This is a genomic window from Nonomuraea sp. NPDC004186 (assembly GCF_053603495.1).
Map to the genome: position 1 here is coordinate 1 of NZ_JBSGFQ010000011.1, position 57,671 is coordinate 57,671.

Below are 57,671 nucleotides of genomic sequence, written 5' to 3' on the forward strand. Positions count from 1 at the left end.
GCATCGGTCTTGGGACCGATGCGCGCGGCCGGATCTCGCGGTTAGGTTCGTGGCGTGCGCGAACAGATCCGTCTCCCGCTGCTGAGCCGGGTGCCGGCCTGGATCTGGGTGACGATCGACGCCGGGGTCGCCCTCTTCTTCGCCGCCGCCTTCGTCGGCCTGGCCGCGTCGAGGAACCCGTCGGCGCCCGACGCGCTCGACTACGCGGCCGCCCTGGCCACCGGCCTGCCCGTCGCGGTCAGGCGGTTGTGGCCGCGGGCGGTGTTCGTGATCGTCCTGGTGGGCGGGCTCGGCATGCGCGAGTTCTTCATGCCGCACGCCGACCTGCTCTGCCTACCTCTCGTGCTGTACACGCTGGCGACGCGGGGCAGGGCCGTCGTCGCGCTGCTCGTGGCGGCCGCGGTCGCGGCGCAGGGCGTGCTGGCTCCGCCGCTGACGGCCGTCGTACGCGACCGGCTCGGGCTGGTGCTGGCGATCATGGTCGCCGCCTGGGCCGCCGGCACCGCCGTACGCCAGCGCAGGCGCTACACCGAGCAGCTCGCCGCACAGGCGGAGGAGTGGGCACGGGCGGAGGCCATGGCGGAGCGGCTGCGGATCGCCAGGGAGCTGCACGACGTCATCGGCCACGGGCTCGGCACGATCGCCGTGCAGGCGGGCGTGGCGGGTCTCCTGGGCGGAACGGAGGAGATGCGCGGCGCGCTGACCTCCATCGAGGAGACCAGCCGGTCGGCGCTGCGCGAGACCAGGCGGCTGCTCGGCGTGCTGCGCGAGGACGGCGAGGCCGAGCTCGCCCCCGCTCCCGGCCTGGCCGACCTCGGCGCGCTCGCCGAACGGACCAGGGCGGCGGGCCTGGAGGTGGAGCTGACGATCGACGGCGAGGTGGATGGAGAGATGGAGCTGACGGTCTACCGGATCGTCCAGGAGGCGCTGACCAACGTGCTCAAGCACGCCGGGGCCCGCCACGTCCGGGTCCGGGTCGAACGGCAGGGAGACGGGCTGGTCGTCGAGGTCGTCGACGACGGCCCGCGCGGCCAGGCACGGCCGTACGGGCACGGCCTGACGGGGCTGCGCGAGCGCGTGCGCGTCTTCGGCGGCGAGTTCGAGGCGGGCGCGCGTCCCCTGCGCGGCTTCCGCGTCATGGCGAGGCTGCCGCTGTGATCAGAGTGATGGTGGCCGACGACCAGCCGCTCATCAGGGCCGGCTTCCGCCGGTTGATCGACAGCGCGCCGGGGTTCCACACGGTCGGCGAGGCCGCCACGGGCGCGCAGGCCGTGGCGGCGGCCGCCCGGGACCGTCCCGACCTCGTGCTCATGGACGTGCGCATGCCCGAGATGGACGGCATCGAGGCCACGCGCCGCATCTGCGCCGACCGCCCGCGCACGCGCGTGCTCATCGTGACCACCTTCGACCTGGACGAGTACGTCTACGGAGCCCTCCAGGCGGGCGCCGCGGGATTCCTGCTCAAGGACACCCCGCCCGCCGACCTGCTCAGGAGCGTCGAGGTCATCGCGTCGGGCGAGTCCCTGCTGGCCCCGACCGCCACCCGGCGGTTGATCCAGCGGTACGTGAGCCCGGCGCCACCGATCCGCGGCCTGGACGTCACCGAACGCGAGCGCGAGGTCCTCGTCCTGGTGGCCCGGGGCCTGTCCAACGCGGAGATCGCGCAGAGCCTGTACGTCAGCCTCAGCACGGTCAAGACGCACGTCAGCAGCCTGCTGACCAAGCTCGGTGCGCGCAGCCGCGTCCACCTGGTCATCGCCGCCTACGAGGCCCGGCTGGTCTGAGACGTGGACTCCCTGCGGTCTCGTATGGCCTAGAATCCGGCAGATGTTCAGGGCCCCCGCCCGGCTGGCCTGGCTGGACGCCCTGCGGGGGCCGGCCGCGCTGGCCGTCACCATGCACCACGCCGGCTGGACCTTCGTCCCGGACCTCTGGGTGGAGGTGGACCGGCGGATCGACCTCGGCAGCTGGGGCGTGTTCGTGTTCTTCCTGGTCAGCGGGTACATCATCCCCGCCTCCCTGGAACGGCGCGGCGACGTGCGCGCCTTCTGGACCGGGCGGGCCTTCCGCCTCCTCCCCCTGCTGATCAGCGCCTGCGGCCTGGTGCTGCTCCTGGCCCTGGCAGGCGTGCTCCCCCTCGACCCTCAGCTCGCCGAGCGCCCTCTCCCCGTGGTCGCGCTCGGCAATCTGACCATGTTGCAGGAGCTGCTCAACCTGCCGGCCGTCATCACCGTGACGTGGACGCTCTCGTACGAGATGGCGTTCTACCTGATCAGCGTCGCGCTGTTCCAGGTGCGGCAGGCCGGCAGGTCGGCGGAGATCGCCGTCGTCCTGGCGCCGGTGGCCGTGGGCCTGGGCCTGCTGGTGCCGCAGACGATGATCGGCGGCCGGGACGACGTGGCCGCCGTGCTGCTCCCCGTCGCGGTCGTGGCGGCCATCGCGGTGACCGCCCTCGGGCACGGCAGGGTACGTACGGCCGCCGCGGTCGCGGGCGGTCTCCTCGGGCTCGGGCTGGTGATCCTGGGCAGCCGGGCCGGCACCTGGCAGGGCGTGATCATTTTGGCGACGATGTTCGCGGGGACGGCGGTGTACCGGGCCGAGCAGGGAGCCGTCCGCTGGCGTACGGCGGCCGTCGCGGTGGCGGTGGTGCTGGGCTGCGGGCTCTTCGCCAAGGACGAGCCCAGCTGGGCGCCCGCGATCGCGCTCGCGTACGGCGCCTTCGGGCTGGCGTTCGCGCTGCGCCGGCGGGCGTTCCCGCGCTGGCTGGCGCGGCTCGGCGTGATCAGCTTCTCCCTCTACCTGCTGCACCCGATCCTGCTGCACGTGATCCCGAACCCGGTGCTCTACTTCCTGGCCCTGATCCCGCTCAGCGCCATGACCTACCGGCTGATCGAGGCCCCGGCACAGCGCCTCGGCAAACGCCTGATCGCCGGCGGCGCGGAGCCTCGATGAGGCGGCTCACGGCTTGCGGCCGACTCCTCCGTACAGCCATCGCGTGGCGGCGGGAGCCGGGTCGGCCGGGTCGGGGTGCCAGGCGTCGATGGTGACCACACCGGGATCCACCAGGTCGAACCCATCGAAGAAGCTCGCCACGTCGGCGTGCTCGCGGAAGTAGATCGGCGTCGGCGTGGCCGCGTACACCGTCTCGATCTGGGCGACCGCGTCCGCCGGGTGGCCGTCGACGGTGACGTGGGTGGCCGTCAGGTGACTGCCGGACACCAGGGCGTGGCGGAGCTGGCCCATGACCGAGGCGCGCTCCTCCAGGGTGAGGAAGTGCACCATGGCGATCATCAGGACGCCGACCGGCTCGTTGAAGTCGATGAGCTTGACGGTCTCCGGGTGCCCGAGCACGTCGGCCGGGCGGCGCATGTCGGCGGCGGCCACGGTGGTGTTGTGGTCGGTCGCCAGGAGCGCGCGGCCGTGTTGCAGCACGACGGGGTCGTTGTCGACGTACACCACCCGGGCGTCCGGGATGATCTGCTGGGCGATCTCGTGCGTGTTGCCCACGGTGGGCAGGCCGGAGCCGATGTCGATGAACTGCCGGATCCCCTGCCGGGCCATGTGCCGCACCGCGCGGCGCAGGAACGCCCGGTTTTCCTGGGCCAGCTGGCGGATCTCGGGCATCGCCTTCTCGACCCGCCGTACGGCGTCGCGGTCGACCTCGAAGTTGTCCTTGCCTCCGAGGTAGTAGTCGTACATACGGGCGACGCTTGGCCTGGTGACGTCGATCCCCATAGCTCCGCCACCGCCTTGCTCCGGCATGTCACGGCCTCCATTCGTGATCATTCCGTACACAAGCTATCGCAATCCGCGAAGGAGACTGTCAGGTTTTGGTGTCAAACGTGGCGTTCTGCTCCCGTCGTCGAGCCGGCCGGGGCCGCCTACAGGAGGTCGTTGATCAGGTCCCGGAAGTCCTTGCGGTAGTCGAAGTTCTGCATGTCCTGCAGCCACACCGTGCGGATGAAGGGGATCTTGAGGTCCTTCCTGATCCTGCGCAGCCAGATCTCCCAGTCGTCGTCCTTGATGACGCCCAGCCGGTAGCCGGTGTGGGCGGCCTCGTAGCGATTGAATATGGACCAGGCGAGGGCGATGTTCTGCACGGAAATTTCCGGATTTCGTCGGACGCTGTCCCCGATGAAATCGATGTCCGCGAATATCTCGCGAACGCGGTCATTATCGATGATCATGGTGTTGATCTCGTTGAGATAATCGATGAGCCGCTGGTGGGTGCCGTACTCGAGATTGGCGGCCACCAGCCTGGTCTGCCTCGTCAGCGCCCTCGTCTGGAGCCCGACGAAGAGCAGCGTGACGAGGTTCATCGCCGCGGTCAGCAAGGCCACGCCCTGCGCATTCATGAGACGAGTATCCGGAAGACCACCATTCCATAATACGCGGACCCGATATTCATCGCGTCGCGCAAAGTTATTCAGCCGGAATTGCTCCTATTACGACCGAATGGCGTGATGGTGGATATCCGCGTGGCGAGTTCGGTCAAGTGGGTCAGCCACGAATCGGCGGCGGGGTCGGGCACGGCGACGATGACGTGGTCGATACCCAGGGCGGCGAGTTCGGCGCAGCGCCGGACGCTCTGCTCGACGCTCTCGCCCTCGGGGATGCGCATGTGGAGGGTCTTCTCGATGTCCTCGTAGGGCCGGCCCAGGCGTTCGCAGTGGGCGCGCAGGACGCCGAGCTTGTGCCGGACGTCGGCGCCGTACAGGAAGTTGCAGGCGTCGGCGTACTGGGCGACGAGGCGGAGGGTCTTCTTCTCCCCGCTGCCGCCGATGAGGATGGGCGGGTCGGCCTGCGGCGCGTTGAGCGTACGTTCCAGGCTGTAGTGCCGGCCCCGGTACGGCCCGTCCTGGTCGCTCCACATCTGCCTGGCGATCTGGAGGGTCTCCTCGAGCCGCTCGAACCGTTCGGCCAGCGGCGGGAAGGGCAGCCCGAGACCGCGGGCCTCGGGCTCGTACCAGCCGGCGCCGATGCCGAGGACGGCACGACCGCCGGAGAGCGCGTCCAGGGTGCTGACCTGCTTGATCAGCAGGCCGGGCGCGCGGTAGACGGCGCCGGTCACGAGCGCGCCCAGGCTCACCCGGCTGGTGAGGGCGGCGGCGTACGACAGCGCGCCGTACGCCTCCAGCATCGGATCCTCCGCGGAGCCGAAGTTGGGGATCTGGAAGAAGTGGTCCATCACCCAGAGGCTGCGCAGCCCCGCCTGGTCGGCGCCGCGGGCGACGGCGGCGAACTTGTCGGCGATCGCGGCGTCGCCACCGGACCAGAGGAAACGCGGGCAGGTCAGACCGAGGTCCATAGGGGCACTCCTTGATGGGGTGAAGGGGAGACGCCCGCCGCGGGTCACGTGGTGAAGGCGGGCATGAAAAAACCCTCCCGCCCGGGCTGCGCCCGGGGCCGAGAGGGCTCCGATAAGAGCATTATCTCACGGATGCGGCACACGTCCGGCTTCCGACCCATGCGACCTGCGGAGATTTCCAGATAACGGAATCACCTCATTCCTGCTTATCCTCCGCATAACCTCCTAGCCTGTTCCTCGCACTCAAAGGGGATCTTGTTCGACACCGGCAGCCGGCTGAGCACTCGATGCTGTCCCGCTCCCCTTACGCAGCCCCGTCCGGACGAGACGGGCCCGTTCCCCCGGAGGATCAGTGAGACTACGGTCTCTGCTGGCGAGCGTTTCCCTGCTCGCCACCACGATGACGGGCGCCCTGGCCGCCGCGTCGCCCGCGCAGGCGGCGGCGGACGATCCCGCCGTCGCGAAGAGCCTCGCCGCCGAGGTGAAGAGCGGCCACAAGGTCCGCGCGATCATCGAGATCAAGGGCGGCGAGAGCCTGGCGGCCGTGGCCGACACCACCGAGAAGGCCTCGAAAGAGACCAAGGTCATCGACCGGACGAGCTCCAAGGAGTTCCTGGTCGCCTCCCTGGACCAGGCCACGCTCAACGAACTCAAGACCGACGACCGGATCAAGTCCATCTACGAGGACGAGCTGAGCGCGCCCTCGCTCGACGTCAGCACCAAGCTGATCGGCTCCGACTGGGCCAACAAGACGGGCTGGACCGGCAAGGGCTCCACCGTCGCCATCGTCGACACCGGCATCGACCGCGACCACCCGTTCTTCGCCGGGCGGATCGTGAACGAGGCCTGCTTCTCCACCGTCGACAACGACCCCGCCATCCAGGCCGAGTCGCTGTGCCCGAACGGCCTGCCGGTCCAGACCGGCCCCGGCTCCGCCGACGCCAAGACCCCCAAGTGCCTGGTCCAGGGGGCGAACAAGTGCGCCCACGGCACCCACGTCGCCGGCATCGCGGCGGGCAAGAAGTCCGGGAACGCTCCATCCGACGGCGTCGCCCCCGAAGCGGGCATCCTGCCCGTGCAGGTCTTCACCCGCTTCAACGGCCCCATCTGCGGTGAGCTGGGCACCAGCGCCCCGTGCTTCCTCAGCTACACCTCCGACCAGAAGCTGGCCCTGCAGTACGTGGACAGCGTCCACGCCGCCTACAAGGTCGTGGCGGCCAACCTGAGCCTGGGCGGCGGCCCGAAGCAGACCAAGCCCTGCGACGACGACCCCGACTACGGCAGCCTGCGGGACGAGATCGTCTGGCTGCAGCAGTTCGGCGTGGCCACGGTCGTCGCCTCCGGCAACAACGGCTTCACCGACGGCGTCTCCAGCCCGGCCTGCATCTCCCGGGCGGTCGCGGTCGGCGCCACCGACGACAACGACGCGGTGGCCTCGTTCGGCAACCGCGGCCCGCTGCTGGACTTCTTCGCGCCCGGCATGGGCATCAACTCCTCGGTGCCGGGCAACGGCTACGGCTCCATGAACGGCACCTCGATGGCGGCCCCGCACGTCGCCGGGGCGCTGGCCGTGATGCGCCAGGCGTACCCGAACCTGTCCATGGACCAGCTCCTCGACAAGCTGAAGGCCACCGGCAAGAACATCACCTACACCAGCGGCGGCACCTCGGTCACCACCAAGCGGATCGACGTCGCCAGGGCGATGCCGTGGACCCCGGACGCCACCCCGACCCCCACGCCGACCCCGACCGCGACGCCCACCGTGACGCCCACGGTGACCCCCACGGGGACGCCCACCGCGACGAAGTCCCCGAGCCCGACCGCGGCGCCGACCCCGTCGAACCGCCCGACCGACCCCGGCACGGACGCCGAGCCGGTGCCGGTGCCCACCCCCGACGACTGCACGCGGGGCAAGGGCACCAAGCCGCTGAGCGCCAAGGCGTGGGCCAAGGAGATGCTGCGCGGGAAGGGCTCGCTGAGCGACCAGACGCTGTCGTGCTACCTCGCGATCGCGCAGAACGGCAGCAAGGTCTTCCCCGAGCTGACCGACGCCACCACGCTGTCCACCGCGTACAAGGCCCTGGCCACCAAGAGCAAGGCCGCCAAGGCGCTGCTGGACCGTGAGCTGCTGGCCGCGTGGCTGAACTACGCGCACGGCGTCTACAACGGCTCGGCCAAGGTGTCCGGGAAGACGACGCTGAAGCAGGCGATCGCCGCCGCGGAGCGGCACCGCACCGGCCGGGCGAGCGCCGCCCAGCTGAAGAAGGCCGCCGTGTTCCTGTACGGACACGTCAACAAGTAACGGCCTGCGAGCAACGGGGCGGCGGGGTGAACCCGCCGCCCCGTTGTCGTTTCAGGACGGTGCAAACGGTTGCCGCTATTTGTTTCATGGGTTGACGTAACCCGAAATGCCGACGTAACGTGACCTTCCCCCTACCCCCCAGGACGTCTCGTCGCCGGCTCGCCGGCGCCCTCTCGAAGGGACCGCGCCCAGATGACCCCTCGATCCGCTCGAATGGCCCCGATGTCGTTAAGCCGAAGGAATCTGGTGAAGTTGGCCGGTCTGTCCGGCCTCGGTCTCGGCCTGACGGCGTGCGGCCGGGGCTTCGGCGGAGGCGGCGACGGATCCGGCGGCGGCGGCATCCAGCTGAACATGGTCTGGTGGGGCGACGCCTCCCGGGCGCAGAAGACGCAGGCCGCGCTGGAGGTGTTCAAGAAGAAGAACCCCGGCGTCACGGTGAAGACCGAGTATCAGGACAGCGGCCCGTACAAGGACAAGCTGGCCACGCGCTTCGCCGCCGGAAACCCGCCGGACCTGATGATGATGCGCATGGACAGCCTGCGCGAGTACGCCGACCGGGGCGCGCTGCTCGACCTCAACCAGCACGCCGGCGCGGTCGACCTGTCCGGGCTGAGCGAGAGCGTACGGGCGCTCGCGGCCGTCGGCGACAAGAACTTCGGCGTCGCCTCCGGCCTGAACAGCATCGGTTTCGTCGTCAACAGGACGCTGACCGAGAAGTACGGCGTGAAGATCCCGGACGGGAACACCTGGAGCTGGCAGGACCTGGCCACCTTCGCCCGCGAGATCAGCAAGGCCAGCGGCAAGAAGGTGTACGGCACCGGCTTCGAGGCGTACACGCTGGCCAACCTCATCGTGTTCACCCGCCAGCGCGGCGAGGACTTCTACACCGCCGACGGCAAGCTCGGCATCAGCGAGGCCACCCTCGTCGCCTGGTTCGAGATGTTCCGGTCCATGCGGGCCGACGGCGGGTTCCCGCCGGCCGGGTTCTTCGAGAACGTGGGAGGCGGCGCCGAGCAGTCCTACCTGGCCAAGGGCGCGATCGCGTCGCAGATCATCCCCACCAACAACTTCCTGGGCTACAACGCCGCCGCCGGAGGCAACCTCGTCCTGCTCCGCATGCCCGGCGAGACCACCGAGAAGCGGCGCGGCCAGTCGATCGACACCCCGGCCCTGTGGTCGGTCGCCGCGAAGTCCAGGCACCCGGCCGAGACGCTGAAGCTGCTCAACTTCCTCATCAACGACCCGGACGCCTCCAGGGCCACCGGCACGACCCGCGGTGTGCCCGCCAACACCAAGGTGGCCACCGAGGTCAGGCCGAGCCTGGCGGCGGACGACCAGGTCGCCACCGACTACCTGATCGGGCTGCAGAAGGAGGAGCTGCCGCGCTCCTACACGTACCCGCCGGGGTCGAGCAGCATCGCCTCCAGCCTGCAGTCGATCGCCGCCGAAGTGGAGTTCAAGCGGCAGACGCCGCAGCAGGGCGCCGCGGCGTTCCTCGACGCGGGCAGGAAGGCGCTCGGCGGGTGAGCAGGTCGAAGGCCGCGCCGGTGCTGGACCGGCCCGTCACCGGAGCGGAGGCGTCCGCCGGGCCGCGGCGCAGGCGCCCCGCCAAGCCGCCCCAGGACCGGGCCGGGTACCTCTTCCTGCTGCCGTGGTTCATCGGGATGCTCTTCACGGTCATCCCGTTCTTCGCCTCGCTGTATCTGGCGTTCACCGACTACAACCTGCTCAACGCGCCGAAGTGGATCGGGCTGGACAACTTCGCGGAGATGCTCAGCGACCCGGTGCTGCACCAGTCGCTGAAGGTCACCTTCGTCTACACGTTCGTGTCGGTGCCGCTGTCGCTGGCGGCGGCGCTGGGCGTGGCCATGCTGCTCAACCGCGGCGTCCGGGGCCTGTCCGTCTACCGGGCGGTCTTCTACCTGCCCTCCCTGCTCGGCGGGAGCGTCGCGATCGTCCTGCTGTGGCGCTACATCTTCGGCCTCGACGGCATCGTGAACGCGTTCCTCGGCTGGTTCGGCATCGACGGGCCGGGCTGGACGACCGACCCCGACTACGCCCTCACCACGCTCATCGTCCTGCACATCTGGACGTTCGGCTCCCCCATGGTGATCTTCCTGGCCGGGCTGCGGCAGATCCCGGGCATGTACTACGAGGCCGCCGCCATCGACGGGGCCTCGCGGTGGCGGCAGTTCCGCTCGATCACGCTGCCGCTGCTGAGCCCGATCATCTTCTTCAACCTGATCCAGTCCCTGATCTCGTCGTTCCAGACCTTCACCCAGGGATTCGTCATGAGCGGCGGCACCGGCGGGCCGGCCAACTCCACGCTCTTCTACAACCTGTACCTGTACCAGCAGGGCTTCTCGCAGTTCAACATGGGCTACGCCTCGGCCATGGCCTGGATGCTGCTGGTGATCATCGCCGCGTTCACCGCGGTCAACTTCCTGGCCGCGAAGTATTGGGTCTTCTATGACAACTGAGGAAAGTTTCGTCGAGCGCGTGGGCCGGACCCGCCGTTCCCGGTACGCCAAGCACGTGCTGCTCTGCGTGGCGGGCGCGGTCATGATGTACCCGCTGGCGTGGCTGATCTCCAGCTCGCTCAAACCGGACCGGCTGATCTTCACCGACCTGTCGCTGTGGCCCTCCGAGTGGAACCCGGCCAACTACCTGGACGGGTGGACCGCGCTGGAGCAGCCGTTCAGCGTCTACCTCGCCAACTCGTTCGTGATCGTCGTGCTGAGCATCGTCGGCAACCTGGTGTCCTGCTCGCTGGCGGCGTACGGCTTCGCCCGGCTGAAGTTCACCGGCCGCAAGCTGTTCTTCACGCTGATGCTCGGCACCATGATGCTGCCCGGCCACGTGCTCCTGGTGCCGCAGTACATCGTCTTCGCCAAGCTGGGCTGGCTCAACACCTACTACCCGCTGCTCGTGCCCAACTTCCTGGCCACCAACGCGTTCTACATCTTCCTGATGGTGCAGTTCATGCGCGCGCTGCCCAAGGAACTCGACGACGCCGCCCGCATCGACGGCTGCGGGCCGTTCCGCACCTTCTGGAAGGTGATCATGCCGCTGTGCATGCCGGCGTTCGCCACCACGGCGATCTTCACGTTCATCTCGGTGTGGAACGAGTTCTTCGGCCCGCTGATCTACCTGACCGACTCCGAGCTGTACACCGTGCCGCTGGCCCTGCGGCAGTTCATCGACTCCGAGGGGCAGTCGCAGTGGGGGCAGATGTTCGCCATGTCGTTCCTGTCGCTCGCGCCCGTGATCGGGTTCTTCATCGCAGGCCAGAAGTACCTGGTCAAGGGCATCGCCACCACCGGCCTGAAATAGGGGATCGAAACGCATGGCCCGACCTCGCCGCTACGCCTTCGTCGGCACCGGTTCACGTGCCCGCATGTACCTGGGAGCGCTGCTCGGCCCGTACGCCGACGTCGGTCACCCGGTGGCGTTCTGCGACACCAATGAGGTGCGCATGGCGTACTACGACCGTCTCGTCGGCGAGACCCGGCCCGACCTGCGGATGGCGCACTACGACCCCGGCGACTTCGGCCGCCTGCTCGACCGGGAGCGGCCGGACGTCGTGGTCGTCACCTCGCCCGACGCCACCCACGCCGCCTACATCGGCCAGGCGCTGCGCGAGGGCGTGGACGTGGTGTCGGAGAAGCCGCTGACCGTGGACGTCGCCGGTCTGCGGCAGATCCGCGACGCGCTCGCCGCCGGCACCGCGGGCCTCATCCTCACGCACAACTACCGGTACTCGCCCCGGAACGCGCTGGTGCGCCGGCTCATCGCCGAAGGCGCCATCGGCGAGATCACCTCCCTGACGTTCGAGTGGTGCCTGGACACCGTGCACGGCGCCGACTACTTCCGCCGCTGGCACCGCGACAAGGCCGTCTCCGGCGGCCTGCTGGTGCACAAGGCGAGCCACCACTTCGACCTGGTCAACTGGTGGCTCGCCGACCTGCCGGAGACCGTGTACGCCCGCGGCGGCCTGCGCTTCTACGGCTCGGACAACGCCCGCAGGCGGGGGCTCGGGCCGCGCCCGGAGCGCAGCAGGGACGCCGCCGGGCCGGGCGACCCCTTCGCGCTCGACATCGCCGCCGACGACCGGCTGCGGCTGCTCTACCAGGACGGCGAGCATCTGGACGGCTACATCCGCGACCGCGACGTGTTCTCCGACGGCATCACGATCGAGGACAACCTCAACGTCGTCGTCGGCTACCGCCGCGGCGCGTCGATGTCGTACACGCTGCACGCGCACTGCCCCTGGGAGGGATATCGCGTGGCGATCAACGGCACCGGCGGGCGCATCGAGCTCGACGTCGTCGAGCGCACCCACGTCGAGCCCGTCGCCACCAGCGCGGCCATCGCCGCCGCCACCGCCGTGGACGCCCGCGCCGCGGACGGCGGCCAGGACGGCGAGCCGGAGCAGCCGCGCCGCCGGGGCGCGCGGCTCCTCCTGCAGCGGCACTGGGAGCCCGCCCGTCAGGTGCCGATCCCCGAGGGCGGCGGCGGGCCCAGTGGCGGGCCCGGTGGCGGGCATGGTGGCGGGCATGGTGGCGGCGACACGATGCTGCTCGACGAGGTGTTCCGCGGCGCCTCCGGCGACCCGCTGCGCCGGCAGGCCGGGTTCCTCGACGGCGCCGCGAGCGTCCTGACCGGGGTCGCGGGCAACGAGTCGTTACGCACCGGGAAGGCCGTCCGCCTCGACGACCTCGGGCTGCCGCTGACCTCCGCGTCCCGTCCCGCGTGACCCCACCGGGGCACGCCCTGAACACCCGCCGATCTCGAAACTGGGGGAACCGGGAAGTGTCGTACGCTCAACCCTGGGGAAAGACCCTCGGCCTCGTCGAGGCCCAGAGAGGCGGCGATACGACCATGCACGCTCCCGGCGTACCTCCCGCGCGCACCGACCGGCCGCGCGGAGTCGCCGTGCTGAGGCTGCGCGGGCAGGACGTCGCCGAGTACGTCTGGGAGCCCGACCTGCCGCTGTCGGCGTCCCCGCGCCCCTACCTCCATCCCGTGCGCACGCTCGCCGGCGTCACCGTCACCGACGCGGCGCCCGACTCGCACCCCCACCAGTTCGGCATCAGCGTGGCCGCCCCCGACCTCGACGGGTGCAACTTCTGGGGCGGGCGCACCTTCGTCGCCGGCCACGGCCCGGCCTGGCTGGACAACCACGGCACCCAGCGCCACCAGCGCTGGCTGCGCCGCACGAACACCGAGCTGCACCACACCCTCGAATGGGCCGACCCGCGCCAGGCGACGCTGCTGCGGGAGCAGCGCTCGATCGCCTGCCGGCCGGTGGACGAGACCGCCTGGTCCCTGAGCGTGCACACCCGGCTCACCAACGCCACCGACCGGCCGCTGCCGTGGCGCACCCCGGCGGCGCTGGGCCGGGTCGGCGCCGGCTACGGCGGCGTCTTCTGGCGCGGCCCCGCCTTCGACGGCGCCGCGCAGGTGCTCAGCCCGGACGGCGCCGACGTCCAGCGCGTCCACGGGCAGGCCGCCGACTGGGTCGCCGTCACCGGCCGCGACCGCGACGGCCGCCCCTGGACGACGCTCTTCACCCACGCCGACGAGGCCGGCGCGCGGGACAGGTGGTTCGTCCGCGCCCGCGACTACCTCGGGGTCTGCTCGTCTCCGGCCTGGGACGAGCCGCTCGTGCTGGCGCCCGGCGAGAGCATCGACCGGCACGTCGTCACCGTGGTGATCGACGGTGCCGTCACCGCCGCCACGGCCGCCGAGCTCGCCGGCACCGCCCGGTCGGCCGCATGACCGCGCGCGTCCGGCCGAGCAGGCCCCGCCAGTCCGAAGAACCCGTACGGCAGGAGAACCTGCGCACCCTCAACCTCGAGCTGGTCTTCCGCCACATCCTCGCCGCCGACGGCCCCATCTCCCGCACCGAGCTCGCCTCGGTCACCGGGCTGACCCGCCCCACCATCACCCGCATCGCCGAGGAGCTCCTGGCCGGCAAGCTCATCACCGAGGCCGGCCTGTCGCACAACGGGCGCGCGGGTCGGCCCCGCGTCGGCCTGACGCTGTCCGAGAAGGGGCCGGCCGGGCTCGGGCTCGACATCCGCGCGGACGGCCTGGCGGCCTGCGTGGTCGACCTCACCGGCACCGTCCGCCATCTGGCCTTCACCCCCGCGACGTACTCCGGCTGGAGCGCTCCCGACGTGCTCGCGCAGCTGGCTCACATGGCCCGGGCCGCCATCGACGCGACGGCCGCCGAAGACCTGACCGTCCTGACCGCCACGCTCGCCGTCCCCGGCCCCGTGCAGGCGGGCATCGTGCAGTCCGCGCCCGAGCTCGGCTGGCGCGACGTCGACGCCCAGGCGTTGCTGCGCGACGCCCTCCATCCCCTCGACCTGCCGATCGCCGTGGACAACGAGGCCAATCTGGCGGCCCTCGGCGAGCTCTACGCCAGCGACAACACCCTCGACAGCTTCGTGTACGTCTCCGGCGGGCTCGGCATCGGCGCCGGCATCGTCCTGGACGGGCAGCTCATGCGCGGCGCCCGGGGCTGGAGCGGCGAGCTCGGGCACGTGACGGTCTATCCCGACGGCAACGCCTGCCCGTGCGGCTCGCGCGGCTGCCTGCAGACGTACGCCAGCCTGTCCGCCGTCCTCGACGACGAGCCCGCGCCGGCCGGCACCACCCCCGACGCCGCCGCCACCGGCCGGGCCGAGGCGGGCCACCCCGCCACCATCGCCGCTCTCGACGCGGCCGGCACCGCGCTGGGCATCGCGCTGGCCGACATGCTCAACATCCTCGACATCGACACCGTGCTGCTGGGCGGCAGCTTCTCCCTGCTGGCGTCCTGGCTCACCGCGAACGCCAGAGCCGAGATCGACCGGCGCGTCCTGACCGCCGCCTGGGCGCCCATCACGCTCCGGCCCGCCCTGCTGGGCCCGGACGCCGCCGTCATCGGCGCCGCGCTGACCTCCATCGACCAGATCCGCCGGCATCCGACCACCTGGCTCGCCCGCCAGTCAAACCACATGACCTCGGCCTGAGGGTCTTCCCGGCAGGCTGCCGGGAAGATCCCCGCCCGTCAGCGGGCGTGCAGGCGCCAGGGCAGGCGGACGATGATGAACTCGTCGTTGTCCGGCTGGCCCGGCGTGCGTCCCGACGAGAACGGGAAGTTGTTGTCGTTGAGGATCCCGAGCGTGCGGTCGTCCAGGATGACGACGTCCTCGATGGTCTGGAACGGGAAGCGGAACGTCTCGCCGAACCCGCCGAGCCCCTTGGGGTTGGCCAGGTCCAGCAGGTCGGCGGCCAGGGTCTTGTCCATGGCGCCGTCGTGGTCGCGGTCGCGGCTGTCGGCCAGGTAGACGCGCTTGAGCGCGGCCGCGTCGCCCTGGTTGTTGTCCCGCTCGATGATCAGGAAGCGGTGCTGGTCCACCGCGATGGCGTCGCCGATCGCGTTGGCGGGGCTGTCCAGCCGGTACGTCCACCGCTTGCCGGTGTAGGCGCGCTTGCGCACATCGAACTCGTTCATCCGCAGCGTGCCCGCCGGGTCACCGTTGACCGTGCCCTCCAGCAGCGGATACAGCCACCGCCCGTCCGCGGAGCGGGCCATGCCCTCGAAGCCCTTGCTGCCGGCCAGGTTGGGGGCCGCGCCGTTCAGCGTGGGGTTCTCGGGCGCCTTGACGCCCGGCAGCTCGATCGGCGCCTCCAGCAGCGTGCCCCGCGCGGAGAAGTGCAGCAGGAACGGGCCGAACTCGTCGCCGATCCAGTACGTGCCGTCATCGGCCCGCACGATCGACTCCACGTCGAAGTCCGCGCCGGTGAGCTTGCGGTCGGCCCTGGTCAGCGGCCAGGACACCCGGCCCTGCGGGTCGGACAGGTTGAACCCGCCGAGCACGTTCACGGTGCCCGCGCGGAAGTCCGGCTTGATGCGGTGGACGCGCAGGAGGAAGTCGGCGCTGTTGGCCTTGTTCCCGTACCCGTTGTCGGACAGCACGTCGAACGTGCCGTCGCCGCGCCGGACGATGCCGCTGAACCCCTGGACCGGCTGGCCGGAGAAGGGCGGGGTCACCCCGTTGATCGGAGCCGTACCGATTTGGGAGCCGGACGGCTCGCTGCCGGGCACGAAGGTCTGCGCGGGGAGCGAGGCGAACCCGGTCAGCGTGGCCCGGGCCGCGCCGTCCGACGTGGCGGCAGCGGTGGCGTAGGACGCGGGGCCGGTCGCGGCGATGCCCACGGCCAGCGCGGCGGCGCCTACCGCCAGGGAGATGCGTTTCATGCCCGGCACGGTAGAGGGTGCAAATGACGCGTTTCCTAACAAAACGTGCATGCCGCGTTCACCTTTGGCGGGACCTCAGCGGTTCGCCGCGGCCCGCATCGCGGCCGCCATCGCCGCCGAGTCGTGGTCCGGCTCCGCGCCGTCCACCAGCACCAGGTCACCGGGGATGTGGTCGGCACGCAGGTGCAGGATCTCCTGGTAGGCAGGCGAGTCGTACCACTCGCGGGCCTGCTCGATCGACGGGAACTCGATGATCACCAGCCCGCCGGGCCACTCTCCCTCACGCACCTCCACCGGCGCCCCGTGCACCACGAACCTGCCGCCGAACGGATCCAGGGTGGCCTGGATGCGCTCCATGTACTGGAACACCTCCTCGTGCGGCTCCGCAACAGGACGCAGGTGGGCGAGGGCGTACGCGCTCATGGTTTGCTCCTTCGTCAGCGGGCCGCCGCCCCGGCGGCCTCATGGGAACCATCCTGCCGGGGTGCACGTAAGGGCGTCGATTACCTCGTAGGTAGGCGGAACCGTCAGAGCGGCAGCGGGATGCGGTCGAAGAACCAGTACAGGCTGACCGCCACGATGGGGACCGAGATCGCGGCCACCGCCCAGCGGGCCGCGGACGTGCGGCGCAGCAGCACCAGCAGGGGGAAGAGCACGGCGATGAGCACGAGCTGCGTCACCTCGATGCCGAGGTTGAAGCTCAGGAGCGACAGGAGCAGCCCCCAGGACCCGCTCTCCTTGATGTCGAGCGCGCCCGCGAAGCCCAGCCCGTGGATCAGGCCGAAGGCGAGGACGATCGGCAGCCGCCATCTGCCCAGCTTGTCCTCGTCGCGGCCCAGGAGGTTGGCGACCGCCACGACGATGATCGACACCGCGATGACCGGCTCGACGATCGCTCCCGGAACGTCCACGACCCCCATCGCCGCCAGCAGGAACGTGATGCTGTGGGCGACGGTGAAGGCGGAGGCCGTGACGACGACGTCGCGCAGGCGGCGGGCCCCGATGACCAGGGCCAGCAGGAAGAAGACGTGGTCGAGGCCGAACAGCAGGTGCTCGGCGCCGAGCACGAAGAACTCCCCTATCTGGCTCGACGCCTGGTGCTCGCCGACCTTCACCGTCGGCGCCGTGGCCTCCAGGACGGCCGAGCCCGTCTCGCCGTCGAGCTCGTAGCGGACCATCGTCTTCGTGCTGTGGACGAAGCTCTCGGCGTCGGGGAACAGCGCGCTGGAGATCTCGTGCGTCCCCCCGCTCCCGCCCTGGCAGGCGAAGGCGTAGGTGAGCACGGCGAAGGCCGCCTTGCCGCGCACGCGGATGTCCGCGTCGCCGACCTGGGCAGGCGTGCAGGGCTTGCCGGCGTACGCCACGGCGAAGCGGCGCGTGACATAGTCGGTCACGGCATCGCGGTTGATCTTGAGCTGGCGGAGCTGCTCGGTCCGCTCCTTCGCGTCGTAGGCCTCGGCGTAGAGCCAGGCCGACTTCATGAGGAGGTCGTACTCGAGGTCGAGCACGGCCTTGACGTTCGGGCCCGAGCCGGTCACCTCGGCGTGGGCGGTCGTGGTCGCGTCATGCGCCGCCGCCGGGGCGGGACGCGCCAGGTCGGCCAGCACACCGCCGAGGACCAGGGCGAGGACGACGGCGGGCAACCAGCGCATGCGGCGCATGTTTCGTCTCTCCATGCAGGGGATGAAGGGCCGCCCCCGGACCGGGGCCCGGGGGCGGCGGGGATCGAGTTAGCGGTTGAACCAGTGGTACATGGGCGAGTCCGGTCCCCACGTGCCGGGGCGGCCGTGCTCGTCCTTGGTGACGAAGACGCTCGGCTCGGAGGCGGTCACACCGCCGCCGGTGGAGCGCGCGGTGACGAACCAGGCGTAGGCCGTGTCGTCCTTGAGTCGCTTCCAGGTCACCGAGGCGACCTGGCCCGAGGTGACCGTGCTCTTACCGATGACCCGCGTGGGCTTGTAGATCGCCAGCGAGTCGGTCTGGAAGGTCGTCGTACGGGAGGTGAGGTCGACCGGCAGCACCATGTTGTCCTCGAGCCCGTTGTAGCGGCGCAGCGGGTCGTACTCGTTGGCGCCGAACTCGTTGAGCAGCGGGGAGTAGGTGTCCACGCTCAGCTCCGACCGCTTGACGTTGAACTGCAGCATGCGGAAGAAGCTCGCGCCGAACTGGAGCTGGTCCTGCGGGTTGTAGCCGCCGATCGCGGTCAGCCCGAGCCGGTCGGCCGAGACCGTGTAGAACTGGTAGTCCGCCAGGAGCTCGACGACGCCGTTGCCGACCTGGCCCACCTTCGGCTTCACGTTGGTGCCCACGCCGTGCTCGTGACCGGCGAGGATGAGGAAGACGTTGGCGTTCTTCTCGACCACCGTCTTGTACAGCATCGAGCCGTCGGGAGCCGAGAAGCCGGCGCCACGGCCGTCCGGGTTCGTGCTCGGCACGAGGTAGTCGTGCGAGAGCAGGATGCCGTTGCGGTTGGGGAACTTCTTGAAGACGGAGTCGGCCCACTCGGCTTCCTCCCTCGTCACGCCGTACGACAGGCCGACCACGACGAAGTCGAGCCCGCCCGCGGAGAACAGGTCGTAGTGGTTCTGGTTGTCGCCTTCCTTCCACGGCCCGCCGTACTTGGCGTGCTGCCAGCCCTGCGACGCGCCCTGGTACCGGCCGGGACCGTAGTACTTGTTGTAGATCGCCTCCGGCCCGTTCTCGGTACCGGACTGGTTGTCGTGGTTGCCGGCGATCACGCCGTTCGGGATGCCCGCGTCGTCCAGCACCTTCTGCTGCTTCGAGGACACCTCCATCTCGCCGACGACCTGCTGCTGCGTGGCCTCGTCGGCGGGCTTGCGGATGTTGTTCTCGATGATGTCGCCGGTGTGCGCGACGTACGAGATCTTGCGCTGGTCCTTGTTGTCCCTGATCCAGTTGACGATGCCGGCGTAGGCGGACTCCCACACCGCGCGCTCTTCGGCGGTCTCCTGCTCCACCGCACCCTCGGAGATGTACTGGGTGTCGGTGAAGTGGACGATCGAGAAGTCGTACGAGGAGGGGTCGGCGAAGCCGTTCGGGTCGCCGGGGTCGATGTCGTCGGCGAACGGGTCCTCACCCGTCACCATGACGTGGACCTGCTGCCTGTCGATGTAGTCGTCGTCGACGACGGCCGTGAGCACGGTCTTGCCCTCGGCGGCGCCGCGGGCGCTCGTCAGCAGTTCCCACGCCTTGGACTTGGTGTTCCACGCCCGCAGCCCCGCCAGGCGCTCGGGGTCGATGGCGCCCTCCCAGCGCAGGACCGGGGAGTCCACGTGACCCTGCACCTCGACGTCGTACCGCTGGTAGACGAGGTCCTGCCCGGAGGGCGCGTCCAGCGTCTTGCCGTCGGCGGGCTCGAGCCCGTCGGCCTTGACGCGCTTCTCGCCCGGCACCCGCAGGGTCGTCGGGAGAGTCTGGGCCGTGCCCTGGTAGGCCTGCTCCGGGGTGAGGATCTTCGCCTCGTTGAACGTGGCCGTCACCTGCCCGCCGTCGGGCTCGGCCACCTTCGCCGAGAGCGTGACGGGGTCCGACACGTCGGTGGCCCCCCGCGCCGGGCTCAGCTCCGCCGGCGCGTCCGGGATGCCCGCGGACTCGAACACGACCTCGCGGGTCGTGGTGTTGCCGAGCCCGTCGGCGCCGGTCACGGCCAGGGTGTGCTTGCCGGCGCGCAGCCCCGGGCCCACCTGGGCGCCCAGCTCGATCGGCTGGCCGTCGAGCTTGACGTCCGGCCCGGACACGACGCCGGAGGCGTCCTCCAGCTTGACGTCCAGCACGACCGAGGCGGTGAGCTTCTCACCCTCGGCCGGGACGCTCTTGGCGACCTTCGGCGCCGAGTTGTCGGTGATCAGGGTGCGGGTGGCGACCTCGCCGGTGGCCGACTCGGCGGCGAGCTTGTGCTTGCCGTCCTTGACGGCGGTGGTGTCGAGGTCCGCGCGCAGGCCGCGGGCCGGGGCCTCCACCAGGAACTCGAGGTCGATCTCGGTGAGCGGGTTCACGTTGTCACCGCAGTTGCCGTCGCCCATGCTGTACGAGGTCTTCAGCAGCTGCCCGGTCGCCGTGCCCTGCGCCGGGGTGAGCGCGATGTTCGAGATCGCGAAGTCGTCGCGGTTGCTGCCGCACGAGGTCGGGAAGGTGCCGGCCACGAAGTCGATCGTGTTCCAGCCGGGCACCAGGAACTCGTTCGGGATCGTGAAGTCGACGCGCTTGCTGACGAAGTCGCCGTCGAGCACGATCTTCTGGCCGTTGACGAGCAGGAAGTTCTGGTAGCGCGCCTCGATCGAGTTGCTGCCCACGTTGAAGCTGAAGGTCGCCTGGCCCGAGCCGAGCGTCTCGATGACCGGCACCGCCGGAGCGTCGATCTTGTAGCGCAGCTCGGCCTCGCGCAGGAGGGTCTGGCTGCTGCCGCAGGTGCCGTCGCCCATCTCGTACGACGGCTTGAGGTCCTGGCCGGTCACGGTGGCGCCGTCGAGGGTGAGCTCGAGGTTCGTGATCGTGAAGTCGTCGCGGTTGTTGCCGCAGGTTTCCTTGGCGTCGCCGGTGACGACCTTGATCGTGTTGTCGCCGGGCACCAGGAACTTGGCCGGCACCGCGATGGTCACGCGCCGGCTCGCCCAGGTGCCGCCCAGGTCGATGCGCTTGCCGTTGACGAGGAGGAAGTTGTCGTACTTGTCCTCGATCCCGTCCGCGCCCACGTCGAAGCTGAGCATCGCGGCGCCGTTGCCCAGGGTGGGCTTCGTGACGGGCTTCTCGCCGTCCACGGTGAGAGACTTGACGCCGCCCGCGCTGTTCGCCGGGACGTTCGCGAAGACCGGCTTGGTGCCCGCCACGAGCGTGCCGTCCGTCGGCAGCAGGCGCGGCGCCCCGGCCGGGGCGTTGTTCACGGTCACGGTGTTCTTGACGGTCACGCCGGCCGCGGTCGTGGCGGTGATGGTGTGCTCGCCGTTGGACAGCGTCGCGGTGTCCAGGTCCGCGGCGAGGCCCGTGGTGCCCTGCGGGTCGCCCTGGACGAAGAACTTGAGCGTGGCCCGCTTGAGCAGCGTGGTGTTCGTGCCGCAGCTGCCGTCGCCGAAGGAGAGCGTGTACGGGTTGTCCTCGCCGTCCGCGACCTCGCCGAGGAGTTCGAGGCCCACGTCGGACAGCACGAAGTCGTCGTAGTTCGTGCCGCACGAGGACGGGATCGCGCCGACGACGATCTCGACGGTGTTCTCTCCCTTGACGAGACGCTCGTTCGGGATGTCGATGCTCGCGCGCTCGTTGACGAAGTTGCCGATTTCGCTGCGGTACTCGCCGTTGACGAGCACGTAGCTGTGGTACTGCGCCTCCGTCGAGTTCGAGCCCACGTCGAAGCGGAGCTTGGAGACGCCCACCGTACGGGTGGCGTTGAGCGCGGTGTCGTCGACCGCGAGCTTGGTGACGCTGTCACCGGCCGCGGTCGGGACCGCCGCGACCTTGGCCGTTCCCTCCAGGTACGAGCCGCCGGCGGGGGTGAGCGTCGGAGGGCTCGGGACGGCGGTGGTCGTCGGCGTGGGGCTGGGCCGGCCCTTGTCCTGTTCCGCCGCCCCCGGGTCGGCGTACGCGGCCGTGACGAAGCTGCTCACCAGCAGCGTCGCGATCGAGGCGGCCAGGGCGAAACGCGCCCGGCCCCCTAAACCGCCCAGTGACTTACGTGCTGCCATTGGCAGTCCCTTCTTATGTGCATAAGGAGCCCATAAAGCGGCATGCTCCCGGGCGGACACATTGGAGCGCACGAGTGAACGTTGTGCATAGAGGGGCTGAAGGGACGATAAACGGTTGCGTGATTCTGGTCATCCGTCACAAATAGGTCTCAATAGGCTCGTACCGGAACATTGGGATGTCACACGCCGGCCCTCTCAGGGGCTCTAAGAGCAGCAGTCACACGCAGAGGGGGATCCATGAAGTCCGATGTCACCCAGGTGTTCGCCGCCCATCGCGAACTGCTGTTCTCCATCGTCTACAACATGCTGGGCAGCGTCACCGACGCCGAGGACGTGCTGCAGGAGACCTGGCTGGCGTGGTCGTCCAAGGATCCGGACGAGATCGGCCATCCGCGCGCCTACCTCGTACGCGTCGCGGTGAACCAGGCGCTCGCCCACCAGAGCGCGCTGCGCCGGCGCCGCGAGACCTACGTCGGGCCCTGGCTGCCCGAACCTCTCGTCACCTCCCCCGACGCCGCCGACCAGGCCGTACGGACCGACACGCTCTCGCTAGCGCTGCTGGTGGTGCTGGAGACGCTCACCCCGCTGGAGCGGGCGGTGTTCATCCTGCACGAGGTCTTCGCCTACGCCCACACCGAGATCGCCGCCATGATCGGCCGCAACCCCGCCGCGGTGCGGCAGCTCGCCCACCGCGCCCGCGAGCACGTCCAGGCCCGCCGCCCCCGTACCCAGGTCGCCCCGGGCCTCCAGCGGCAGGTGACCGAGCGGTTCGTGGCCGCGGCCTTCGGCGGCGACCTGGAAGGGCTGATGGAGCTCCTGGCGCCGGACGTGACACTGTGGGCCGACGGCGGCGGCAAGTCGAACGCCGGCGGCCCGCGCCCCATCCGCGGCCGCGACAACGTCTCCCGCGTGCTCGTCTCCCGCGCCGCCCAGCCCCTCGACGGGCTGGACATCCAGTACCGCCAGGTCAACGGCGATCCCTGCGCGGTGCTGTTCGTGGAGAACGCCCCGTACGCCGTCATGGTCGTGGACATGACGCCCGACGGCTCCCAGATCCAGGACGTCTACACCGTCAGCAACCCCGACAAGCTCACCCACGTCCCCTGGCCCTCACGGGCTTCCCTGGTGACGGACGGCGAGGACGCGGCGGGGCAGCGGGCCGAGGTGATGGGGGAAGCGGTGGCGCAGCACGCCGGTCGCGGCGGCGGCCAGCACGACGAGGGCCGCGCCGACGAGCAGCGCCGGGTGGTAGCCCCGGTGCAGGAGCGGCGTCACGACCAGGGGGCCGAGGATCTGTCCGATGCTGTAGCCGGTGGTGAGGATGGCGACGGCGCGCGGGATCCGCAGGTGGGAGCCGATGGCCAGGGTGAGGGTGGCGATGCCGAGGAACGTGGCGCCGAACAGGACGGCTGAGACCAGGGCGGGGACGATCCCGCCGGCCAGGGCGGGCAGCGCGATGCCGACGGCCTGCACGACGAGGGCGGCGAGGACCAGCGCCGGGCGGGACCAGATCTGGCTGAGCCATGCCCACAGGGCCGTTGAGGGCAGCGCGGCGAGCCCGACCAGAATCCAGGCGCCGCTGCCGGCCCAGCCGGGCGCGGTCTGGTCGATCGCGGCGACCAGGAACGTGCCGGCGATGATGTAACCGGTCCCTTCGAGGGTGTAGCCGGCCAGCAGCGCCCCGAACCAGCGCAGCCCGGACCCGGCTCGGGGACCGGACGGGGCGGGCGGCGGCGCCTCCGGGGATGCCGGGTCGGTGCGCAGGCCCCAGGCCGGGACCGCGAGCACGGCGGTCAGCGCGGCCGCCGTCCACCAGGCCTGCTGCCAGGTGCCGGTGGTACGCAGGACCAGCACGGCGACCCCCGACAGGGCGATCCCCGCGCCGATGCCGCCGAAGGCCCAGCCGACGAGGTGGTGCGCGTGGCCGCGCAGACCGGTGAGCATGGCGTCGGCGGCGATGACGAAGATCAGCGCGCTCGCGATCCCGGCGACCAGCCGGAGCGACGACCAGAGCGCGCCGGCGTGCGTGACCGGCATCAGGGCCGGCGTGACGATCAGGATCGCCAGGGACGGGCGCAGCGCCCGCCGGGAGGCGAAGATCCGAGGGGCGACGATCGCGGCAATCGCGCCGAGGAGATACCCGACGTAGTTGGCCGTGGCCAGCTCCGCCCCCAGCCGCGGGGACAGCCCGGCCTGCGCGTGCATCATCGGCAGGATCGGGGTGTAGGCGAACCGGCCGACACCCATGCCCGCCGCGAGCGCCGCCGCGCCCTGCCCGACGATCCGCCAGGGCCGATCCGCCCGGGTCGCCTCGCCGCCGTCCGTGCCGTGCTCTCGTACGGAGGTCAAACTTCGCCTTTCGTTCGGCCGGCGGGAGCGGACGCACCCGGTGGCGGGGGACTCAGTGACCGGCGTTCTGGCCGCCGTCGACGTGCAGGATCTCGCCGGTGACGAACGGGGCCGTCTCGAGATAGACGATCGCGTCGACGATGTCGCTTATCTCGCCCATCCGGCCCACGGGGTGCAGGCCGGCGAGGAGGTCGTAGGTCTCGGCCGGGTGCATCGGCGTACGGATGACGCCGGGCGCGACCGCGTTGACCCGGATGCCCCGGGAGGCGTACTCGATGGCCAGCGACTTGGTGACCGAGTTGAGGCCGCCCTTGGTCAGCGCCGCCAGCGCGGACGGCACGCGGCTGTCGGCCTTGTCGGCCAGGCTGGTCGTGATGTTGACCACGTGCCCGCCGCCCTGGGCGAGCATGACTTCGATGGCCCGCAGGGAGATCTCGAAGAACCCGCGCAGGTTGACCCTCGTCACCAGCTCGTAGTCCTCGTCGGTGTAGTCGGTGAACGGCTTGGACACGAAGACACCGGCGTTGTTGATCAGCGTGTCGACCCGGCCGTACGCCTCCAGCGCCTGTTCGATGACGCGCCGGCCGACGGAGGGGGCGGCGATGTCACCCGCGATGGTCCGCACCAGGGGGTCGTCGGAGGGCTCGATCGATCGGGAGTTCGCGACGACCGCGTAGCCGAGCTTGCGGTAGGCGGCCACCAGCCCCGAGCCGATACCCTGGGACGCGCCGGTGATCACCGCGACTTTGTGCGTGCTCATGGGTTTCTCTTCTCATAAGGATCGAGGCCATACGTCCCGGGCCTCGATCAGCGCGGCCGGCCGGCGAACGGGGCGGACCGGCACCGCGCGGTCATGGTTCAAGCTTGCGTCAGTCGGGCGCGATCCCGCCACGACCGGTTCACTCTCTGTTGTGAGGCTGTGCCTCCCAGCGCACTACCCTGGGCGGATGGAGCTACGCCAGCTGCGATATTTCGTCGCGGTGGCCGAGGAGCTGCACTTCGGCCGTGCCGCGGTCCGGCTGCGCATCGCCGGCCCGTCGCTCTCCCAGCAGATCAAGGCCCTGGAGCGGGACCTGGGCGTACGCCTGTTCGACCGGGACCGCCGTTCGGTGGCGCTCACCCCCTCGGGGCAGGCGCTGCTCCCCCAGGTCAGGGCGCTGCTCGAGCAGGCCGACGAGTTGCGCCGCTCCGCGGCCGGCATGGCCGCCACCGAGCCGGTCCGGCTCGGCTACGTCAGCTGGCGCCCGCCCGACCTGACCGCCCGCGTGTCCGGCGTCGCCCAACTGCACGTCGACGCGTGGGTCATGCCGTCACACACCCAGGCGGGACGGGTCGCCGACGGCAGCATCGACCTGGCCATCTGCTGGGTGCGGGCCGACGACCTGGCCGCCCACGCCCTGGAGGCCCGGCTGATCGGCGCCGACCGGCTCTTCGCGATCTCCACGGGCACCGGCACGTCCGCGGTCCCGGCCAAGGACACGTCGGTGCTGGTGGACTCCGACACCGCCACCTGGGACTCCTGGAACCGCTATGCCGAGGAGTTCGCCCGCGACACCGGTGCCCGCGTCGTGCGCATCGACGACGGCGGCATCACGGGGCCGGCCTTCTTCGACCACGTACGGCGGCTCCGCAGCCCCGTCGTCAACTCGCCGAAGGGCCAGACCGCGCCGGTGCCGCCGGACCTCGTCCAGCGCCCGGTGGTCGATCCGGCGCCGTACTGGACCTGGGCCCTGGTGTGCCGGCGCGACGAGACCCGCAAGGCCGTACGGGCCGCCGTCGAGGCGCTGACCCGGGACGTCGGCGGGCTCGGCCTGGACGCCGACACGGCCTGGCTACCGGCCGACGACCCGTTCCGCACCACCGGATGACACGGCGCCGGTCGGCGTGACACCCGGTCGGCCTGGTGATCGTGGTCAGCGTGGTGATCGTGGTGAGTGGTCGGCGTGGTCAGCGGGCTTCGAGGGTCGCGAGGTCGCGCAGCGTGTAGCGGCGGTGCTCGCACTCCTCCTCCATCACCACCCGCAGGCAACCGCCGACCGTGCGCGGCTCCTCCGGGTAGCCGGGCGCGGGTGCGCGGGTGCAGGCCCGTTCGAGCCCGGCGTCGGTGAGGCCGTCGAGGATGCCGCGCACCAGCGCCACCCGCCCGGCGCGCACCTGCGCCACCACCGCGTACGACGGGCGGGCGTCGAGGTCGATGCCGAGCGCCGCCGCGTCCTCGGCCGGGTAGCCGGAGTGGGTGAGGCCGAGCCGGTGGAACGGGTCCGGCGCGTCGAGGATCGCCCGGCCCGCCCAGGCGTCGGTGGCGAAGACGAGGTGGCGCAGCGTCTCGACGAGGGACCATTCGTCGTCGACCCGTTCGTGGCGCGCCGCTGTGCCCCTGCTACCCGCGGTCGTACAGCGGTGTCACCCCGCGCACGACGGGCAGTCCCGTGCCCGAGTCGAGCACGAGGCGGTCGCCGAGCGGACGCGTCAGCGTGACGGTGGTCGTGTCCATGTGGAGCGCCAAGTCGCAGATCCCGCCGGAGCCCTCCGCGTCAACGTCCACCACCACGAGCTTGCCGGTCTCGTACGCCCGCGCCCCGTGAACGCGGTCACAGGAGCCGTAGCCGTACTCCAGGAGCAGGTCGTGCGGCTTGCCCGCGACGAGGTCGAACCCGCTCACCTCTTCGAACTCCCCCTCCGCGGCCTGCGGCCGGGCGGTGATGGCCGAGGGGGCGACCGCCACGTACACGAACTTCGACTCGACCCCCTTGACGGTGAACTGCCACGCGGGCACCCGGATCGTGCCGCGGCTGGTCTCCAGCGTCGTCTCGCCCAGCTTGGCCCCGGTCACCCGGAGCGGGCGGCAGCCCTTGGCCGGGCACTCCTCCTCGATGAAGTCGGCGGGCCTGGTGAACTCCGCGTACGCGTCGATCGCAGTGACGAGCGGGACCTCCGAGACCGAGCCGTCCGGCCACCGCACAGGCGCGTCGGCCAAGGGGCCCGCGGGTAACTCGGCCGCGAGCTTCCACACGCTGTTTTCCGTACTTCGGGTGACCCAGGCGGGAGGGTCGGTCCAGCCGCCTCGATCCTGGAGCCCTCCGAGCAGGACGAAACCCGAACGCCAGGCGCGGTCGCCGGGCGAGCCGTCCCAGCGCGCCACCACCTCCCGGGCACGTGCCTCGAACCGGCCCGGTGAGACCCGATCGGACCAGTTGCAGGAGGTCAGGAGCAGCATCAGGCACAGGCCCGCGATCGTCCTACGCACGACTTCGTGATCACCCCCGGACGCCTAACGTAGCCGCCCACACACCGGCTAAGTGCCCCTCTTATCGGATTTGCGGGGGAATCTCCCTGAATTAGGGGCGAACGCACTCCATGTGGTCTTCTGACTACCGGGGTGTGGAGTGATCAGACGGCTGGGCCGGTCGCTGCGGATGCGGTTGGCGCTGCTCGCCAGCTTGGCCATGTTGCTGCTGAACGTCGTCGTCAGCGCGTTCGTGCTGTACGCCATCCGGAACGAGGCCGCCGACATCCGGGCGTACGACGTGGCCAGCCAGGCCCTGCGCGTGCTGCTCATGGTCAAGCGGAACGAGCTGCCCCCGACGGTGAACACCGACGGGCTCGACGGCATCCAGGTGATCGACTCGGCGGGCCGCGTGGTCTCCTCGACGTCGAACCTGGCCGGCCTGCCCCGGATCACCACGGCGATCCCCCACCGCAACACGGCCAACGACGTCGCCGAGTTCTGCGACCTGCGCGCGTTTCCCGGACGGTGCGAGCTGGTGGTCTCCATGCACGCGTACCAGCCGGACGGCGCGTGGGTCATCTATGCCTTCGCCCCGGCCGTGCCCTGGTACGTCAGCCTGAAAGTGGTCCTCTTCCAGATCTGCGTGGCGGCCCTGCTGCTGCTCCTGTCCTGGTTCGGGGTGTCGCGCGTGGTGGCCCGGACGCTCGCACCCGTCCACAACATCACGAAGAGGCTGGCCGAGATCACCGCGGGCGGAGGCGGGATACGGCTCCCCGTACCGGAGAACGTGGACGACGAGATCAGGACGCTCGCCTGGACCGGCAACCAGATGCTGGAGCGGCTGGAAGCCGCGATGAAGAAGCAGCAGGAGGCGGTGGAGCAGCAGCGCAGGTTCGCCGGGGACGCCTCGCACGACCTGCGCAGCCCGATCACGGCGATGCGCACCCAGGTCGAGGACGCGCTGCTCAACCCCGAGGACGCCGACTGGCGGGCGACGGGCGAGGCGCTGCTGGCCAGCCTGGACCGGCTCCAGGCCATCGTCACCGACCTGCTCACGCTGACCAAGCTGGACGCGGGCGCGCCGAGCTCCCGGGAGCCGGTCGACCTGTGCGAGCTGGTCGCCGCCGAGACCGGCAGGCCGCGTTCCAAGAACGTCGTCACCACGCTGCAGCCGGGCGCGGCCGTCACGGGCGACCGGCTGCAGCTGGCCCGCCTCCTGACGAACCTGCTGGACAACGCCGAGCGGCACGCCGAGTCCCAGGTCCTCGTCACCGTACGGCGGCAGGGCCGGCAGGCCGTGCTGGAGGTGCTCGACGACGGCGCCGGCATCGAGCCCGGGAAGCGCGAGACGGTCTTCCAGCGCTTCACCCGCCTGGACGCCGCGCGCAACCGCGACGCAGGCGGGACCGGGCTCGGCCTGCCCATCGCCCGCGAGATCGCGCAGGCCCACGGTGGCACGCTCACGATCGAGGACTCCGAGCGCGGCGCCCGCTTCGTCCTGCGCATCCCGGCCCTAGAGGACTGAGCATCGCGGTCCGCGAGGAGCGAGCATCCCGGTCCGCGAGGACGGCGCAAACCGGCCCGCGAGGGCTGCCCCACACCCCCAAGTCGGCTCCAAGCCACGCACAAGAGCCGGACCTCACCATTTCCGGATGTGAGCGGAAATTTCAGGACAAGATTGATGAAGATCGCCGCAGGTGCGGCGGTCGCCATGGCGGTCGCGCTGCCCGCGTTACCGGCGGCGGCCGACACGCCCGATGAGCGGCCCGACGTGCCCGTCGGCACCTGGCTGGCGGCGCGTACCCAGCCCGCGGTCCAGCTGACGAGCTTCACCTACACCGGCACCGTCGCCGTGCCGACCAGCACGATCAACCAGACCGCGTTCAACCGGCTCGTGGAGCAGGCCACCGCCACCGTGGCGTCCGGCAAGATCTCCTCGGACGAGCGCAGCATCGCCAAGTGGCTGTTCCAGCAGATCGCGGCCGACGTGGACACCTACCTCGCCTCGACCACCCCGGAGCGTACGGTCGAAGCCGAGGTCGGCGGCCTGTGCACCGGCTGGTGGGTCACCCCCGACGGGTACATGGTCACCGGGGCGCACTGCGTCCAGGTCGGCGAGACCGAGCTGAGCCAGCTGTTCGCGCGGCAGGCGCTGGCGAAGTTCAACCAGCAGGACGCCAAGGAGATCATCAGCGGGCTGCGGGGTCTGGAGGCCGACGAGGAGATCGTCAAGCTCGCGCAGCAGATCTACGTCACGTTCAACACCAACCACATGCAGCTCCGCAACCTGAAGCAGAGCCTGTCGGTGGTCCAGAGCCTGCCCGGCGGCGGCGTGGACAAGACGGCCAAGCCGGTCCCGGCCGAGCTGGTGTCGGTGGGCGAGAGCTACCCGGGCAAGGACTTCGCGCTGCTCAAGGTCAACGGCCAGCAGAACCTGCCCACCGTGCCGCTCGGCGACGACTCCGACGTGCGTACCGGTGACACGCTCTACATCAGCGGGTTCCCCGGCCTGGTCACCAATACGCCGTTCTTCAGCCTGGAATCCAAGCTGGAGCCGGCGCTGACCGAGGGCCCGTACAACGCCAAGCGCACCACCCAGACCGGCGTGCCGTACATCCAGACCCAGGCGCCCTCCTACCACGGCAACTCCGGCGGCCCGGTGTTCAGCAAGGACGGCAAGGTCATCGGCATGCTGATCGCCGGCACGGTGAGCGAGAACGGCGAGGCGTCGGAGAGCGAGAGCTTCGTCCTGCCGGTGGGCATCATCAAGGAGAAGCTCGGCGAGAAGAACATCAAGCCCGCCCAGACCACCACGACGACCCGCTACAACGAGGCGCTCAACGACTTCTTCCGGCACCACTACTCGGACTCGCTGCCGAAGTTCCGCGAGGTCCAGGCGCTGTTCCCGAACCACCCGTACGTGGCCAAGTACATCAGCGACGCGCAGCAGGCGATCTCCGCGGGCAAGGACGAGTCGCCCAAGCCGATCCTGCTGTGGGTGCTGATCGGGGCCGGCGTGCTGGTCGCCGCGGTGATCGTCGCGGTCCTGGCCAAGGTCCTCCGCGGCCGCGGGCGCCGGCGCCGCCACTCCGAGCCGTCCTTCGTCCAGCCCCCGCCCGGCGCGGTGCAGCCTCCGTCGTGGCGGCAGCTCCCCGCGGGCCAGGCGCCGCCCCCGGCGCAGGGCGCCTATGGGCAGGCGGCGTACGGGCAAGCGGCGTACGGGCAGGGCGCCGACGGGTACGGCCCCGTCGCGTACAACGCCGGCGGCTACGGCGCCGCACCGTACGGGTCGGCCCCTGACCACGCCAACCCCCAGTACGGGTCGGCCCCGGACCACGGCAACTCCCCGTACGGGTCGGCTCCAGACCACGGCAACCCCCACTACGGACCAGGCCCGTACGGGTACCCCGCGCCCCCGCACGGCCAGGCCCAGCCGCACTCGGGTGAGCAGACCCGCGCCGTCCGCTACGGCCAGTTCACGCCGCCGCCGAACGACCGGCCCTCCTAGTCCTGGATTCGCCTTGCCCGCCCTTCCATACTGGGGGCGACGCCCGGGGACATGACTGCCGTCGATGCCGGGCGGGATCCCGCTCGTGCCCGTGAACGCGAAGACCCGCTGAACCTGCCGGACACCCCTGTGACCAGCGTCGGCGCCACCAACTTCGCCGGCGGCATGTCCGCTACCCGCCATCTGCTGGACCTCGGGCACCGTCGCATCGCCTACCTCGGCGGCATCACCGACGCGGCCTGCAACCAGGCGCGCATGCACGGCTACCGCGCCGCGATGGAAGCCGCGGGTGTGCCCGTGCCCGCCGAATACGTCCGTACGTCGGGCTTCCGCTATCCCGACGGGGAGACGGGCGGAGCCGCACTGCTCGACCTGCGGCTCCCGCCGACGGCCATCTTCGCCGCCAGCGACGGGAGCGCCCTCGGCGCCATGCAGGCCGCCAGGGCCCGGGGCCTGCGCGTCCCGGAGGACCTCAGCGTGGTCGGCTTCGACGACACCGAGGTCGCGGTCATGACCTCGCCGCAGCTGACCACCGTACGCCAGCCGCTGCGCGAGATGGGCGGCATCGCCCTGCGCACGGCCCTGCGCCTGGCCGCCGGCGAGAAGATCGAGTCCCGCCACATCGAGCTCGCCACCGAGCTGATCGTCCGCGGATCGAGCCGGGCGGCCGGCCCATGAGGTTGCGCGGCGGCTCTGGACAATGCACCGCATACGTGATCTGACGGAGTAAGAGCGCCGACGATCGCGAACAGGAGTACCTGGACATGAGCGACACGCCGCGACTGCACACCGCGGGCAACACCCTGCTGGAGCGAGCCCGCGCGCTGCGCCCGCTGATCGAGCGCGACGCGGACCAGGCCGAGGAGCAGGGCAGACTCTCCACCTCCGTCGTGGACGCCCTACACGAGGCAGGACTTTTCGGGATATGGGTGCCGGTGCCGCTCGGCGGCGCCGAGCTGTCGCCCAGCGAGCTGATGGCCGTCCTCGGAGAGCTCTCCTACGCCGACCCCTCGACGGGCTGGGTGGTCATGGCCACCTGCCTGGAGAACGGCACGGCCGGCGCCTACCTGGGCGACGAGGCCGTCGAACGCATCTTCAAGGGCCCCCGGATGCCGCTCTTCGCGGGCCAGGGCACCCGTCCGGGCATCGCCGTCCCCGAGGACGGGGGCTTCCGCCTCAGCGGGCAGTGGAGCTTCGCCTCCGCCATGCTGCACTCCCAGTACGTCCACAGCCTGGGCGCCATCGAGGGCACCGACGAGGTCCGGATCTTCATCACCCCGATCGAGGACGTCAAGCCGCTCGGCAACTGGGACGTCCTGGGCCTGCGCGCGACCGGCAGCATCGACTACTCCATGGACGACGTCTTCGTACCGGAGTCGCAGTCGCACGTCTTCGACACGAACGAGCCCCTGCGCGGCGGCGCCATCTACCGGCTCGGCCTGGTCGACCAGGCGCTGATCTGCCACTCCGCCTGGGCGCTCGGCGTCGGCCGCCGGCTGCTGGACGAGCTGAGCCGCTACGCCGTGGCACGGGCCGGGCGGACCGGGCAGATCGCCGGCAGCGACGCCTTCCACACCGACTTCGCCCGTGCCGAGGCGAAGTTCCGCGCCGCGGCGGCCCTGGTGCGCGAGACGTGGGACGACGTGGAACGCACCCTCGACTCGGGCCGGACGCTCGACGTACGGCAGGAGACGATGGTGCGGCTCGCGCTCAACCACATCACGTCGACGATCACCGAGGTCTCCCACTTCGTCTACGCGTCGGGCGGCACCTCGGCGCTGCGCGACGGGCTGATCCAGCGGCTGTTCAGGGACGTCCACGCCGGCGCCGCGCACATCACCTCGGGCCCGCAACTGCTCCGGGAGTGCGGCCGCGAACTGGCCGGCCTGGCCGCGGGCGAGTCCTGGGCACTGTTCGGCCTGGAGCCATAAGCCGGCCTGGAGCCATAAGAGCGCCGTCCCGCGGTGAGACTCCGGTGAAATGTCCGTGGAACGCCGTGCTCCCAGGCTGGTCCGCATGCCAATGACTGACATGACCAGGAGCGCGGCCTGCGGGGCGGCGCTCGTGCTCGCCCTTTCCGCCTGCGGTGCGCTGGGACGGCCGGCTCAGCCCGCGGCCTCGGTGAAGGCTCCCGACGCCCCGGCGCAGGACCGGCCCGAGGACCCGCCGGAGGAGACGCCCTCTCCGGAGGACTCTCCCGCGCGGCCGGAGTCGCCCTCGGAAGGCGTGGTCGCCGGTCCCACCTCGTCCGCCCTGCCGGTCGAGGGCCGGAACCTGCGCCTGGTCAGGTCCGGCGAGAACGAGCTGGCGCTGCAGTTCGAGCTCTTCAACGGCACGGACGACGAGATCTCGCTCGGCACGCTCGGCCTCGACAGCCGCGAGCAGCTGATCACCCTGGTGGACCTGCCCCGTGGCACCGCCTACGGCCTGATCGGCAGCTCGGGCCCGGACGGGCGGATCAGCGCGGACGTCGACATCGAGCCGGGCGGGTCGGCTCCGGTGACGGCGGTCTTCGCGGAGCCGCCCAAGGAGGCCACCGAGATGCTCGTCGTGCTCAACGGCCTGCTCCCGGTGACCGTGCCGATCACGGACGCCGAACCGGCCGACGACCCCGCCCTGCGCGGCCCGCACAACAAGCTCCAGGTCGGTCCGCTGGTGTGCAAGACGACGGGCGGCACGCGTGAGGCGTTCCGGCTGCCCAGCGACGTGCTGTTCGAGTTCGGCAGCTCCAAGCTGTCACCGTCGGCCAAGTCCGCCATCGAGGCGCTGCGCGGCCGGGTCTCCGCCTCGTCCGGATCGGTGACCGTGGACGGGCACACCGACGCGATCGGGGGCACCTCCGACAACCAGACGCTGTCGCAGGAACGCGCCGCGGCCGTCAGCCAGGTGCTGCGTCCTTCTCTCGGCGACGGCTTCGCGTACCGGACGAAGGGGCACGGCGAGGGCGAGCCCGTGGCGCCCAACACCAAGCCCGACGGCAGCGACGACCCGGACGGGCGGGCGCAGAACCGGCGGGTCGAGGTGCAGATCGACAGCGACACCACCGTGCGGGCCCCGGAGACGGGCACCGACCTGACCGACGCGGGGCTCCAGGTGCGGGTGGAGAGCGTACGGCGGCTGTCGGGCTACCTCCTGGCGAGCGTCAAGGTCACCAACCCCGGGTCGGAGGCCGCGTCCCTGGAGTACGAGAACCACTTCACGCCCAAGGAGCTCACCTCGGGCCAGCTGTCGATCGCGGCTCAGAACGGCCGGCAGGAGCTGTGCGGCTTCGCCGAGCCCACGTACTTCGACTTCGTCGGCACGATGAGCGCCTCCTTCGCGCCGGGCAAGCTCGACACGGTGCCCGCGGGCGCCGAGGTGACGCTGTGGGGGCTCTTCCCGGCGCCGAGCACGAACGTCCCGTCGGTGAAGGTCCAGGTCGGCGGCTACGACCAGGCACTCCCGGCTGAAGTGGCGAGCTGACCCCGCACGCTTCCTGGCCGAGGTCGCGAGCTGACCCCGCACGCGTCCCCAACCGAGGTCGCGGCGAGCTGAGTCCGGGCGTTTCGCGGGCCGGTCATGGTGTGGCGAGCGCGGCTCTGACCTCCTCCAGGCGGGCGGCGTAGCGGGGCCAGCCGAAGCCCGAGGCGGTGTAGGCGGCGGCCGTCGCCTCCGCCAGCACGCCGGCCCGCCGCCGGTCCCGGCCCGCGAGCGCCAGCGCCGCCGACACGGCCCGGGCCGCGAGCCAGGGCGTGCTGTGTTCGGCCGACTCGGCGTAGACCTCGTCCAGCAGCGCCGCCGCCTCGCCGAGCTCCTCGCGCCGGATGAGCACGTCGGCCAGGTCGATGTGCGCCATGCTCGCCCCGGAGCCGTCGGTGACCGCGTAGCCGACGGCCGTGCGCATATGGGCTTCCGCCCGGGTCAGCTCCCCCTCGGCCATGGCGACGGCGCCCCTGATCAGCTCGTTGAGCGGGAGGATCTGGCGGTCGTCCAGCCGCGCGGCGTAGTGGTCGGACTCGGTGGCGCACGCCAGCGCCTCCTTGAGGTGGCCCATGCCCAGCAGCGCCTGCGCCTGGTTGCTGAGACCGCGCGCCAGCCCGTGCTCGTCGCCGGTCTCCAGGTCGAAGGCGTTGGCGGTGACGTAGCGCTGGAGCGCCTGCTCGGCATCGCCCGAATAGAGGTGGAGCGTGCCGAGCGCGTCGGCGAAGGCGGACACCCGCTGCGTGTGGGAGACGCTCTCGGCCAGCTCCAGGCCCTGGAGCAGCGGCGGGAGCGCCTCGCGCAGGCGGCCGCGTTCGATCTCCACGATGCCGCGGTAGTAGAGGACGTTCATGGTCACCATGTCGTCCGACGCGATCTCGGCCAGCTCGGCGGCCCTCGTCAGGAGCTCGGCCGCGGCGTCGAACTTGCCGACCATGGTGGAGACGAAGGCGTGGTCGCTCAGCGCGGTCGCCTGCTCGGTCGGCGTACTGCCCGGCGCGTCGGCCAGGGCCGAGAAATGCCGCTCGGCCTCGCCGTACCAGCCGCGGATCAGCCACGGCGTGTGCAGTTCGAGCGCCAGCCGCAGGCCGTCGGCCGCCCGCTCGGTGCCGGGGGCGCGCTCCAGCGCGTCGAGCAGGTTGGGCCACTCCGCGAACACGGCCGACACCTCCTCCGCCGCGAGGAAGTCGGTCGGCGCGCCGATCCGGCGGACGAACGCGACGCACCAGCCCAGATGGGCGGCCAGCGCGCCCTCCGTCTCCCCTGCGGCGAGCAGCTTCGCCCGCGCGTAGTCGCGTACGGTCTCCAGCAGCCCGAACCGCCGCCCGCCCCCGGACGTCTCCACGGTGACCAGGCTCCGGTCCGCCAGCTCGGCCAGCGCGGGCGCGACGTCCCCGACGGTCACACCCTCTCCAACGGCGTCACCCGGCACGGCCGGCACGACGTGTTCGGCGGCCTCCAGGTCGAAGCCGCCGCTGAACACCGACACCCGCCGCAGCACCAGCCGTTCCCGCTCGGCCAGCAGGTCGTGGCTCCAGTCGAGGGCGGCGCGCAGGCTCGTGTGCCGGCCGCCCGCGGTGCGTCCGCCGCCCACCAGCAGGCGCAGCCGGTCCTCGACCCGTGCGGCCAGTTGCGCCACGGTGAGCGTACGGGTCAGACCGGCGGCCAGCTCGATCCCCAGCGGCAGCCGGTCCACGGCGGCGCAGATCGCCGCGACGGCGGCGGGTTCGGCGCCGACCTGGTCGGGGGCGCAGCGCTGGGTGAACAGCGTCGCCGCCGCGTGCGCGGGCAGCGGTCCGACCCGGTTGAGCTCCTCCCCCGCCGCCAGCAGCGGGAGCTGCGAGGTGACCAGCACGGCCAGCCCGTCGGTACGGCCCAGCAGCCCCATGACCAGCTCGGCCACCTGGTCCACGAGGTGCTCGGCGTTGTCGAGCACCAGCAGCCCGCCGTCCAGGCGCGCGGCCAGCTCCGGCAGGGGATCGTCGGACTCCGACTCCAGCCCCACGGCCGCCGTCACCGCCGCGCGCACCGCCCCCTCCCGGTGTAACGGCGCCAGCTCCACCAGGGTCACCGCCCTGGGCTCCGCCGCCGGGGCCTGGGCCACGGCCTTGGCCGCCTCGATGGCGAGCCGCGACTTGCCGCTGCCCGGCCCGCCTGTGAGCGTGACGAGCCCCGGCCGCGCGAGCCGTCTCACCAGCGCCGCCAGCTCGCCGTCCCGGCCGACGAAGCTCGTCGCGGGGCCCGGCAGGCGTACCCGGGAGCGAGCCTGATCCGGGGCGGGCGACTCCACAGGGGGCGGCCCCGACGACCCGACCGAGAGCAGGGACGGCTCCGCGACGGAGAGCAGGGACGGCTCCTGCCCGGATGCGATCACGCCTTGCGCCGGGGCGGTGTTCGTGAGCTGCAGGGACGGATCCTGGCGGAGGATCCGCAGCTCCAGCGCCGCCGTCTCCGGGACCGGGTCGACGCCGAGCGCGTCGGCCAGCCTGCGGCGGAGCCTGGCCAGCCGGTCGAGCGCGTCGGCCTGCCTGCCGGTGCGGTAGAGGGTCAGCGCGAGCAGGCAGGACACCCGCTCGTGCAGCGGATGCTCGTCCGCCAGCCGCTCCAGCTCCGCGCTCACCTCGGCCGCCGCGCCGAGGGCGAGGTCGGCGGTGAGCCGCTGCACCATCAGGTCCAGCCGCCACGCCTCCAGCCGCTCACCCTCCAGCTCGGCATAGGGGATCGCCCGCAGATCCGCCAGCGCGCTGCCGCGCCAGAGCCCGAGCGCCTGCGCCGCCGAGCCCCGGGCGCCCGCGTGGTCACCGGACCTGGCCGCCGCGTGCGCACGTTCGGCGGCGGACCGGGCCTTGACCAGGTCGGCGGCGTGGGCGTCGAGCGCGTAGCCGCCGGGCGTCCTGACCAGGGGTGAGGCCTGCCGCGACCGGCCCGCGCCCTGCCGGGGGGCGGCGGGGAGGGCGGCGCGCAGGCGGGAGACGAGGACCCGCAGGCGTTCGGTGGGACGGGCCAGCTCCGCCTCCCCCCACAGGTCGGCGGCCAGCCGCGCGTCGGGAACCGGAGACCCGCCCGCGAGCGCGAGCCGGGTCAGCAGCGCGCGCTCAAGGAGGCGATCCACCACGATCGTCGCGTCTCCGGCACGGACGGTGACCGGTCCGAGCACGAGGACGTCCAGGCCGGGGAGGGAGGGCATGGCGGAATTATCTCAGCGAATTCCGTGAGACGCCCGTGAAACGGGGGTGCAAGGTCATCCGCTCAGGCTGGCCTCATGACACACGACATCACGGACCTGCGAGCCACCGTACAAGGAGAGGTCCTCACCCCGCGGGACGCCGGCTACGAGGACGCCCGGGCCCTGCACAACAGCATGATCAGCCGCAGGCCGGCCGCGATCGTGCGGGTCAGCGGCACCGCCGACGTCGTCAGGACGCTGTCCTACGCACGCGAGCACGCCCTGGAGGTCAGCGTGCGCGGCGGCGGGCACGGGGTGGCCGGGCACGCGCTCGGCGGCGACCTCGTGATCGACCTGTCGGCGCTGCGCGGCGTCACCGTGGACGCGGCCGCCCGGACGGCCGTCGTTCAGGCGGGTGCGATCTGGGGCGAGGTCGACCAGGCCACGCAGGCGCACGGCCTGGCCGTGCCCGGCGGCCGGATCAGCCACACCGGCGTCGCCGGGCTCACCCTCGGGGGCGGCGAGGGCTGGCTGTCCGCGAAGTACGGGCTGAGCTGCGACAACCTGATCGCCGTCGAGCTCGTCACCGCCGACGGCCGGGTGGTCGTCGCCGACGACGAGAGCGAGCCCGAGCTGATGTGGGCGCTGCGCGGCGGGGGCGGCAACTTCGGCGTGGTCACGTCGTTCACCTTCCGGCTGCACCCGCTGGGCCCGCTGGTGCTCGGCGGCATGCTCGGTTACCGGGTGTCCGACGCGCCCGCCGTACTGGAGGCCCTGGACCGGCTGCACTCGGCCGGGCACGACGACTTCGCCCCCGCGGCGGTCTTCCTGACGGCGCCACCGGCGCCGTTCGTGCCCGGGCACGTGGTGGGGCGGCCGATCCTCGCGATCGCACCCGTCTGGCTCGGCGACCCGGAGGCGGGGGCCGAGGTGATCCGGCCGCTGTTCGAGGCGGCGACGCCGCTGTTCGACGCGGTCCAGCCGATGCCGTACCTGGCGCTGCAGTCGATGCTGGACGACGGCTCGCAGCCGGGGCGACGCAACAGGTGGTCGGCGGAGTTCGTGCCCGGCCTGGAGCCGAGCCTGATCTCCGACCTGCAGGACGCCGCGACCGCCGCGCCGAGCCCGCTGTCGCAGCTGATCGTCTCGCCGCTGCCGGAGGCGGTCAGGACGGCGCCGGACTCCGCCTTCCCCAGCCGCCACGGCGGGCGCTGGCTGGTGCACCCCGTCGGCGTCTGGGTGGATCCCGGCGACGACCCCGCCAACCTCGCCTGGGTGGAGGAGGTGACCTCGGCGATCAGGAAGCACGGGGTCACCGGCTCCTACCTGAACCTGGAGCAGGCCGACGACGACCGGGTGCGCTGGGCGATGGGTGTGCGCAGGTATCGCCGGCTGCAGCAGGTGAAGGCGGCCTGGGACCCCGGGGACGTGTTCCGCCACTGCGCCCACGTCAGTCCCTGAGGAAGTCCCTGAGGAGCCCGGCACCCGCCCGGACGGCGGGCGGGTGCCGGTCACGCTAGGACGGCTGCCTGGCCGCGCGCCACTCCGGCGCGAGCACCGACCAGACCTCCATGTCGTGCCGCTTGCCCCGGTACGGGTAGCTCTCCCGCAGCACGCCGTCCTTGGTCATCCCCAGCCGCCGGGCCACGGCGATGCTGGCCGCGTTCTCCGACGCGACCACCCACTCGATGCGGTGGATGTCCCGTTCCTCGACGGCCCAATCGATGATCACCCGTGCGGCCCTGGACACCAGGCCCTTGCCCGCCGCCGACGGCTCCAGCCAGCAGCCCACCTCCGCGACGCCCGTCAGGACGTCCATCGTGCGGAAGAGCACCCCGCCGACCAGCGTGCCGTCCAACCAGATGCCGTAGATCCGCCCGGTGTCGGTGGCGGCCTTCTCCGCGTATCTCAGGAGCAGGGACCGGCTCGACTCCAGGTCCGTGGCCCTGTCCGCGAACGAGATGAACTGCCCGACGAACTCCCGCGCCCGGTCCATGTGGGCCAGGAACTCCTCGGCCGACCACGGCTCCAGCGGCCGCAGCTCCGCGCCGTCCTCGCCCAGGGATATTGCGAACATCGTTCCCCCCAACGATCGAAAACCAGGCCATATCGCCAGCAGATCCTCTCACGCGGCGCGGCGGGGCAGGTTGGCGATCTTCCCGAACAGCCCAAAACTGTGCATCGTCCCGCACGCCGACCGGCCGGGCCCGGCGGGCGCCCGACGACACTGCTGCCATGGACACGCATGACACCGAGGGCGGCCAGGAGCGGACCGAGTTCGCGGGGGCCGTGTACGGCTCGCTGCTGGCGGCCTCGGTCGTGGCCGGCAGCGCGGTGGACGGCACGCCGGTGTCCGCGGGCGACCTCGTGGTCGTGTTGATCTGCACGGGCGTGGTGTTCTGGCTCGCCCACGTCTATGCCTGGGTGGTGTCCAGCAGAACCCAGCCCCTGACCTGGGAGCGGCTGCGCACGGCCGGCCGGCACGACTGGCCGGTGGCGCAGGCCTCGTTCCCCCCTGCCATCGGCGCCGCCTTCGCCTCGTCGCTGGGCCTGTCCGACAAGGCGTCGACCTGGGTGGCGCTGGTCGTCGCCGTGGCGAGCCAGACGGCCTGGGCCGTCGCGGCGGCCGTCACGGCCCGGGCCTCCGCGCGGGTCGTGGCCCTCTCCGGGGCCGCCAACCTCGCGATGGGGCTGGCCATCATCGCTCTCAAGACCCTGGTCGGCTCCCACTGAGGTCTTGACACGGCGCCGCCGATTTGAAAACTTCCTTAACAGATCGGGGTTGACAACGTTGTCATCACTCCTCCTGGGAGACCGCTGTGAGCACCCTCTGGCCTTCCCCGTCCCGTCGTAAACGATCTCTTATGATGGCGGTCTTATGCGCCGTGACCACCCTCGCCCTCGCCGCACCCGCCGCCGCGCTGACCGGCCCGGCCGGCCCTGAGCCCGTGCCCAATCCCGGCCCTTCGGGCACACCGACCCCCAACCCCTCCTACAGCCCGCCCCCCGGCCCGCAGGCCGCCGAGCCGGCTCCGCCCGCGGCGGATACGCAGCGGGCGGCGCGGGACGGGCAGGCCCTGGCCCGGGCCGAGGGCGCGGCCTTCGCCTCCTCCTTCGAGCCCGGCGACCCGCAGCCGACGTGGGCCGACATGACAGAGACCGACGCCCGCGGCGTCAAGAAGGCCGCGAACGTCATCGGCACCCTGCCCGGACGCATCGAGGGCAGCATCTCGGACCAGATCGCCCGGTTCAGCGCCAGCGGCGAGAACGCCTCCGGCGGCGAGGGGAAGGAGAACCTGGCCGACGATGACGCGAACACCAAGTGGCTGGTGTTCGCCGGCGCCGGCTGGGCGCAGTACGGCCTGGCCGCCCCGGTCGCGGTCGTGCACTACGCGCTGACCTCCGCCAACGACGCGCCCGAACGCGACCCGCGCGACTGGCAGCTGCAGGGCTCCCAGGACGGGCAGAGCTGGACCACCCTGGACACCCGGACCGGCGAGACGTTCACGGCGCGCTTCCAGCGCAAGGAGTACCGCTTCGCCAACCCGACCGCCTACGCCCACTACCGGCTGAACGTCACCCGGATCGGCGGCGGCTCGACCCTGCAGCTGGCCGAGTGGGAGCTGTCGGACGGCCGGACCGGCCCCACGCCGCCCAGCGACATGCGCAGCCAGATCGGCGCGGGGCCGAACGGCGGGTTCGTGTCCAAGCCGCGCGCCGGCTTCTCCGGCCTGCGGGCGTTCCAGTACGCGGGCAGCACCACCGCCGAGACCGGCGGCCACTCCACCAACAAGGTGTTCGAGGTGGACATCCCGGTCACGGCCACGACGGAGCTGTCCTACGTGGTCTTCCCCGAGTTCACCGCGGCCGACCTGCGCTACCCCAGCACGTACGTCTCGGTGGACCTGGCCTTCCGCGACGGTACGTACCTCAGCGACCTCAAGGCCGTCGACCAGCACGGCGTCCGGCTGGCGCCGCGCGCGCAGGGCGAGTCCAAGACCCTGTACGCCGACCAGTGGAACTACAAGCGCGCCCAGATCGGCGAGGTCGCCAAGGGCAAGCGGATCAGCCGCATCCTGGTGGCCTACGACAGCCCGGCAGGGCCCGCCGGGTTCCGCGGGTGGGTGGACGACATCAGGATCGTCTCGGAGCGGAAGCGGCAGCCGTACGAGGGCCGCCCGGCACGCGACGATCGCAGCCCTGCCCACTACGTGATGACCACCCGGGGGACGCACTCCACCGGCGGCTTCTCGCGGGGGAACAACTTCCCGGCCACCGCGGTGCCGCACGGGTTCAACTTCTGGACGCCGATGACCAACGCCGGCTCGACGAGCTGGCTGTACGAGTACCACCGGGCCGGCAACGCCGCCAACCTGCCCGAGATCCAGGCGTTCAGCGCCAGCCACGAGCCCAGCCCGTGGATGGGTGACCGGCAGACGTTCCAGTTCATGCCCTCGGCGGCCGAGGGGGTGCCCAACCCGTCCCGTACCGCCCGCGCGCTGGCCTTCCGCCACGAGCGGGAGGTCGCGCAGCCGCACCTGTACGCGGTCACCTTCGACAACGGGCTCAAGACCGAGATCGCTCCGTCCGACCACGCGGCGCTGGCCCGCTTCACCTTCCCCGGCACCGAGGCCAAGCTGATCTTCGACAACGTGAACAACAGCGGCGGCCTGACCCTGGACCCGGCCGGCGGTGTGGTGACCGGCTACTCCGACGTGCGCAGCGACCTGTCCACCGGGGCCACGCGGATGTTCTACTACGCCGTCTTCGACCGCCCGGTCACCGGCGGCGGCAAGCTGACCGGCCAGGGCCGGGACAACGTGCTCGGCTATCTGTCCTTCGACGCGGGCACGACGAGGACGGTCACCATGCGCATCGCGTCCTCGCTGATCAGCATCGACCAGGCCAGGCACAACCTGGAGCTGGAGATCGCCGCCTCGGACACCCTGGAGACGGTCAGCGAGCGCGCCCGCCGGGCGTGGGACGCCAAGCTGGGCGTCATCGAGGTCGAAGGGGCGAGCCGGGACCAGCTGGTCACGCTGTACTCCAACCTGTACCGGCTGTTCCTCTATCCCAACTCCGGCTTCGAGAACACCGGCACCGCGGCCGCGCCCGTCCACAAGCACGCCGTACAGTCGGCGACCAGCACCCCTCCCAGCACGCCCACCCAGACCGGGGCGCAGGTGGCGGACGGGAAGGTGTACGTCAACAACGGCTTCTGGGACACCTACCGCACCACCTGGCCCGCGTACGCGCTGCTGACGCCGAAGGCGGCCGGGGAGATGATCGACGGGTTCGTGCGGCAGTACCTGGACGGCGGCTGGATCTCCCGGTGGTCCTCGCCCGGGTACGCCGATCTGATGGTCGGCACCAGCTCCGACGTCGCCTTCGCCGACGCGTACCTGAAGGGGGTTACCGGCTTCGACGCCGTGGCCGCCTACGAGGCCGCGGTCAAGAACGCCACCGTCGCCCCGCCCACCCGGCAGGTGGGCCGCAAGGGTCTGAACACCTCCGTCTTCCTCGGGTACACGAGCGTCCAGTCGACCGGCGAGGCGATGTCGTGGGCGATGGACGGCTACATCAACGACTTCGGGATCGCGAACATGGCCAAGGCGCTGGCCGAGCGGTCCACGGGAGCGGAGCGTGCCCGCTACCTGGAGGAGTACGAATATTTCCGGAACAGGGCGCGTAACTACGTCCACCTGTTCGACCCGGCGGTGCGCTTCTTCCAGGGACGGAACGCCGACGGCTCCTTCCGGCTCAAGCCGAGCGCCTACGACCCGCGTACGTGGGGCTTCGACTACACCGAGACCGACGGCTGGAACATGGCCTTCCACGTCCCGCAGGACGGCCGCGGCCTGGCCAACCTGTACGGCGGCGCGGACAAGCTGGCCGCCAAGCTGGACGCGTTCTTCGCCACCCAGGAGACGGCGGCGTTCCCCGGCTCGTACCGGGGGATCATCCACGAGATGCGCGAGGCCCGGGACATCCGGATGGGCCAGTACGGGCACAGCAACCAACCCTCGCACCACATCGCCTACATGTACGACTACGCGGGACAACCGTGGAAGACCCAGGCCAAGGTGCGCGAGGCGCTCTCGCGGCTCTACCTGGGCAGCGAGATCGGCCAGGGCTACCCCGGCGACGAGGACAACGGGGAGATGTCGGCCTGGCAGGTCTTCGGGGCGCTGGGGTTCTATCCGCTGCAGATGGGCAGCCCCTACTACGCGATCGGCTCGCCGCTGTTCAAGAAGGCGACGGTGCACCTGGAGGGCGGCAGGAAGCTGGTGATCAAGGCGCCGGGCAACAGCCCGCGCAACGTCTACGTACAGGGGCTGACGGTCAACGGCAGGGCGTACGACAAGGCGTACCTTCCGCACGAGCTGATCGCCAAGGGCGGCGAGCTGGTGTTCGAGATGGGGCCGAAGCCGTCGCGCTGGGGCACGGGCAGGAACGCCGCCCCGCCCTCGATCACCGACGACGACCGGATCCCCGCCCCGCTGCACGACCTCACGGGGCCGGGACGCGGCACGGCGTCGGCGGCCGGCGGCGCGGACGTGAGCGCGCTGTTCGACGACGACTCGGCCACCCGGGCGACGCTGCCCGAATGGGTGCGATACACCTTCGACGGCGACCGGGAGGCGCGTTACTACACGCTCACCTCCGGCGCCGGACAGCCTTCCGAGGATCCGTCCGGATGGGTCCTGGAGGGCTCCGCCGACGGCACGTCGTGGAAGGTGCTCGACGAGCGGGCCGGTGAGAGCTTCCCGTGGCGGCTGCAGACCCGTCCGTTCAAGATCGCGCATCCTGGCGCGTACGCCCACTACCGGATCAGGTTCACCGGCGGCACGTCGCTCGCGGAGATCGAGCTGCTCGCCCCCGCGCCGCCCGCCACGTCACCGCTGGTCATCGAGGCCGCCGGGGTCTTCGCCGCTCCTGGGGAGACCGTGACAGTCCCGGTGACCGTGTCCGACCACGCCGACCGGCCCGCCACCGGACGGCTGACCGCGACCGGCCCCGAGGGCTGGACCGTCCAGCCCTCGGGAGGGGTCACCTTCGGTCCCGTCGCGCAGGGCGCGTCCCAGACCGTGACGTTCCAGGTGACGGTACCGGCGACGGCGGGTCCCGGCAGCCATCCGATCCGGCTCGCCGCGACCTCCGACCAGGGGCCGGCCTCCGAGCAGGTGACGGTCACGGTGGTCGGCGACACCGTGGAGTTCACGCCCGGCACGGCGGCCGAGGAGCCGTGGCTGCTGGAGGCCGACGGGTCCCAGCTCGACGGCGAGGTGTTCGACGGGCGCGCCCGTTTCACCGACGGCGACGGCCACGCCACCTACCGGTTCGAGCTGCCGGCCCAGGTGAGCGGGGGTTCGGTGACGCTGGACATCGGCAACCAGTTCCTGGTGCAGGTCTCGGCCGACAACCGGAGCTGGCGGACCGTGCTGCGGGAGAGCGCCGACGTGCGCGACCTGTCCAACCGCTCGGCGCGCACGCTCGACCTCGACGAGCTGCGGGGCGAGGCCCGTACGTTCTACCTGCGCATCGGGGACAGCCGGCCGGAGAACGGCTGGGGGTCCTGGCTGGCCAGGGTGCGGCTGGACCTGCGGCGCTAGGGGTTGCGGAAGATCACGTCTCCCTGAGGAGGTTTCCAGGCGAAGCCCGCGGCCAGCGCCGAGCCCGTACGCGGCACGGCGACGAGGTCCGTCCATGCGAATCCGGTCGCCGGCGGGGTGACGCTCTGCCGGGTCAGCACGCCGCCGGCGTACCGGAGCGCGTCGATGGACAGGGTGGTGTAGGCGTAGGGGTCCTGGCCGTCCGGGGTCGCGGTGATCGACTGCCGGGTCGTCGCCGCGTAGACGCCGCCCGAGCCGTCGCCGGACAGGGTGGTGACGTGGTCGCCGGGCAGCCGGAGCTGCTCCCACGTCCCGCCGCTCCGGTGCAGCAGGACGGCCCCCGGCTGCGTCCAGTCGCCCTGCTGGAACCCGGCGGCGATCCAGACGTCCCCGTTCGCGGCGGCGAGCACCGCGTCGTAGCGGACCCGTACCGGTCCGTACGCGGGCACGGCCGCCGCGGGCACCGCGACGGCGGGCAGCGCCACCGGGTGCCACGCCTTGCCGTCCCAGCGCATGACGGCGGAGGGACCCCAGCCCCAGATCTCTCCGGGTGTGCGGACGCTGATCTCCCGCAGGGACGCCGGCGCCGGCAGGCTCGTCCAGCGCTCGCCGTGATAGCGCTTGAAGAACACTCCCCGTGTACGGTCGTCGCGGCCCACGACCCAGGCGTGCTCGCCGTCCGGGACGTCCAGATCGGTGATCGTGGTCCGGCCCGACCCCATGAGCCGCCAGCGCCTGCCGTCCCAGCGCGACAGCACCGAGCGGGCGCCGGTGTTCCCCGCGATCCACACGTCGGCCGGGGAGGACGCCTCGATCAGGGAGATCTCACGCAGGGACCCGCCCGGGCCGGCGAACTCCGTCCACTCCCTGCCGTTCCAGTGCCTGATCAGGGGCGCGGTGACGGGCGAGCCGGTCCGCGGATCGAGCTGCTTGGTCTCGCGCCGGCCCGCGGCCCAGGCGTCCGCCGGCCCGGTGGCGGCGAGATCCGCGATGTACGTACGGGCTCCGCCGCGTAAGCCGACCTGCCAGCCGGAGTCGGCCTCGACCGGCGTGACCATGGTGAGCGCCGCCAGCACGACGGCCACCGGGATGCGGTACACAGAGGCATGATGGCGCCTGCCCGGGATCCGGCCGGCTGCGCCGAGCTGAACGATTGACGAACTTCACCCCATCCGGGCGGTCAGCGCGCGCAGGCCCGCCAGGACCTCCGCCCCCGTCGGAGCCTGGTCCGGGTCGTTGAGCCACTGCATCATCACGCCCAGCAGCAGCGCGAGGTGCACCGAGCCGACGGTGCGCACCTCGCGCTCGGCGAGGTCCGCCTCGTCGCCGTCCACCAGGTGCGCGGCCATGCCGCGGCGGCCCTCGCGCTGACCGGCCACGAGCTCGTCGCGCAGCTCCGGCGAGTGCTCGGCCTGCACCATGGCCTCCAGATTGGCCAGCCACAGCGTGCGGTGCTCGCCGATCGACGCGATGAGCCGCTCCCAGAGCGCCTCGAAGCGCTCGCCGGGCGCGGCCGCCTCGTCCACGGCGGCCATCGCGGCGCCGATCTGCTCGCCCCACTCCCGCATGGCCTCCACCAGCGCCGCGTTGAGCAGCGCCTCGCGCGAGCCGAAGTGGTAGCCGATCGCGGCCATGCTGACGCCGGCCGCCGCCGAGATGTCGCGGACGGTCGTGCGCGCCCAGCCCTTCTCCTCCAGGCAGCGCCGCGCCCCCGCCAGCAGATCCTCCCGGTTTCCCATGGCAGGCAGCCTAGCACGCACGCATGAGACATCTGTCTTGCGCATTTGCCCAAACTCGGCGTACGGTTGCCCCACACCAACCGAGAAGGGAAGTCCCATGCGGATCCTGATCTCCGGCGGCAGCGTCGCCGGCCCCGCCCTGGCCTACTGGCTGCACCGGCACGGCCACGCGCCCACGATCGTGGAGCGGGCCCCGGTCGTCCGCGGCGGCGGCGCGGCCATCGACTTCCGCGGCAGCGCGCTGGAGGTGCTGGAGCGGATGGGCCTGCTGGAGGAGATGCGCCGGCACGAGACGGGGATGACCGGGATGACGCTGGTCGACGACGCCGGCGCGCCCCTGGCCGAGCTGCCCGCCACCGCCATCTCCGGCGACCTGGAGGTGCTCAAGTCCGACGTGACGGCCATCCTGTACGAGGCCACCCGCGACACCACCGACTACCTCTTCGACGACACGATCACGGGGCTCGACCAGGACGGCTCCGGCGTCCACGTGACCTTCGAGCGCGCCGGGTCCCGTACGTTCGACCTGGTGATCGGCGCGGACGGGATGCACTCGACCGTGCGCCGGCTCGCCTTCGGCCCCGAGTCCCGCTACGTCCGCCACCTGGGCATCTACGGCGCGCTGTTCACCACGCCCAACCTGTTCGGCCTCGACCGCACGGGCCTGATGCACAACACCGTCGGCCGCAGCGCGCTGGCCTTCGCCGCCCGCGGCAACAGCGAGCTCCGCGTCGGCCTGTCGTTCGGGGCCGACCACCTGGACTACGACCGGCGCGACCGCCGGCAGCAGGAGAAGCTGGTGGCCGAGCACTTCGCCGGCGCGGGCTGGGAGGTGCCCCGGCTGCTGGAGGCCATGAGCGAGGCCGAGGAGTTCTTCTTCGACTCCTCCGGCCAGGTCGTGATGGACTCGTGGTCGGCCGGCCGGGTGGCCCTGGTGGGCGACGCCGCGTACTGCGCGGCGCCCACCTCCGGCCGCGGCACCTCGCAGGCGTTGATCGGCGCGTACGTGCTGGCCGGCGAGCTGGCGGAGGCCCCGGACCACGCCACCGCCTTCGCCACGTACGAAGGCCGGCTGCGCGACTACGTCGAGCGCAACCAGCTGCACGGCCGGGCCGCGGCCCGCTGGTTCCTCCAGCCGCCCACCGAGCCCCCGGTCGAGGTGGCCGAGGACGTCGTGCCGCTCAAGGACTACACCCTGGGATGAAGGTCCCGCTCAGTCCATGTCGATGTCGTCGAGATGCCCGAGCAGGCGCGAGAGGACCCGGAGGCAGGCGGTGACCTCGGCGTCGGTGAGGTCGCCGCCGATCCGGCGCAGCTCGGCGCGCTCGCGGTCGATCACGGCGACGATGACGGCCCGCCCCTGCTCGGTCAGCCGGATGAGCGACGACCTCTTGTGCGCCGGGTTGGCCACGAACTCGACCAGCCCCCGCCCGGCCGCGTCGTTGATCATCCGCTGGACGAACTGGCGGCTCAACGCCTGCGCCCGCCCCATCTGGGGGACGGTCATGGGCCCGTGCTCGCGGAGCAGGTTGAGCACGGCCCGCACCCCCACCGACAGCCCTTCGATGGGCGCGTCCTGCTCCACCTTGCGCTGGGCGCGCCGGTACAGCGGCCCCACCAGGTCGAACACCTCGGTGAGCCGGTCGCCCGGGCTGCGGTTCGTGTCACTCACCCCACCATGATGACACCTAGGTTGTCATCTTCATCCGAAAATGACACCTTGGTTGTCATGAAGGATCTGTTCTGGCTCGACACCGGCACCGGACGCCCCCTCGTCCTGCTGCACGGCGGCTTCGTCGACCACGGCATGTGGGACGACCAGATTCCCCGCCTCGCCTCGCGCTACCGCGTCATCGCGCCCGACGCCCGCGGCCACGGCCGCTCCGCCAACCCCACCGAGCCGTACCGGCTCACCGACGACCTCGCCGCGCTGCTGCGCCACCTGGACACGGGGCCGGCGGTCCTGGCGGGCGTGTCCATGGGGGCGAGCATCGCGGTCGACACCGCGCTGGAGCATCCGGACCTGGTCGCCGCCGTGGTCGTCAGCGGCGCCGGCACCGGCGAGCCGTACTTCACCGACCCCTGGACCACCCGGGCCCTGGCCACCTGGCACGCGGCGATGGCCGCCGGCGATCTGGAGGGCTCCGTCGAGGGGTTCATGCTGTTCGCCGCGGGCCCGCACCGCGCTCTCGACGACCTCGACCCCGGCGTCGCCGGCCGCCTGCGCCGGATGGCCAGGGCCACCATGTCCAAGCACACCGCCGGCGAGCCCGACCTGCTCGTCCCGGTCCGCGACACCTGGGAGCGCGTCGCCGGGATCGGCGTTCCCGTGCTGGCCGTCAACGGCGCCCTCGACTCGCCCGACCATATCGGCATGGCCGAACGCCTCGCCCGGACCGTGGCCGACGGGCGGGCGATCTCGATCGACGGTGCCGCCCACTACCCCAACATGGAGCGCCCGGACCTCTTCAACGACATCCTCGAGGACTTCGCGTCCGCTGCGGCATCGTGAGATGCCGTTCAGCGCGGGCCGCGGTCAGAGCCAGCCGGCCTCGGAGGCGATGCGGATGGCGTCGATCCGGTTGCGGGCGCCCAGTTTGGCGACCGCCGAGGTCAGGTAGTTGCGGACCGTGCCGTAGGTGAGGAAGAGCCGCTCGGCGATCTCCAAGGGCTGGGCGCCGGTCGCCGACATCCGCAGCACCTCCGTCTCGCGCTGCGTGAGCGGGCTCTCCGGCGCCCGCAACGCGGTCATGGCCAGGACCGGGTCCACCACCTCGCCGCCGGCGGCGACCGTCCGGATGGCGGCGACGAGGTCGCCGGGCCTGATGTCCTTGGGGACGAACCCGGCGACCCTCGCATCGAGCGCACGGCGCAGCTCGCCCGGCTTGCTCAGCGCGGTCAGGATGAGCACCCGGCAGTCGGGCAGCCGGTCGTTCAGCTCGGCGGCGGCCGTGATGCCGTCCATCCCCGGCAGGTCGATGTCGATCACCGCGACGTCCGGCCGGTGACGCTCCGCCGCCGCCACGATCTCCGCCCCGCTGGACACCTGGGCCACCACGTCGATGCCGTCGTGGAGGTGGAGCAGCTCCACGAGCGCCTCGCGCAGGAGGAGCATGTCCTCCGCGAGGAGAACGCGGACCACGCTCATGTGCGCAATTCGGCTCGCCGCGTCGTCACGATCACTCAGCTTAGAGGCCCCGTTTCACAGTGTCTCCTCCTCGGCCTTGCCCGCGGCGGCGACCAGGTGGACGAGCCGCTCCACCTCGGCAGCGGTCGTGTGCGGGTTGAGCAGGGTGAGCTTGAGCCGCACGCGGCCCGGCCCCGCTCCCGGGAGCTCGGTACGGCCGACGACGGCGCGTCCCTCGTGGAGCAGGCGGCGGCGCAGCCCGGCGTTCACCCGATCCGCCAGGGCGGAGTCCGCCGGGAGATACCGGAAGAGGAACGCCGTCAGCACCGGGTCGGCGTGCAGTTCCAGCCGGGGATGGACGCGGACGGCCGCCGCTCCCGCCCGAGCCAGATCGTGGCAGGTGTCCACGAGGCGGCCCAGGCCGTCCCTGCCGAAGGTCGCCAGCGTGACGGCGATCTTGAAGCCGTCGGGGCGGCGGGTGGTGCGCAGCGAATGCCCCAGCAGGCTGGTGTAGCCGGCCTCCTCGTCGTCGGCCGGGTTGAGATAGGCCGCGCGCCGCTCCAGCGACTCGTACGTCTCGGCCCGCCGTACCAGGAAGACGCCCGCGGCGACGGGCTGCCAGCCCAGCTTGTGCCAGTCCAGGGACACCGAGTCGGCCCGCTCGATGCCCGCCAGCAGCGGAGCCAGCCGGTCGGACAGCAGGGCGCCACCGCCGTAGGCGGCGTCCACGTGCAGCCAGGCCCCGTGCTCGGCGGCCAGCGCCGCGCAGGTTCCCAGCGGGTCGATCGCGCCCGTGTCGGTGGTGCCGGCCGTGGCGACCACGGCCATCGGCAGCTCGCCCCGCCGGACGCACTCCCGCAGCGCGGCGGCCAGCTCCTCCGGCCGCATCCGCAGCTCGCCGTCCACAGGGATGGTCACGACCGCGTCCTCGCCCAGGCCCAGCAGCGCCGCGGCGCGCCGTGTCGAGAAGTGGGCGGCGGCGGAGGCGAAGATCCGTGCCTGCGGCGCGTTCGCCGGCAGGCCGCTCCGCTCGATCCGGTGGCCGGTCGCGTGACCCAGCACCCGGTCCCTGGCCAGCATCAGGCCCATGAAGTTGGACTCGGTGCCGCCGGAGGTGAGCACACCCGCGGCCGAGTCCGGGTAGCCCACCAATCCGGCCAGCTCACCCAGCAGGAGGGTCTCCAGGGCGGTGGTCGCGGGGGCCTGGTCCCAGGAGTCCTGCGACGGGTTGAGCGCGGAGATCGCCAGGTCGGCGGCCACGGCGACGGCGAGCGGCGGGCAGTGCAGGTGCGCGGCGCAGGCCGGGTCGGCCGGGTCGGCGCTGCCGGCGGCCACCAGCTCGGTGAACCGGCGCAGGGCGTCACCGCCCGGCCCGGCGAAGCCCTGGGCGACTCCCGCGAAGAGCGCGCCGGGCGTACCGGCGGGGATCGGCCCGCCGCGCCGTGCCGCGCCTTCCGAGAGGGCGGTCAGCACCGTGCGCAGCAGAGGTTCCAGGGCGGCGGCGCCGGAGACGCCGCCGGACAGGTCGGGCACGACGGTCGGATGCGAAGACATGCGGGCTCCGGACGGGATGGACAGATGGACCGCGGTCGTACGGTTTCTCCTCCTCGAACGCTACTGGGACGGGCGGCTCGCCTCCTGGGCGGCCTGGGTGGTGTCGGCCGGATCCGTGCGGAACTCGGCGAGCACCTCGAACCTGCCACCGGCGCGATGCCCCGCCGTCAGCCGCCCGCCGGTCCGCGACGCGATGCTGTCGAGCCCGGTCCCCCGCTCTCCTGGTGGTTCGGTGGCGCCGTCGTTGACCAGCCGCAGCCGTACGGACCCCGCCGCCTCCGACACGGTGATCTCGCAGGTGCGGGCCCGGCTGTGGCGCAGGACGTTGGTGACGCCCTCACGGAGCACGGCGGCCAGCGCGGTGTCGGCCTCCGCCGCCAGCGGGCCCGTCCCGACGCTCGTCACCACCTCGATGCCGGCGTTCGCCAGCACCTCGCGGGCCGCGTCGACCTCGGTACGGAGCCGCAGCTCGACCCGGTCCCCGGCGATGGAGCCGAGCTCCGCCACCGCTCGTTCGACCAGCGACCCGAGCGCGGCGATCTCGGACCTGGCCCGGGAGGGGTCGGTGTCCAGCAGGCGTTCGGCCACCTCGCCCTTCAGCGCGACCGCCGACAGGCTGAAGCCCAGCACGTCGTGCAGGTCGCCGGCGACGCGCACCCGTTCGCGGCGGACCGCCGCCTCGGCGAGCTCGTGCCGCATCCGTTCAAGCACGGTGAGGAGTCCGCTCAGCCGTCCGAGGCAGTACACCAGCCACATGATCATGATGTGGCCACCGAACTGGGAGAGCGCCGCGGCGACGTCGTCGACGAACAGCGCGCCGCTGTCCACGGAGTGGAGGAGCCAGGTGAGGTGCCCGGCCAGGACGAGCCCGGTCATCGCCCAGGAGAGCGGCGGCCGTACGTTGAGCAGCAGCTTGCCCGTGAAGACGCTCAGCAAGCGGTCCCAGGCCTCGGGGAAGACGGCCAGCGGCAGCAGGATCAGCAGGCTCTGCGCGATCAGCGCCGCCCGCGACGGCGGGAGCACCTGGAGGATGACGACGGCGGCCAGCAGGGCCGCCGCGAGAGCGAAGGCCGGCCAGTCGTAGGGGTGGGAGGGCGCCATGACCCTCAGGACGAGCACGCACTGGATGAGCAGGACCGCGAGCAGCACGTGCCGGGCCAGGCGCGGCGACTCGATCGGCGGCGGGGCCTCCTGAGGAGCGGCGGCACGGTAGGCGCCGGCCGTGGCCCGCACCTCCGCCAGCGTGCGCCGCGCGAGCTCGACCCCTTCCCGGAGGTCGCGCCGGGCGAGTTCGGCATCTCCCCCGGGGTCGCGCCGGGCGAGCTCAGTATCTCCCCCGGGGTCGCGCCGGGCGGGTTCGACGCCTTCCCGGAGGTCGCTCCGAGCGTCCCCGGGCTCCTCCTGGGCCGCCTTCCGCATCCGGAACGCGATCGCCCGCAGCTTTCCGCCGAGGACGCCGCGTAACTCTCCGTCCAGCCGCAGGCGCTCCTTGGCCAGGGCCACCCGGGCCAGCTCCTCCCGGGTGCCGTGCACCTGCTCGACGGCCCGGACGAGCGCGGACAGGCCGAACACGATGAGACCGTCGTCCGCCGTGATGATCATGTACCCGAGGAGGGCCTGGACCTCCTCCCCGGGATAGGCGTCGTACCCGAGCACGAGGACGGACGCGCCGGCCGCGGCCACGACGAGGACGAACAGCGGCCAGGCGGCCCGCCGGGGAAGAGCGCACAGGACGGCGGCGGCCACGGTCCACGGCACCCAGTCCCAGGACTCGCCGACGACCGGGAACGGCAGGAAGTAGAGCAGCACCACGGCCGCGAGGAGCGCGTACCGGCCGGCCGGGCTCCAGCGCCGCACCGCCAGCGCGACCAGCGGCGGGTACGACGCCATCGGGAGCAGCACCCCGAGCGGGCCGGCGCCGCTGTCCAGCCCGGCGAGCGCGCGGATGGAGAACAGGATGCCGAACGAGGCCCACAGCATGGCTCGGGCCAGCCGGAGCGGAAGATCGTCCGCGGTCCGCGCCACCCGGCCCCTCCTCGTGAACCGTGCAAAATGCATACCCGGCCGAGTACAGCGACACTATCAGCGGCTATGCCCCCGATGTCACGATCCCTCTGCGCCGAGATCACTCCGGCGGCCGGGCTCGTCCGAGCCCTCCGAGCACTGTGGAGACATCATGCTGAACCGACTGGCACCGGCCGTGGTCTCGGCCGTGGCCGTACTGGGCCTGGCCGGCGCGCCGAGCGCGTCCGCCGCGACACCGACCACCGCGCGGGCCGCCGCCCACCTCCAGAGCGCGCCCGCCGCGGCACCGATCACCGCGCGGACCGCCGTCCAGGTGCGGAGCGCGCCCGCCGACGTCCTCGCGCCCGGCCCGTTCCACCGGCAGCTCGACCCGCTGGTCGGCACCTGGAAGGCCGTCAAGACCAACTACCTCCTCGGCGGCGGCAAGCCGATCGTCTCCCGCGACATCACGGTCACGACGCGGTGGATCGCCAAGACCGGCGGCCGCTTCCTGGAGGAACGGACCGAAGGGACCCTGGGCGGCAACCCCTACTACCGCCTGGGCGTTCTCGGCTTCTCCACCATCGACCGGCGCTACGAGTGGACGACCTTCGACAGCGTCACCCCCACCGCGATGACCTACCGCGGGCCCGCGCTCACCAAGCGCACCAACAAGCTGTCGCTGCCCGGCACGTTCACCGACCCCGGCGTGCTCGGCCCCGAATACGTCGGGAAGACCATCCCGATGCGGACCGTGATCACCATCAGGTCGAACGACAAGCACACCTTCGACCTGTACTTCACGCCTCCCGGCCAGTCCGAACGGCTGGTGGACCGCGTCGTCTACACCCGCAAGGCCGGCTAGGAGGATCCCAGCGCGACGGGCCAGATCACCAGAAGGTATGACTCGCCGGGGCGGTTGGACAGCCGTTCCCCCCGCCGGGCGCGGCCGTGGACCTGCAGGCCGTAGCGACCCGCGCCCTGGAACGTCAGGTTGGGCGGGCGCTCGCCGTCGGTGTGCATCCCCTCGATCTGCATGATCCCCGTCGTCGTGACGAACTCGATCTCCTCCACCTGCTCCCACCGGCTCACCGGCAGGCGGGGAGCCACGGGATCCCACCGCACGTGCACGCCCACCCGCCCCTGACGCTTGAGCGTGCGGATGACCAGCAGGTCGGGCACGGCCGCCACCAGGCCGCCGGGCAGCTCAGGCGCGGCGGCCGGCTCCTGGTAGGGGTTGCCGATGCGTAAGCCGTGCTCCGAGGCGAGGGCCGTCCCGCGCACGGGGATGGGCGGCGGGACGGGCCTGGCACGAGCGACGCGCCCCGGCTCCCGCTCCACCCGCGTGAAGTTCCCCCACTCCCCCTCCACCCGCGCAGCGCGCCCGAGCTCCCGCTCCGCCCGCGTGACGCGCCCGGGCTCCCGCTCCGCCCGCGAGACGCGCCCGGGCTCCTGCGACGGGAGACCGAGGTGCCGGGCCCGCTCCCGGAGATCGCGGGACTTGCCGGGCAGCCCCAGCTCCTCGGCCACCCCCACCCCGAGCCGGCGCCGGGCCTCAGGCCCGACGTCGATGGGCCACACGGTCACCAGGTAGAACTCGAACGGCACCCGCGCCACGCCGTCGTAGTCGATGTCGCGCCCCCGGGCGTGCACCCGCATGCCGTAGCGGCCGGGGCCGTGCGGAGTGAGCACGGGAAGCTCCTCGGGCAGGTCGCCCAGGAGGCCCGCCAGCCGCATCCCGCCCTCGAAGCTGATGAGCTCCACCTCCTCCACCTCGTCCCACCCCTCGGCGGCGGCGCCGGCGGGCGGGGCGTCGGCAAGCTGCACGGTGACGTCCACGACGCCGGTGTGGATGCCGGTGTGGATCACCGCCGCGCCCGGCACCGAGGCGGTCAGGCCGTTGGGCACGCCGTCCACGACGGGCACGTCCCCCTCTTCTTCCCGCACCTGGATCTGGTGGTAGCTCACGTGCACATCGGCCCGGGCTGTCGTGCTCATGCGTCACCCCTTCGACGGTCGGCCGTGCCGACACTGCCAGGCGGGTCCGACAGATTCCGGGAAGACATCAAGATTACGACTTGTTGCAGTGCTCTACAATGATGAGAAGTTTCCGTAAGGTAACGCCTCCATGAAGCGCCACACGCGGCAGCGCTCCTTCGACATGCTGTTGATCTTCTGACAGCCACGAGACAGGTGCCGGTCATGACATCCACATCCGAGGACGACGAGCCGACGTTCACCACGGGAGAGCGGGCGCACGCCGCGCTGGTGGTCGAGATCCTGGGGCCGGTCGTCCCGATGCTCGCCAAGGCCATGGGCCCCAAGACCGAGGTCGTCCTGCACAACCTGACCACGATGCCCAACACGATCGCCGCCATCGGCGGCACGCTGACCGGCAGGGACATCGGCGGGCCGGCCACTGACCTGGGGTTGCGCACGTTCAAGGCGGGCTGGACCGAGCACCTGATCGGCTACCGGTCCGAGACGGCCGACGGGCTGGTGATGCGCTCGTCGAGCGTCTTCTTCCACGCCCCTTCCGGCCGGTCGGTGGCGTGCCTGTGCATCAACACCGACATCGGCGACCTGAAGCGGGCGGAGGAGATCCTGCGGGCGCTGACCTCGACCGATCCGGGCGCGGGCCCGCTGCTGAGCGGGCCGCCCGGAGGGCCGGCCGAGACGTTCCCGCAGACGCTGGAGAGCCTGGGCGACGGCATCCTGGCCGACGCCGTCGGCGGCGTGGGGGTGCCGGTCGAGCTGATGAAGAAGTCCCACAAGATCGCGGTGGTCGAGGACCTCAACAAGCGCGGCTTCTTCACCCTGCGCGGCGCCGTGGACCTGGCGGCGCAGCGGCTCCAGGTCAGCCGCTTCACGATCTACAACTACCTCAACGAACTCCAGGCCGAACCTCTTGACTAGATATTGAATTCCTCTACTGTGTGTTGAACATTGGAGGTGGGCATGGAGTCGGGAGGGTATTTCGACACGGCGTCCATCGGGCTGGTGCCCGAGGCCGTCCGTGCCGCGGTCGGCGCCTGCTACGAAGCGATGGGGCGCGGCACCCGGGGCTCGCGCGAGTGGCGGCCGGTCGTCGAGCGGGCTCACCGGCGCTACGCGGCCGAGCTGGGCGTGGCCGAGGACGAGGTCGCCTTCATGGCCAGCACCGGCGAGGCGGTCAACGCGATCGCGCACGCGGTGCCGTGGCGGCCGGATGACGAGGTGCTGGTGCTGCGCGACGAGTTCCCGACCGTGGTCTACCCATGGCGGGGGCTCGGCGACGCCGTACGCGTGGTGGAGGTGGACGCGCTGCCGGGCGACGACCGGCTCGGCGCGCTGCTCGCGGCCATCGGCCCGCGCACGCGGGTGGTGGCCGTCTCCCACGTCAGCTCCTTCACCGGCACTCTGGTGGACCTGGACGTGCTGGGCGCGGCGTGCGCGCGGGCGGGCGCGACGCTGGTGGTGGACGGCGCGCAGGCCGCGGGGGCGATCCCCGTCAGCCTGGACCACGTGGACTTCTACGTGGCCACCGGCTACAAGTGGCTGCTGGCCGGGTTCGGCGTGGCGGTGGTCGCCGCCCGGCGCGCCGCGCTCGACTCGCTGCGGCCCACGCTGCTCGGGCACGGCAATCCCCCGCCGACGCCGCGCCTGACGTACGGGCATCTGAACCTGCCCGGCGTCTACGCGCTGGAGGCCGCCGCGGCCTTCCGCGAGACGGTCGGGCACGAGGAGATCCACGCCCGCGTGGCCCGGCTGGCGCGCCGCCTCCACGAGGAGGCGGCGGCGCTGGGCCTCGTCCCCGTCGCCCACCCCGAGCGCATGGGCGGGATCGTCAGCGTCGCCGGGCACGCCGACGCCGTCGACCGGCTCGCCGCGCGGGGGCTGGCGGTGGCCCACCGCGGCGGCCACCTGCGCATGTCCCCGCACTTCTACGCCTCGGACGCCGACGTCGACCGGCTGCTCGCCGAGCTGAAAGCCCTCTGACGGGAGAGCACATGCCGAAGAGCTACACAACCCGCTGGGAGTCGTCGGTGCTCGCCGGAGCCGACGGCGTTCCCGACGCGCTCATCTCCGGTACGAGCTACGTCGTCCCCGGCTCGGGGCGGCGGCCCGTGGTGTTCCTGTTCAACGGCGGTCCCGGCGCTTCGTCGTCGCCGCTGCACATGTCGGCGTTCGGCCCCCAGCGCTTCGAGACGGTCCCGGCGGAGACCGGGCGGCGGCGGATCGTCGTGCCCAACCCCCTGTCGATCATCGACGTCGCCGACCTGGTCTTCGTCGATCCCGTCGGCACCGGGTTCAGCCGGGTGCTGCGGGAGGGCGGCGCGGCGCCGTACATGACCGTGCACGGCGACGTGGCGGCGATGCGGCA

44 protein-coding genes and 2 pseudogenes (1 of these 46 running past the window's edge) are annotated in these 57,671 nt (G+C 71.7%); 26 read left to right on the top strand and 20 right to left on the bottom strand.

The genetic code is table 11. The annotated features are described in order from the left end of the window. Positions 1-54: 54 nt before the first annotated feature. Genes ACWEPL_RS11580 through ACWEPL_RS11590 form a run of 3 tightly spaced genes read left to right on the top strand, consistent with a single transcriptional unit; the run spans position 55 to position 2,952 of the window. On the top strand, positions 55-1,158 hold the full coding sequence (locus tag ACWEPL_RS11580; protein ID WP_452435986.1) for a sensor histidine kinase: 1,104 nt from the start codon (positions 55-57) through the stop codon (positions 1,156-1,158). Further along, the gene (locus tag ACWEPL_RS11585) at positions 1,155-1,784 is read left to right on the top strand and encodes a response regulator transcription factor (protein WP_363980911.1); all 630 of its coding nucleotides are present in this window, start codon (positions 1,155-1,157) and stop codon (positions 1,782-1,784) included. Before ACWEPL_RS11580 ends, ACWEPL_RS11585 begins: the two co-directional genes overlap by 4 nt. A 43-nt stretch (positions 1,785-1,827) precedes the next feature. Then, positions 1,828-2,952 (top strand): acyltransferase family protein, encoded by a 1,125-nt coding sequence (locus ACWEPL_RS11590; RefSeq protein WP_363980914.1) that lies wholly within the window; start codon positions 1,828-1,830, stop codon positions 2,950-2,952. 6 nt (positions 2,953-2,958) lie between these two features. On the opposite strand, the gene ACWEPL_RS11595 is transcribed toward ACWEPL_RS11590, so the two are convergent. The 3 genes from ACWEPL_RS11595 to ACWEPL_RS11605 form a co-directional block, all read right to left on the bottom strand. Next, complete coding sequence (locus ACWEPL_RS11595; protein WP_363980917.1) at positions 2,959-3,762, bottom strand: SAM-dependent methyltransferase; 804 nt, start codon at positions 3,760-3,762, stop codon at positions 2,959-2,961. A 119-nt stretch (positions 3,763-3,881) separates the two neighbouring features. Further along, positions 3,882-4,355, bottom strand: a complete 474-nt coding sequence (locus ACWEPL_RS11600) for a hypothetical protein (protein ID WP_350731685.1) — start codon at positions 4,353-4,355, stop codon at positions 3,882-3,884. Positions 4,356-4,426: 71 nt separating this feature from the next. Then, positions 4,427-5,308 (bottom strand): LLM class F420-dependent oxidoreductase, encoded by an 882-nt coding sequence (locus tag ACWEPL_RS11605; RefSeq protein ID WP_355200128.1) that lies wholly within the window; start codon positions 5,306-5,308, stop codon positions 4,427-4,429. Between the two features lie 352 nt (positions 5,309-5,660). Here ACWEPL_RS11605 and ACWEPL_RS11610 point away from each other — a divergent pair, with 352 nt between their 5' ends. From ACWEPL_RS11610 to ACWEPL_RS11640, 7 genes are all read left to right on the top strand, one after another. Then, on the top strand, positions 5,661-7,610 hold the full coding sequence (locus ACWEPL_RS11610; protein WP_452435987.1) for a S8 family peptidase: 1,950 nt from the start codon (positions 5,661-5,663) through the stop codon (positions 7,608-7,610). Positions 7,611-7,856: 246 nt separating this feature from the next. Continuing rightward, positions 7,857-9,137 carry an ABC transporter substrate-binding protein gene (locus ACWEPL_RS11615; protein WP_452435988.1) on the top strand — a complete coding sequence of 427 codons (1,281 nt, stop codon included), beginning with the start codon at positions 7,857-7,859 and terminating at the stop codon, positions 9,135-9,137. Further along, the gene (locus ACWEPL_RS11620; protein WP_363980930.1) at positions 9,134-10,090 is read left to right on the top strand and encodes a carbohydrate ABC transporter permease; all 957 of its coding nucleotides are present in this window, start codon (positions 9,134-9,136) and stop codon (positions 10,088-10,090) included. Before ACWEPL_RS11615 ends, ACWEPL_RS11620 begins: the two co-directional genes overlap by 4 nt. Further along, complete coding sequence (locus tag ACWEPL_RS11625) at positions 10,080-10,943, top strand: carbohydrate ABC transporter permease (protein ID WP_452435989.1); 864 nt, start codon at positions 10,080-10,082, stop codon at positions 10,941-10,943. The genes ACWEPL_RS11620 and ACWEPL_RS11625 overlap by 11 nt, the downstream gene beginning before the upstream one ends. A 13-nt stretch (positions 10,944-10,956) precedes the next feature. Beyond that, the gene (locus tag ACWEPL_RS11630) at positions 10,957-12,366 is read left to right on the top strand and encodes a Gfo/Idh/MocA family protein (RefSeq protein ID WP_452435990.1); all 1,410 of its coding nucleotides are present in this window, start codon (positions 10,957-10,959) and stop codon (positions 12,364-12,366) included. 179 nt (positions 12,367-12,545) lie between these two features. After that, a complete protein-coding gene (locus ACWEPL_RS11635; protein WP_452435991.1) occupies positions 12,546-13,391 on the top strand; it encodes a DUF6807 domain-containing protein in 846 nt (281 codons plus the stop codon). Continuing rightward, positions 13,388-14,632: an ROK family protein gene (locus ACWEPL_RS11640; protein ID WP_452435992.1), complete on the top strand. Its 1,245-nt coding sequence runs from the start codon at positions 13,388-13,390 to the stop codon at positions 14,630-14,632. The genes ACWEPL_RS11635 and ACWEPL_RS11640 overlap by 4 nt, the downstream gene beginning before the upstream one ends. A 38-nt stretch (positions 14,633-14,670) precedes the next feature. Here the strand turns inward: ACWEPL_RS11640 and ACWEPL_RS11645 are convergent, their stop codons facing one another. The 4 genes from ACWEPL_RS11645 to ACWEPL_RS11660 all read right to left on the bottom strand — a co-directional run bounded on the left by ACWEPL_RS11645 (position 14,671) and on the right by ACWEPL_RS11660 (position 21,560). Next, on the bottom strand, positions 14,671-15,864 hold the full coding sequence (locus ACWEPL_RS11645; RefSeq protein WP_452435993.1) for an esterase-like activity of phytase family protein: 1,194 nt from the start codon (positions 15,862-15,864) through the stop codon (positions 14,671-14,673). 75 nt (positions 15,865-15,939) lie between these two features. Then, positions 15,940-16,287 (bottom strand): DUF1330 domain-containing protein, encoded by a 348-nt coding sequence (locus ACWEPL_RS11650; RefSeq protein WP_363980945.1) that lies wholly within the window; start codon positions 16,285-16,287, stop codon positions 15,940-15,942. 104 nt (positions 16,288-16,391) lie between these two features. Further along, positions 16,392-17,540, bottom strand: a complete 1,149-nt coding sequence (locus ACWEPL_RS11655; RefSeq protein ID WP_452435994.1) for a HupE/UreJ family protein — start codon at positions 17,538-17,540, stop codon at positions 16,392-16,394. Positions 17,541-17,594: 54 nt separating this feature from the next. Further along, positions 17,595-21,560: a metallophosphoesterase gene (locus ACWEPL_RS11660; protein WP_452435995.1), complete on the bottom strand. Its 3,966-nt coding sequence runs from the start codon at positions 21,558-21,560 to the stop codon at positions 17,595-17,597. 237 nt (positions 21,561-21,797) lie between these two features. On the opposite strand from ACWEPL_RS11660, the pseudogene ACWEPL_RS11665 reads away from it, so the two are divergent. Beyond that, positions 21,798-22,652: pseudogene (locus ACWEPL_RS11665) on the top strand (RNA polymerase sigma-70 factor); the annotation flags it as partial. Between the two features lie 18 nt (positions 22,653-22,670). Here ACWEPL_RS11665 and ACWEPL_RS11670 read toward each other — a convergent pair. Further along, positions 22,671-23,909, bottom strand: coding sequence for a YbfB/YjiJ family MFS transporter (locus ACWEPL_RS11670; RefSeq protein ID WP_452435996.1), 1,239 nt, complete (start codon positions 23,907-23,909; stop codon positions 22,671-22,673). A gap of 52 nt (positions 23,910-23,961) precedes the next feature. Continuing rightward, the gene (locus ACWEPL_RS11675) at positions 23,962-24,669 is read right to left on the bottom strand and encodes an SDR family NAD(P)-dependent oxidoreductase (RefSeq protein WP_452435997.1); all 708 of its coding nucleotides are present in this window, start codon (positions 24,667-24,669) and stop codon (positions 23,962-23,964) included. Positions 24,670-24,856: 187 nt separating this feature from the next. On the opposite strand from ACWEPL_RS11675, the gene ACWEPL_RS11680 reads away from it, so the two are divergent. Then, positions 24,857-25,777, top strand: a complete 921-nt coding sequence (locus ACWEPL_RS11680) for a LysR family transcriptional regulator (RefSeq protein ID WP_452435998.1) — start codon at positions 24,857-24,859, stop codon at positions 25,775-25,777. 79 nt (positions 25,778-25,856) lie between these two features. On the opposite strand, the pseudogene ACWEPL_RS11685 reads toward ACWEPL_RS11680, so the two are convergent. Together ACWEPL_RS11685 and ACWEPL_RS11690 are read right to left on the bottom strand one after the other, a co-directional pair. Then, positions 25,857-26,261: pseudogene (locus tag ACWEPL_RS11685) on the bottom strand (DinB family protein); the annotation flags it as partial. 28 nt (positions 26,262-26,289) lie between these two features. Further along, positions 26,290-27,156: a hypothetical protein gene (locus tag ACWEPL_RS11690; RefSeq protein WP_452435999.1), complete on the bottom strand. Its 867-nt coding sequence runs from the start codon at positions 27,154-27,156 to the stop codon at positions 26,290-26,292. A gap of 139 nt (positions 27,157-27,295) precedes the next feature. Here ACWEPL_RS11690 and ACWEPL_RS11695 point away from each other — a divergent pair, with 139 nt between their 5' ends. The 5 genes from ACWEPL_RS11695 (at position 27,296) to ACWEPL_RS11715 (ending at position 34,108) form a co-directional block, all read left to right on the top strand. Next, on the top strand, positions 27,296-28,663 hold the full coding sequence (locus ACWEPL_RS11695; RefSeq protein ID WP_363980966.1) for a sensor histidine kinase: 1,368 nt from the start codon (positions 27,296-27,298) through the stop codon (positions 28,661-28,663). Between the two features lie 156 nt (positions 28,664-28,819). Continuing rightward, complete coding sequence (locus ACWEPL_RS11700) at positions 28,820-30,646, top strand: trypsin-like peptidase domain-containing protein (RefSeq protein WP_452436000.1); 1,827 nt, start codon at positions 28,820-28,822, stop codon at positions 30,644-30,646. A gap of 51 nt (positions 30,647-30,697) precedes the next feature. Beyond that, complete coding sequence (locus ACWEPL_RS11705) at positions 30,698-31,324, top strand: substrate-binding domain-containing protein (RefSeq protein WP_452436001.1); 627 nt, start codon at positions 30,698-30,700, stop codon at positions 31,322-31,324. A gap of 86 nt (positions 31,325-31,410) precedes the next feature. Beyond that, the gene (locus ACWEPL_RS11710; protein ID WP_452436002.1) at positions 31,411-32,577 is read left to right on the top strand and encodes an acyl-CoA dehydrogenase family protein; all 1,167 of its coding nucleotides are present in this window, start codon (positions 31,411-31,413) and stop codon (positions 32,575-32,577) included. Between the two features lie 85 nt (positions 32,578-32,662). Continuing rightward, positions 32,663-34,108 (top strand): OmpA family protein, encoded by a 1,446-nt coding sequence (locus tag ACWEPL_RS11715; protein ID WP_452436003.1) that lies wholly within the window; start codon positions 32,663-32,665, stop codon positions 34,106-34,108. A gap of 94 nt (positions 34,109-34,202) precedes the next feature. Here ACWEPL_RS11715 and ACWEPL_RS11720 read toward each other — a convergent pair whose 3' ends face one another. Continuing rightward, entirely contained in the window at positions 34,203-37,292 is a 3,090-nt protein-coding gene (locus tag ACWEPL_RS11720) for an AfsR/SARP family transcriptional regulator (protein ID WP_452436004.1), read from the bottom strand. A gap of 75 nt (positions 37,293-37,367) precedes the next feature. Here ACWEPL_RS11720 and ACWEPL_RS11725 point away from each other — a divergent pair, with 75 nt between their 5' ends. Next, a complete protein-coding gene (locus tag ACWEPL_RS11725; protein WP_452436005.1) occupies positions 37,368-38,732 on the top strand; it encodes an FAD-binding oxidoreductase in 1,365 nt (454 codons plus the stop codon). A gap of 55 nt (positions 38,733-38,787) precedes the next feature. Here the strand turns inward: ACWEPL_RS11725 and ACWEPL_RS11730 are convergent, their stop codons facing one another. Next, on the bottom strand, positions 38,788-39,348 hold the full coding sequence (locus ACWEPL_RS11730) for a GNAT family N-acetyltransferase (RefSeq protein WP_363980984.1): 561 nt from the start codon (positions 39,346-39,348) through the stop codon (positions 38,788-38,790). Between the two features lie 158 nt (positions 39,349-39,506). Here ACWEPL_RS11730 and ACWEPL_RS11735 point away from each other — a divergent pair, with 158 nt between their 5' ends. Both ACWEPL_RS11735 and ACWEPL_RS11740 read left to right on the top strand, forming a co-directional pair. Beyond that, entirely contained in the window at positions 39,507-40,004 is a 498-nt protein-coding gene (locus tag ACWEPL_RS11735; protein ID WP_350731730.1) for a hypothetical protein, read from the top strand. 152 nt (positions 40,005-40,156) lie between these two features. After that, positions 40,157-44,884 (top strand): GH92 family glycosyl hydrolase, encoded by a 4,728-nt coding sequence (locus tag ACWEPL_RS11740; protein WP_452436006.1) that lies wholly within the window; start codon positions 40,157-40,159, stop codon positions 44,882-44,884. Here the strand turns inward: ACWEPL_RS11740 and ACWEPL_RS11745 are convergent. Continuing rightward, positions 44,881-45,984 (bottom strand): hypothetical protein, encoded by a 1,104-nt coding sequence (locus tag ACWEPL_RS11745; RefSeq protein WP_452436007.1) that lies wholly within the window; start codon positions 45,982-45,984, stop codon positions 44,881-44,883. The genes ACWEPL_RS11740 and ACWEPL_RS11745 overlap by 4 nt on opposite strands. 63 nt (positions 45,985-46,047) lie before the next feature. Further along, positions 46,048-46,623, bottom strand: coding sequence for a TetR/AcrR family transcriptional regulator (locus ACWEPL_RS11750; protein ID WP_350731735.1), 576 nt, complete (start codon positions 46,621-46,623; stop codon positions 46,048-46,050). A 97-nt stretch (positions 46,624-46,720) separates the two neighbouring features. Here ACWEPL_RS11750 and ACWEPL_RS11755 point away from each other — a divergent pair, with 97 nt between their 5' ends. Beyond that, positions 46,721-47,827, top strand: coding sequence for an FAD-dependent monooxygenase (locus ACWEPL_RS11755; RefSeq protein WP_452436008.1), 1,107 nt, complete (start codon positions 46,721-46,723; stop codon positions 47,825-47,827). Positions 47,828-47,836: 9 nt separating this feature from the next. Here ACWEPL_RS11755 and ACWEPL_RS11760 read toward each other — a convergent pair whose 3' ends face one another. Beyond that, positions 47,837-48,295 carry a MarR family winged helix-turn-helix transcriptional regulator gene (locus ACWEPL_RS11760; protein WP_363980999.1) on the bottom strand — a complete coding sequence of 153 codons (459 nt, stop codon included), beginning with the start codon at positions 48,293-48,295 and terminating at the stop codon, positions 47,837-47,839. 57 nt (positions 48,296-48,352) lie between these two features. Here ACWEPL_RS11760 and ACWEPL_RS11765 point away from each other — a divergent pair, with 57 nt between their 5' ends. Continuing rightward, positions 48,353-49,135, top strand: coding sequence for an alpha/beta fold hydrolase (locus tag ACWEPL_RS11765; RefSeq protein ID WP_452436009.1), 783 nt, complete (start codon positions 48,353-48,355; stop codon positions 49,133-49,135). 24 nt (positions 49,136-49,159) lie between these two features. Here the strand turns inward: ACWEPL_RS11765 and ACWEPL_RS11770 are convergent, their stop codons facing one another. Genes ACWEPL_RS11770 through ACWEPL_RS11780 form a run of 3 tightly spaced genes read right to left on the bottom strand, consistent with a single transcriptional unit; the run spans position 49,160 to position 53,329 of the window. Continuing rightward, a complete protein-coding gene (locus ACWEPL_RS11770) occupies positions 49,160-49,765 on the bottom strand; it encodes a response regulator transcription factor (RefSeq protein WP_452436093.1) in 606 nt (201 codons plus the stop codon). Between the two features lie 60 nt (positions 49,766-49,825). After that, the gene (locus ACWEPL_RS11775) at positions 49,826-51,304 is read right to left on the bottom strand and encodes a pyridoxal phosphate-dependent decarboxylase family protein (protein ID WP_452436010.1); all 1,479 of its coding nucleotides are present in this window, start codon (positions 51,302-51,304) and stop codon (positions 49,826-49,828) included. Between the two features lie 60 nt (positions 51,305-51,364). Next, positions 51,365-53,329: a sensor histidine kinase gene (locus ACWEPL_RS11780; RefSeq protein WP_452436011.1), complete on the bottom strand. Its 1,965-nt coding sequence runs from the start codon at positions 53,327-53,329 to the stop codon at positions 51,365-51,367. Between the two features lie 151 nt (positions 53,330-53,480). Here ACWEPL_RS11780 and ACWEPL_RS11785 point away from each other — a divergent pair, with 151 nt between their 5' ends. Further along, a complete protein-coding gene (locus ACWEPL_RS11785; protein ID WP_452436012.1) occupies positions 53,481-54,173 on the top strand; it encodes a DUF1579 family protein in 693 nt (230 codons plus the stop codon). Here the strand turns inward: ACWEPL_RS11785 and ACWEPL_RS11790 are convergent. After that, positions 54,170-55,306, bottom strand: a complete 1,137-nt coding sequence (locus tag ACWEPL_RS11790; RefSeq protein WP_452436013.1) for a hypothetical protein — start codon at positions 55,304-55,306, stop codon at positions 54,170-54,172. The genes ACWEPL_RS11785 and ACWEPL_RS11790 overlap by 4 nt on opposite strands. Positions 55,307-55,510: 204 nt before the next feature. Between ACWEPL_RS11790 and ACWEPL_RS11795 the strand changes: the two genes are divergently transcribed. The 3 genes in view from ACWEPL_RS11795 to ACWEPL_RS11805 are tightly spaced (at most 42 nt apart) and all read left to right on the top strand, a layout consistent with a single transcriptional unit that may run on beyond the window. Then, on the top strand, positions 55,511-56,224 hold the full coding sequence (locus tag ACWEPL_RS11795) for a helix-turn-helix transcriptional regulator (protein ID WP_363981016.1): 714 nt from the start codon (positions 55,511-55,513) through the stop codon (positions 56,222-56,224). Positions 56,225-56,266: 42 nt separating this feature from the next. After that, the gene (locus tag ACWEPL_RS11800) at positions 56,267-57,286 is read left to right on the top strand and encodes an aminotransferase class V-fold PLP-dependent enzyme (protein WP_452436014.1); all 1,020 of its coding nucleotides are present in this window, start codon (positions 56,267-56,269) and stop codon (positions 57,284-57,286) included. Between the two features lie 11 nt (positions 57,287-57,297). Beyond that, a protein-coding gene (locus ACWEPL_RS11805) for a S10 family serine carboxypeptidase-like protein (protein ID WP_452436015.1) crosses the window boundary here: on the top strand, positions 57,298-57,671 show its start. Its footprint extends 979 nt past the window's final position; 374 of the gene's 1,353 nt are visible here — the first part of the coding sequence; the start codon lies at positions 57,298-57,300; its stop codon lies beyond the right edge, outside the window.

Coding starts and splice junctions, on each gene's coding strand:
- ACWEPL_RS11590 (WP_363980914.1), top strand. CDS start 1,828: ATGTTCAGGGCCCCCGCCCGGCTGGCCTGGCTGGACGCCCTGCGGGGG.
- ACWEPL_RS11595 (WP_363980917.1), bottom strand. CDS start 3,762: ATGCCGGAGCAAGGCGGTGGCGGAGCTATGGGGATCGACGTCACCAGG.
- ACWEPL_RS11600 (WP_350731685.1), bottom strand. CDS start 4,355: ATGAATGCGCAGGGCGTGGCCTTGCTGACCGCGGCGATGAACCTCGTC.
- ACWEPL_RS11605 (WP_355200128.1), bottom strand. CDS start 5,308: ATGGACCTCGGTCTGACCTGCCCGCGTTTCCTCTGGTCCGGTGGCGAC.
- ACWEPL_RS11625 (WP_452435989.1), top strand. CDS start 10,080: ATGACAACTGAGGAAAGTTTCGTCGAGCGCGTGGGCCGGACCCGCCGT.
- ACWEPL_RS11630 (WP_452435990.1), top strand. CDS start 10,957: ATGGCCCGACCTCGCCGCTACGCCTTCGTCGGCACCGGTTCACGTGCC.
- ACWEPL_RS11640 (WP_452435992.1), top strand. CDS start 13,388: ATGACCGCGCGCGTCCGGCCGAGCAGGCCCCGCCAGTCCGAAGAACCC.
- ACWEPL_RS11645 (WP_452435993.1), bottom strand. CDS start 15,864: ATGAAACGCATCTCCCTGGCGGTAGGCGCCGCCGCGCTGGCCGTGGGC.
- ACWEPL_RS11650 (WP_363980945.1), bottom strand. CDS start 16,287: ATGAGCGCGTACGCCCTCGCCCACCTGCGTCCTGTTGCGGAGCCGCAC.
- ACWEPL_RS11655 (WP_452435994.1), bottom strand. CDS start 17,540: ATGGAGAGACGAAACATGCGCCGCATGCGCTGGTTGCCCGCCGTCGTC.
- ACWEPL_RS11660 (WP_452435995.1), bottom strand. CDS start 21,560: ATGGCAGCACGTAAGTCACTGGGCGGTTTAGGGGGCCGGGCGCGTTTC.
- ACWEPL_RS11675 (WP_452435997.1), bottom strand. CDS start 24,669: ATGAGCACGCACAAAGTCGCGGTGATCACCGGCGCGTCCCAGGGTATC.
- ACWEPL_RS11680 (WP_452435998.1), top strand. CDS start 24,857: ATGGAGCTACGCCAGCTGCGATATTTCGTCGCGGTGGCCGAGGAGCTG.
- ACWEPL_RS11700 (WP_452436000.1), top strand. CDS start 28,820: ATGAAGATCGCCGCAGGTGCGGCGGTCGCCATGGCGGTCGCGCTGCCC.
- ACWEPL_RS11705 (WP_452436001.1), top strand. CDS start 30,698: ATGACTGCCGTCGATGCCGGGCGGGATCCCGCTCGTGCCCGTGAACGC.
- ACWEPL_RS11710 (WP_452436002.1), top strand. CDS start 31,411: ATGAGCGACACGCCGCGACTGCACACCGCGGGCAACACCCTGCTGGAG.
- ACWEPL_RS11715 (WP_452436003.1), top strand. CDS start 32,663: ATGCCAATGACTGACATGACCAGGAGCGCGGCCTGCGGGGCGGCGCTC.
- ACWEPL_RS11720 (WP_452436004.1), bottom strand. CDS start 37,292: ATGCCCTCCCTCCCCGGCCTGGACGTCCTCGTGCTCGGACCGGTCACC.
- ACWEPL_RS11725 (WP_452436005.1), top strand. CDS start 37,368: ATGACACACGACATCACGGACCTGCGAGCCACCGTACAAGGAGAGGTC.
- ACWEPL_RS11730 (WP_363980984.1), bottom strand. CDS start 39,348: ATGTTCGCAATATCCCTGGGCGAGGACGGCGCGGAGCTGCGGCCGCTG.
- ACWEPL_RS11735 (WP_350731730.1), top strand. CDS start 39,507: ATGGACACGCATGACACCGAGGGCGGCCAGGAGCGGACCGAGTTCGCG.
- ACWEPL_RS11750 (WP_350731735.1), bottom strand. CDS start 46,623: ATGGGAAACCGGGAGGATCTGCTGGCGGGGGCGCGGCGCTGCCTGGAG.
- ACWEPL_RS11755 (WP_452436008.1), top strand. CDS start 46,721: ATGCGGATCCTGATCTCCGGCGGCAGCGTCGCCGGCCCCGCCCTGGCC.
- ACWEPL_RS11765 (WP_452436009.1), top strand. CDS start 48,353: ATGAAGGATCTGTTCTGGCTCGACACCGGCACCGGACGCCCCCTCGTC.
- ACWEPL_RS11775 (WP_452436010.1), bottom strand. CDS start 51,304: ATGTCTTCGCATCCGACCGTCGTGCCCGACCTGTCCGGCGGCGTCTCC.
- ACWEPL_RS11785 (WP_452436012.1), top strand. CDS start 53,481: ATGCTGAACCGACTGGCACCGGCCGTGGTCTCGGCCGTGGCCGTACTG.
- ACWEPL_RS11790 (WP_452436013.1), bottom strand. CDS start 55,306: ATGAGCACGACAGCCCGGGCCGATGTGCACGTGAGCTACCACCAGATC.
- ACWEPL_RS11795 (WP_363981016.1), top strand. CDS start 55,511: ATGACATCCACATCCGAGGACGACGAGCCGACGTTCACCACGGGAGAG.
- ACWEPL_RS11800 (WP_452436014.1), top strand. CDS start 56,267: ATGGAGTCGGGAGGGTATTTCGACACGGCGTCCATCGGGCTGGTGCCC.